Source organism: Phyllobacterium sp. CCNWLW183 (genome assembly GCF_037203775.1).
In the GTDB taxonomy this organism is placed as follows: domain Bacteria; phylum Pseudomonadota; class Alphaproteobacteria; order Rhizobiales; family Rhizobiaceae; genus Phyllobacterium; species Phyllobacterium ifriqiyense.
The window spans coordinates 57,672-115,342 of the sequence record NZ_JBBCBN010000007.1; the positions used below are offsets into that span (position 1 = coordinate 57,672).

Consider the following 57,671-nt stretch of genomic DNA (forward strand, 5'->3'; position numbering starts at 1 on the left):
CGGGAACGTATATATTCCTGAACGGAAAAAGTATCGTCCTGCGATCGCGTGATGCCGCTGTTCTGCAACATCGAGCCCAGGTTTGATGAGGATGGCGGCGTGGCCATTCGCACGACAAAGGCCGACTCCGACACAAACATGGGTGATGCAATGAAAATATAATAGAGGCTCACCAGCAAAGTCGGCAGGCCAATGAACAGGATAGCGAGCAGGCGTGGCACAAATTTTGCGCGTGCATATATGGGCCGAGGCGCGGGTGCCGGTGTAAACAGACCTGGAGCAAGACTATTAATGGCAATTCCCCTTTATGCACATGTAGAAGCGCAGTAAATATACTGAGCATCATTACCTATTTAAACTTTATCTATTTAACATAGGCAAAGTTTATTCTTATTTCTATTGCAGAATACTACTGTATGTATATATTCGTCAATGAACTCCTCTTGTTAATACCAAGGCGATAGAATGGAAGCTGCTCCGGCAAAACCCACATTGAAAACGACGATGCTCACGGGCATACGTACCCAGCTGCGCGTCCTTGGTGCGCTTGTCATGCGTGAGATGATCACACGCTATGGTCGCGAGAATGTCGGGTTTCTGTGGCTCATTCTTGAACCCATGATCCTGACGCTTGGCGTCATGGCTATGTGGACTTTGTTGAAACACGAGTCGCATGGCCTTGGCATTATTGCGTTTGTGTTGAGCGGGTATATGCCACTGACCCTTTGGCGCCACGTCTCGTCCCAACTGGTTTCCTGCCTGAAGCACAATCTGCCTCTGATGTATCATCGCCAAATCCGTATGGCGGATACGCTGATGGCACGTGCCTTGTTGGAGGTTGGCGGCACCACACTTGCTTTGATTATTGTTTACACCGGGACACGCCTGGCTGGTCTCATGGAGCCCTATCACGATCTCGGACTGGTGATGGCGGGCTGGTTCTTCATGGCCTGGTTTGCCTTCGGGGTCGGCATGATATTGGCGGCTCTGGCGGAGTTCTTCGAATTTGTCGAGAAACTCATTGCGCCATTGCAATATCTGACCTTGCCCATCTCGGGCATGTTCTTCATGGTTTCGTGGCTGCCTTCCGACATTCAGAAACTGGCGCTTTATGTGCCGCTCGTACACTGCTTCGAAATGTTTAGGTCCGGAACATTCGGCGATACAATCGTCGCCCATTACGACATCTCGTATATTTTCTCCTGCTGCCTGATCACCACCGCCATAGGCTTTTTCCTGATCGAACGGGTGCGCGATCACATCAAGTTCGAGTAGTGGTGCCTGATGAGGCTTTGGGGCTTTGCTTTGCATGGCCCCTCCTACAGCGACGCGTAGATGTCGAAGGCAAATTTTACATCATTGAACACCTTGCCCCGCCCATTCTTGAGCACAAGCGCTGATGAACAATGTTCGGCGATGACATCCAGGCTGTGACCGACAATGATCATTGCCCGATCGCGTCGCTTCACAAACAGTTCTTCAAAAGATTTACGCTGGAACCGTTGATCGCCAACCGCAACGACCTCATCGATCAGATAGCAATCGAAATCAATCGCAAGGGAAAGCCCGAACGCCAGTCGCGCACGCATGCCCGAGGAATAGGTTTTGATCGGCATGCGAAGATATTTGCCAAGGTCACTGAACGTCTCCACACAATCGCGGATTTCATCGACAGGTCTGTTATAAACGCGCGACAGAAACCGCATGCAGTCTATGCCGGTCATCGACCCGCCAAACCCGCCGCTCAATGCAATGGGCCAGGATAGCGACATGGTTCTGGTAATCTCACCCGAGGTCGGCGGCTCCATCCCCGCAATAAGCCTGACAAGCGTTGATTTACCCGCACCATTGTGACCAAGAACAGCAATTTTCTCGCCGGCCTTCACCTCAAAACTTATGTCATCAAGCACACGGCGTGTGCCCCCATTCATGGGATATTCCTTGATGATATTGCGAACAGAAACAGCACCGGTCTTGGCGGGTCGGCTAGCGGCCAATGAGGGCGGGAGACCGTCCTTGCCACCATGGAACGTGATTGTGCCTTCTGTACTCATGTCTCTGAATGATCGTAAATCTGGTTGCGGAAAAAGCGAACAATCCAGAACGCGGCAAAGCACAGGGCCAATACCATGAGAATGGATTTTATACGCTTTGGGTACATGGCGTAATCGGGGCGATTGGGACTAACGATGCGCTCGAGATAAAGCTGCTGCCTCTGCGCCTCCAGTTTGGCATTCTCAAGCGATGTCGCCGACGATTCCAGCATCCGCATGCCAAGCTCGCGCTGAAGCAGCAATTGCTCGTACTCGGCGATCAGCGGCGCCATGGAAGCGTCATCGCCAACAATCCTGGCACGCTCTTCGATAATCTGTTGTTCCTTGGCATCAATGGAGCTGCGCATCGCCTGTATCTGAGGGCTTTGCGGTGCCTGCTGCATCAGGGAAGCGAGCTGTGCCTTGCTTTGCGCAACGTCATCCGACAATTTTGCAATCATCTCAAACATGGCGGTGGATTGCTTGCTTGGATCAATCATCGCAACCTTGTTGCGGAAATCCGTCAGGGATTTCTGCAGATCACCGAGCCGTTTTTCGCTGTCTGTAACCTCAATACGCGCAAAGCGAACCGCATCCTGACGCGCGCGATCATTAAGCCGGTTAATAAGCATTTCAGCGCGATCCAACAGTGCTTGCGCCAGCATTTGCGCATCTTCCGGACGGAACGCACGCACCCGCAATGTTGTAACCCCGCCACCGGAATCGGTCTCGATTGTCACAAAATCAAGATAGTGCTCAAACAGCGCCTCTTCGGTGGGCTTGCTCCAGAGTGAGGGGAAGCGGGCAAGAAAGTCTGCCTCCGGACGGGACAATACTTCGCGCAAATTGCTGTGTTCCGCCAGATCGCCTGAGGCTGCGCGCGATTCGATAAATTCCATGACGACATAGCTGTCGTCCTGAGCCCGGACAAAGCCTGTGCTTTGAAGGAAACCGCTGAGCAGCCCGGCGGCGTTTCTATTGGGACTGCGCACGACGAACCGCGTTTCGGAAACATACTGGTCCGATGCGATTGCAATATAATAAATGGTGGCCAGGCTGGTCGGCAATGCAACCATGATCAAGACGAGAATGTGATTTCGAATCCAGGAAAGCGCCCGATCAGTGACAGATTTCGTTTCGGGAGGAACATCTCCGGCATGAATATCCACCAACGTCAGATAGTCGGTAAACTCATCATTTGTACTAACGCGCGTCATGCTGCGTAGAACCGGTGTCTAGAGGATATCCAAGCCAAATTACGCTCCAATATGTGCACTAAAAACGTGCGTTATCGGCACTAATTAAAGTGAAGCATATAATGAAAAAACATTAGTCGCAATTATAAACCACTGTAAACATTTATATAAACGCAACTAAGTAAATAGATTTTAGAATAGAAACCATAATAGATAATTTTAATGGGTAATTGGCGTTTTTTTACTTGTTCTGGCGTAATTAGTATGGCGCCCAATGGTTGCGGATGAAATAACTCTCTGAAAAGCATCAATTTTATGCTCTGAGTAGAGTTTTGACCCAGAGTAAGCGTTGTAAAGGGGCTTGAAGACCTGTGGGGCATAAAATCGGACGCCATGAATCCGACCAATTGGGCCTGATCGTTTCATTTCCGGAGCGTACAGGCCATACGCAGCCCACACAAAAACCTCTCATTCTTCTCCTGCAAGGTCCTGTCGGTCCGTTTTTCCGTGTTCTATCCGCAGAACTCGAAGCCGAGGGCTATGACGTTCTCAAAGTCAATTTCAACGGCGGAGACTGGTCCTATTTTCGCGGATCGAAAACGTTGCATTTTTCCGGAACGACAGAGGCATGGAGCGATTGGCTGAGCGATTTTATCCGCGGCCGCAAACCGGAGACCATCGTTCTTTTCGGCGACAGCCGGCCCTATCACCGCCAGGCCATTCGAGTGGCGCAGCAGGCCGGTATTCCTGTCGCTTCATTCGAAGAGGGCTATGTTCGGCCAAACTTCATTACGCTCGAATGGGGTGGCAATAATGCCATGTCTCCCTTGCGCACACACACGCCGCGTCTTGTTGCCCGTGGCCCCGCTTTGCCTCCGGAACAGGTAAAAGGCAATCTCTTCCGCGCCATGACCTTCCTTGCCATCCGTTATTATCTGGCAAAAACGGCGGGGACCGTGTTCTTTCGCGGCAATGCGCATCATCGCAGCCGCGGCATCATTTCCGAATCCATTCTATGGACGCGCAACTTCTACCGGAAGCTTCGCTATTATCCGGCAAATAATGAACTGATGCTCAATCTGATCGAGAATCTCGAGGGTCAGTATTTTGTCGTCGCGCTTCAGGTGCATGATGACCAGCAATTGCTTCGCCACGGTCGTGGGTGGACGATGGAGAGGTTGATCACCGAAAGCCTGCGCTCATTCGAACGGCATGCGGCGAGCAATCATCACCTTGTCATCAAGATTCATCCAATGGACCGCGGCCACAAGAGCTACCGTCCCTTTGCCATGGCATTGGCCCGCATTGCCGGCTGCGAAGACCGGGTTCACATTGTTGATGACGGTTCAATCGGTCTGCTGATCCGCCATTCGCTTGGGCTGGTGACAGTCAACAGCACATCAGGCCTGCTGGCGCTAAACCACGGCAAACCGCTATTGGCATTGGGGGATGCCTTATATAGCGGTCAGGGACTGTCGTTTGCACACGACCCTCAAAAGGGTGCTGTTGCCAGCAATATGGATGCATTCTGGGCCTCGCCGGAGGCACCGGACAAAACGGCGGTAAATGCATTCAACGCAAGAATGCACGACGAAAGCCTCGTCAATGGCAGTTTTTATCTTCGAAATCTGCTCGAGGCGACTGCCAAAAGAGTCGTGAAACGAATTCAGCTGGAGCTGAAGATTGTCCCGATTGATGAAGCTTCGTCTTTGGTGACAATGCCTTCCGCACAAGACAAGACCACCGCGACAACAGAAGCAGCAACCGTCGGTGCTTCTGTTTCAGCAGATGCGGTGAATTGATGCCATGAGCGTAATCCCGCCACCTCCCATTGCACATTCTGCTCCGGTGGTTCTGGATGATTTTCGAGTGCGTGAAGCAGCGCCGAACTGGCTGCCAGAGAAGAATGCGCGGCTATTGGCTTTCACGCCAACGCGCCTGCGGTTTCCTTTGATCGGGGCTGCCTTGAATACATCGCGCATATGCAGTGCCGAATTGGCGGCCAGACCGGCAGACGGCATTGTCGGCTGGGGCGAAAAACCGCTGGCACGCATGGCCCGCCGGTTGGCAAAGTTGCGCGGGCTACCCTACTGGGCATTGGAAGACGGTTTCCTGCGGTCTGTTGGACTTGGCAAGGCTGGCGCGCCGGGGGTTGCAATCGTTGCCGACGACACCGGCATTTACTTCAACGCAGCAAAACCATCCCGGTTGGAGCTTCTTGTACAAGGCGGCTTTGGCGAGCAGGATCTTTGCAGAAGCCGCGCCCTGCAGCAGCAAATCATTGAACACAGACTGACCAAATATAACCATCTGCCGGACTATCCATTTTCTCTCGCGCCAACCTCCGGCCGCAGGATTCTTTTGATCGACCAGGTCATGGGGGACTATTCGGTCAGCGGTGCGGGTGCCAATGAGCACAGTTTCCACCAGATGTTGCAGGAAGCACAGGCTGTGCCGGGCGCCACTGTTATCGTTAAAAGCCACCCGGATATTGTTGCAGGATTTGCCAGAGGCTATCTCACACACCTTGCCGGTGAGGCCAATCTTCACGTTATAAGCGAGAATGTTTCTCCCCACGCCTTGCTTGATGTCGTGGACGAGGTGTGGACTGTTTCAAGCCAGTTCGGCTTCGATGCTTTGATCCGGTCAGTGCCCGTCAAGACATTTGGCGTCCCGTTTTATGCAGGCTGGGGGCTTACCACTGACTGGGCTGACGGTCCGGTTGCACGCGCTGCCTTTTCGCGCCGGACTAGCCGACCGGACCTGGATAGTTTTGTTGCAGCCGCATTGCTGCATTATTCCCGCTATGTCGACCCGGTCAGCGGGAAAGCAACCACAGCCGAGAAGGCAATCGAACGCCTCATTGCCTGGCGGCATCATGCCTTGGCGCGGCGCGGTAATTATCTGTGCGTCGGCTTTTCCAAGCACAAGCACCGCAGCGTCAAACGCTTTCTTTCCGGTCCATGGTCGACGGTCCGGTTCATCAATTCCAAGCCAGATGCCAAAGCGCTTGCACAGGCAGATTATCTCGTCCGTTGGGGTCGGCAGGAAGAGGCTGCCGTCACTGACAGGAGTGCCCGTTCCGTCCCCACCCTGCGAATGGAAGATGGTTTTATTCGCTCGGTCGGGCTTGGCTCACATCTGGTTCCGGCTTCATCGCTTTGCCTCGACCGGGATGGCATATATTTCGATGCGACACGCGAGAGCGATCTTGAACGATTGCTGCTCAATACCAACTTCACGCCTGCTTTGCTGAGCCGTGCTGCCCGCCTGCGCCAGAGCATAGTCCAGCACAACATTACCAAATATAATCTTCAGGGCGCGATCACTCCAGACTACCGTCATCTGGCAGCTGGAAAACCTGTCATCCTTGTTGCGGGACAGGTGCCGGGCGATGCATCGCTACGGTTTGGCTTGACCAACAGCGTCTCCAACATGGATCTGCTGAAAGCTGTCCGCGCGCAACGTCCGCAAGCCTTCATCATATTCAAGGAACATCCCGACATGCTCGCGGGAAAGCGCGGCATGGCTTCAGACCCAGCCCAGCTTGCGCAGTTTGCGGATCTGGTCGTCGGCAATGTGTCGGTAGACAGCTTGCTGCGCGCCTGTGACGAGATCCACGTTGCGACATCCCTGATCGGGTTCGAAGCATTGATGCGGGGCCGTCCAGTCTGGTGTCACGGCCTACCCTTCTATGCAGGCTGGGGGCTGACGCATGATTGTGTATCCCCGCTGCGCCCACGCAAATATCTGACACTGGATGCTTTGGTTGCCGGAGCGCTGATCCTTTACCCGCTCTATTTTTCCGCCCGCACAAACCTTCTTTGCGAGGTGGAAGACGTGATCGAAGAACTGCATGGTGAGACGCCAGCAGAGCCATCCTTATTGAAGACGGCTCTGCGCATGATGGGATGGTCATGATGAATGCAATTGCGATGGATATTTCCCGGCTGATTGACAGGTCGCATTTCTCGACACCCACCGGGATTGATCGCTTCGAGCTTCAATATGCCAATTGGGCAAAGGCGCGCAGCTCCTATTTCATTGAAATGGGACGGACAAAGCCAATCGAGATAAACCGTGGCCGCGCCAATGGATTGATCAGTGAATTGGAACAGAGATGGTCAACGGCCGCTTTGACCCAATCGCAATCGACAGAACTGGAACAGATCTATGCGGCAATAGACGGCCGTCTCTCCTGGTCACAGTTAAAGAGCATCGTGCCGACGAAGAATAAATCCAAGCTTCAACAATGGGGCATGAATGCCGGCAAGGTGCTGCGCACCATATTACCAATGAGCCGCTTGGCCACCAGCGCACCCTTTGTGCATGTGTCACACACCAATCTGCATCGTCCTGCCGCCTTTTCCTGGCTGGATGCTCAACGCAGCAACGGCATATTCTACGTTCACGACCTCATCCCGCTCACCCATCCGGAGTTTGTCCGCAAGAACGAGCCGCAGCGACACCTACAACGCATGGAAACCGTGCTGAAACATGCCGGGCTGGTTCTTTGCAACTCGCAAACCACCGCTCGTTCATTTGAAACCTTTGCCGAAGAGCAAGGCCGTGCGGTTCCCCCAATTGCCGTTCTCCCGCCCGGCGTCGAACATAGTTTCAACGTTGCCAGCAGAGCCGCGCGTCGTTCAAAGCGACCCTATTTCTTGATGGTCGGAACCATTGAGCCGCGCAAAAACCATGCGATGATCCTGCAACTTTGGCGCGCATTGGTTGACGAGCACGGTAAGGATACACCGCGTCTCGTCATCGCCGGAAAGCGCGGCTGGGAGAACGCGCAGGTCTTTGCCACCCTCGAACGTTGCCCTCAATTGCGCGATATTGTCATCGAAGCTCCAGATCTTGGAGATGCAGCCCTCGCCGATCTCATGGCAGGCGCGACCGCCCTGCTCGCCCCCTCATTTGCAGAAGGCTATGGCATGCCCTTGGCCGAGGCCATGGCAACCGGCACGACCATTATTGCTTCCAATATTGCCTCGCATAAGGAAATAGCCGGAGAGCATGCAATCTTTCTTGATCCGCTCGATGGTCTTGGATGGCGCGAAGCAATCGAAACCCACGCCGCGGAACATCGCCGTCGCGCGCCCCTGACACTGCAAAAGTGGGAAAAGCACTTTGATCAACTCGACGAATTACTGGACGCGGCAGCACGTCAAAAAAGCAATGCAGACAAACAAACCAGTGCCAACCATTCCGGGAAATGAGTGAAAGCGTAATGACGAGCTATAACGACATTCTCAATTCGTATAAGTACATCCTCGGGCGTGACGTGAACGTTGAAGAAACCCGTATCATTTCCGAGAACCTGTTCAGCATTTCAGAATTGCCCCTGACGGAGCATCGAAGAAGGTTCATGAGTTCGGTCGAATTTCACCAGAGGCACGCCGAACTGCTGTTCAATAATTTCGTGCCCAAGAGCATTGAAGTCATGTACGAAACCAAGGACGGGTTCAAAATCTATCTCGACCTGCGCCAATATCACATGACCTTCGGCATTTTTAGCGGCGGCTATGAGAAGTTCGACATTGATATTATCAAGGCGATCACACCGGACAATGGGACCTTCTTCGATGTCGGCGGCAATGTGGGCTATTATTCGCTTTCAGTTGCCACAAAGCCCGGTTTTTCAGGCAAGGTGGTGGCCTTCGAGCCTCTCCCCCATTTATGGACGCTTTTCAGCAAGTCGATCAAAGAAAACAAGCTTTCAAAAACAATCACGGTTCATCAGATCGCTCTTGCAGATGTCCCAGGCACGATGGAACTCAACAGAGCGGACGAAACCGTCAATGCCGGTGCGACCAGTCTCGTTGCTGGTTCGCAAAACCGCCATTCAGATCGCAGTGTAAGGGTCGAAACGCTCGATGCCATCGCCAAACGCATCAGGCCGGATACGATCAAAGTGGATATTGAGGGCGCCGAAGGCATGTTCTTCATGGGCGCTGCCCATACGATCCAATCATCGCATCCAACCATGCTCGTCGAGATAAACCGGGATGTGCTGTGGAACCTGTCCCGCGTGACGCCGGGTAAAATTTGCGACATTCTGACAAGCTGGGGATATGGGGTATGGGAGGTCGATATCGATTCAATCGCACCTCTTAAAAACGCCGCGGAAGTCGATGCTGCGTTTCCATCAGGCAGGGTTGCCAATATTCTGGCGGTTCATCCGGATCGCAAGAAAGACGTGCAGAAAAGATTGAGCACGCTCGGCCTCTCACTCTAGAAAAAAGCCGGCGCTGAGCGCCGGCCTTTTGTGGTCAATCAAGATAGCCTTTGTTTTTCAACCAGGCCTTGAGCCCTTCCGTGCTGTCGGGTTTAACCTCACGGGCGAAGCCATCATTACGCATTGTATGGCCCGCCGCAGGATCGTACCATAATATGTGGTACGTCATCGGAGCGTTGGGATCGACCTTCTTGGGAGGAGCCCACCATTTGTTTCCGTCCCAATACATGGAAGTCTGCGAGTCTTCGTACCGTTTTTCCTGAGCGTCATATTTGATATTCGGATACTTAGCCAAATCTGCCTTGGCCGGATCGAAAGGCAATTGCAGATATTGAAGATCGTCCTGCGTATCCTTCAACTTGTGGTCGTCATTGGTTGTCATGTTGCGAATTGTCTCGGACACTTCCTTTGCCTCTTCCGGTGTCCAACTGTTGAACAGCTTGCCGAGCCGCGCCCGATTGTAATCAAGATCGGCATAGGTGCCGGTCAGAACATTATTTGCACTGCGCGTGCCTTCATCGCCGCCCATCAGATACTTATCGCCCGGAAGCACGGTCTGGAGTATGCCCATAAGACCCTCATCCAGAAGATCATTATGTTCGGCAAGCATTTCCGCAGTCTTGCGATCATTGACTCCATACAGAACCTGGATGGCATCAGCATCCGCCTTGTCATAGGTATGAGCAGCGTTATAAGCGCCTCGGCCGCCAACGATACCGGCACCGGCGACTTGCAGTACTGCTGCAACGCCTGTGACCCTGAGAAATCCAAGGCGCGTCATTAATCTAGCCGCTCCACTTTCTTTGACCAAAGCAGCCTCTGCGGCACCTGTCGTTACCTTCCCCGTTGAGGCGGCAACCGCAAACATCGCATCGCTAACCGTAGCAATGCCATAGCCCCAGGCCTTGACTGTATCCTGCTTGACGGAGTCAGTCCCCACTGTATTCAAAATCATGTTTGTCATGTCGGCGGCGACATAAAGAGTATCGACGCCACCCGCCCTCGTGAGCATATGAGAGGTCTTGTTCCACCTCTCCTTTTGTTTTGAATCAAGCGTCGGATCGTTGTTAACATGCCCATTGATATCGGCCACGTCAGGCGGATTTCCGGTAGCAGACGGAGTCGACAAGATTGACTTGGCATTGGGATTCAAAGCCGTCTGTGCCGCGGTCAACATCATGATCGTATGCGGCACGTAGTACACCAAATCGTCTGGAGTACCCGTCAGGCCGTCTATGTTCTTGCCAAACAGGCCTGCACTTAACCCGGAGGAGAAGCGTGTAACTCTGCCAAATCCGTGATCCAGGCGCTGTACGCTCGCAATTTGCCTGCGCTCCTCATCAGTGGGAACGACTTTTCCGGACACGATATCATGGACCTTCGACTCGCCCAGGATTGATTTAACATCCTTCAAGAAGGCAGCATCGGCAGGCCTCAGCTTGTCAGCTTTGAGAATTGCCTGCGCTTCGGCCATTGTGGGCAGGGTGTTTCCTTTCAATATCTCCTGGAAACGATTCTCTCCCATTGCAGCAGTGATATCTCCGACTCGGCCTTTAAGGGTTTGGGTGATGGCTTCTGTCGCCAAAGCACGGGTCGCACGTTGCACCCAGACGGTGCCTGGGGTTTTTTGTTCGGTGGTGGTCATTTCCTTCGGACGCTCCGGCAGGTCCGCCAGTGCTTCCTTGGTCGACTTGGATTTGGTCATCATGATGCCGGTACCGAACAACATCGGGATGGGCGCTTCTGTATCCTGTCCATCGACCTTCTTGTTGTCATTGCTGTACAATTTGACACCAAGCTCGATACTGTCCTGAATCTCCCATTGCTTCTGTTTGGTTTCACCCAGATCAACCAGCTCCTCGGACTTCTTCTTGTTCTCCGGCGACATATTGTCGATTGCCTTCATATCCTCGGCAAGCTGGGCTTCCGGAGGAATCCCGTTATCGGCTTTGACATTGGAACCCCAGCCTGAGAGCCCGTGATAAAGCTCGTTGTACTTAGTGTTTATTTCCTCATTGAGCGATTTGGCCGCCGAGCCGAAGTTTTCGATGCTGCGACGGGTCGCCCATTGCGCATTGGAATTGATCCCCTGAAAACTATTATCGTAGTCTTCGAGTGATATAGTCTTATCCTTCTGCTTGTCAGCTTCAACTGCGGTATAGGCCGAAGTCGCCGAAAGCAGGGATGTGCCACGCCCCTGCAAATCCTCGCGGCTGGCAATGCTGAAGAACTTATTCTGGCTGAAGACATTCAGATGATCGCCCGGTAACTCCGTGCGCATCTTGTCGATCACATATTTCGCAACATGATCAACGAAGTCCTTGCCCTTGCCGGGTTTGTCGCCATCATTGTAAAGAACGTTCTGGCTGGCCTCGGCTAGATCGACAACCGCCTGGGTTTTCGCTTTCATGTCACCATCACGCGGGCCGGCACCGGCGATCGCATCGATTGACTTATCGAGCATTGACATCACCCGGGGATCCGAAGCCAGAAGCGCACCGCTTCCCGGAAGCGTATCCTTCGTACCGGTTTGCTCGCGCAGCTTGGCCATGAATGCCTGAGCACCACCAAGATCGCCCTTGCCAAAGGCGTTGGTCAGTTCCCCAACCTTACGGTCAACGCGAATTTCCTTGATCGCCTGTTCAGCACCGGTTTGAAGCGCTGCCTGATATTTTTCAGGATCGCCTGCACTGAAGTTCATGTAAATATCGGCGCGGTTGCTCAATGCTGTTATCTGCTGGGCCTCGGTGGGGCCCGCTGCGAGTGCGAGGTCAACCAATTGCTTCTTGGTTTCGCTGGTTACCTTGTCATAATCCTTGGCGTCGCCTGCTTTGGCAATCACACCAATCTGATCGTCCGTGCGGCCATCGGCCTTCCACGCGGATTCTTTCAGTTCTTTCGCCTGATTGAAGGCATCAACAAACACAGGATCATTTGGCGCGCGTTCAAGGATGGGCTTTGTAACATCGCTTGCTTCATTGACGTCGACTTTCTTGTCGCCATTCTTGTCAGTGCCAAGCTTCGGCACGCCCTGTCCTACCGTGGCCAATTCAATCTCATTGCCGATGGCGACAATCAGATCGTCTTTTGCCCCGTCTCTTTCAACTTGGGTCTTTGAGCTATCACTTACCGTCGCCAATGCGGTGCGCTGTTCTTCAAGCAATGCAAGTCGCTCAGGACTGAGAACATTGATCGTATCGCAGTTCTCCAAGGCCTTGTCGGCATCCGCTGGCGCAGCTGGCCTATTGCCAAAGGCTTTGGGATCCAGTTGCGGCGTGGCAACGAGCTGATCGTGCAATGCCTTATTATCCGTCGGGTCTATTCCCGCCTTGTCATAGATGCGGAAAGGCCAAAGACCGGGTTCCGTGCGGTGCTGTGAAATACCGGCAGGGCCTTCATTCCACCCGTGCGGTGCCACAGGCGGTTTTGGCGGGGTCGCCGGTGGCGGTGCTGCCTTGGCACTTTGCGTGAGGGCAGTATCGAATTTATTGTCTACATTCGCAGGCTGGGCCCGCCAGCGCTGAAAGATATTATTTGCACCAAAAGACATCTTATTTCCTTCCGAAATCGGACATCGCAGTCCGTTGTTTCAAAGAAAAGCGAGGGCCAGACCTCAGCGATTCCACTTCACCGGATCACAATCGATATTGTATTTGTTCTTGGCGTGCTCGCCGATCAGCTTGTCCATGCTCTTGTCGTCAAATCTCTTCGAAACCCAATTGTGTTCCAGCAGGCTGTCAAAGACGTTTTTCTTGGCGTCATTGTCCTTGGATGGCTCCACGAGAACATCCAGGATCTCCTGACGTTTGGCCGTCCTCACTTTTTCTTCGCCATAATCCTGATTGGGATCAAGCAGCTCAATCGCCGCCTTGGTACGGTCCTCTACGCTGCCACTATGCCCATCGAGATAGGTCGCAATGGCAGTCTTGCGCTGTTCTGAGGTAGCACTGGGATTCTTCAGCGTATCGATCGCACTCTGCTTCTTGACACCATCCGTTTGCCCCGTTGGCTCGTCTGATGAGGGAACTGGTCCATCCGGGTTTTTATTCGAAATGGGCTTATCCGCCTCGGGCTGTACCGGAACCGTAACAAAATCAGGATTGAGATCGCCCTCATGATAGGTATGGATCAGATCAGGATTGGCAAATTGCACATTGCCCTCCACCATCGCCTGCGCCCCTTCGGGCCCTATTCCAAACTGATCGGCGATCTTATACTGGGAGTCACCGGCGTTTGGCACCGTCACCACAAAGGTGTCGAGCAACTCGGTTGTACTTTTAAAGCCCTGCATCTTGGCCTGCTTTTCCAGCGCCGCTTGCCAGGATTGCGATTGTGCCGGGCTGACATTGTAGGTCTGAGCGCCATCTGCACTCTTCAGGCTGAAGCTTTTTCCATCAAATTTCACGACAAATGCCATTGTATTGCCTCCTTACAAAACAACTACTTTTGTTCCGATTTTTACGCGGCGATAGAGATCGACGACGTCTTCGTTCGTCATGCGAAAACATCCTGATGAGGATGATTGCCCCACGCTTTCAGGCTCGTTCGAGCCGTGAATCCTGTAGAGTGTGTCTCCCAGATAAAGCGCGCGTGCACCAAGCGGATTTTCCGGTCCGCCAGCCATGCGTTGTGGCAGGTCAGGCCGCCGGGCAAGCATGTCGGAGGGAGGCCGCCAATCGGGCCACTCCTTCTTGCTCGACACACGCTCGGTCCCACGCCAGCCATAGCCTTCCCGGCCGACACCAACAGGGTAACGCAGTGCACGGCCATTGCCCTGCACGAGATAAAGCGAGCGGTTTTCCGTCTCTATAATGATCGTGCCCGGCTTTTCATGGGTCTCGTAGCTCACGACGCTGCGCGGGGCGGCAGGCTGGAGCCTGTCCACTGCCACAGCGCCATGACGCGCATGGCGAGGCGGATAGCTTTCCGGCTCCATCAGGAAATCGAGATAGCCTTGCTGAATCCAGACCTTGTGGTTCTTTTGGTCGAGGATGGGCGGTGATGGCTCGGTCGGGAGCGCTTTCTCACCCGCGCCGACGCTGCCAAGACAAGCCAGAATAATCGTCAATGCTCCGAAGCCGGACTTCAGGGTCACCATGAAAAATATACCTCCATTGAGAGCATTGCGTGCTTTGGCCGTGCAAAATCCTGAAACATTCAAATCAACCCCGCTGCGACAAGAGCATTTGCGACGGGCTGGAAGGCGCGTTCGGGAACCGGATTGCCTATGCTGGCAGTCTTGGCGATCTGACGGGCAAGGTCGCCATCCAACGATACGGGAATCCCGAGATCGCCAGCCTGCCGGCTCATCTGCATGGCACCGGCACCGGACGAGCGGCAAACGACGATGGGAACCGGCGTTTCACCGCGCACGTAGCGGATTCCGACAATTGTATCGGCTGGGTCGCCAATGATCAGAACTGCACTTTTCAGCCCGGTCTTGCCACCGGTCATGGCCTGGCGCTGGCGATTGCGTTCCTGCTTGATCAGCGGGTCACCCTCCATATCCTTGTGCTCGCGCTTGCTCTCCGTCTTCGTCATTCGCATTTCGCGCAGGAACAGCCAGCGTTGCAGGAAAATGTCGCAAAAACCGAGGATCAGGAATGCACCGACGGCTATCGCAGCCAATGGCTTCAACATGGCAAAGAATGTCGCCTGCATGCACAGCCCGCCACAGGATGGCGACTCGAACAGGGCCTTCAGCCCGGCCTGAAAGACGAAGACAAAAGCGGTTGTCACGGCAATGATCTTGAACAGGGCCTTGCAGAACTCAACGACGCTTTTGAGCGAGAATATGCGCTTCAACCCCGTCGCCGGATTAATACGGTCAAAGTCGGGCTCAATGGGCTTGGCGGAAAAGACAAAGCCGCGCGTCACCGTGACGTTGGTAATCAGAATTGCGAAGATGGTGATAAGGAGTATGGGTATGGTGGCCGTGAGCAGGCTCTGGACCGAAATTGTGATCAACCGGTACCAGACTTCGGCAAAAGGACGGTCGTAAATATGCGAAGCTTCCTCAAGCAAAGCACCAACTTTCACACGCAGAACCGGAGCGATGTAGATGAGGAACATGGTGCAGGAGAGAATGATCACGCCGGAAACCATGTCAGGGCTATGCAGCACCTGACCCTTCTTGCGTGCGTCCTCGATCTTCTTGTCTGACGCTGGAAGTGTTTTTTCTTCGCTGGTCTGGCTCACATCTTTCGTCCTTGATTACGCCGAAGCGAGCAGGCCAATGGCCTGTGCCCGCTTCGCCGGATCCTGAATCGAGCGTAATTTTGCAGCTTTCGCCAAAATCTGATTCTTCTGGTTCACCGCCATGTCAGGCACGTCGATTGCACGTGCTCCGGCCGAATCTCCCGACATGCTTAGAATGATCATGTAATTGATGAAATGACGCTTCTCGGCGAGTGGCGATGTCACGACACTGTTCATGCTTGTCGATGCGTCGGGCAGTTTGTTCGACAGGGCCTGCGCCAATGCCAGATTGGTTTTGGTATCAAGATTTCCCGGTTGCAGCGCAAGCGCCTTGGCGAAGGCTCCTTCCGCTCCCGCGCCATCGCCGCTCAGAACCATGGCGGTTCCCAGTTTGTTATAGGCCGATACGGTGTTTACCGCTGGCGCAGCCGACGCCAGAATTCGGGCGGCAGCGCTCGCATCGCCGCGCTGCAACTGCACTGTTCCAAGCCCAAGCATGGCATTGGCGTCTTGCGGATTGATCTGCAATGCAGAACGGTAGGCCTGTTCCGCCCCGTCCGGATCACCGTCTTTCATCCTGGCATTTCCAAGCCTGACATAGACGGTCGAATCATTTTCGGACATTTCGGCAGCGCGTTCATATAGCGCCAAAGCTGTGCCGCTCTCGCCCTTTGCATCAATATCCCTGGCAATCTTCATCAATCTGGATTGCTCGCTGACAGGCTTCTTGGCTGCTGTTTGCTCCGCTGTGCCGGACATGCAGCCCGTTACTGCCAGCCCCAAGGTCAGGACGGGCAAGATACCGCCAACAAGATGTTTCATGATCATATTGATGCTCCCCGATATAATTTGATCATGCCGATAATCCTCATTGGGTTGACCGGTTTGCCTCATCCGCCGGAAGGCGGCGGCGTCTGGTTTCAGGGTCGGTTCCTTCAATGTAATTCTGTGCGGCGCGGGCGACAGGCGCAGCCATGGCTGGCCCCATCTCCCGGCCACGCATCAAGTCCTGCTTCTTGGCCGCCATGTGCTGCAAATTGAGATTGTTTGCGCAGCCCGACGGCAGATACATCGGGTATTCACCCGTATCGAGCGTGATACAGGCATCGGGAACGAGCATGGCGGCCCGTTCACTGTCATACCCTTTTCTGACCACGCCCGGCCGCGAAGTGCCGCCAGCGTCGATATAGCTGTAGTTTGGCGAATAGGGCTGGATCTTGGTACCCATGCAGCCGGAAAGAGCCACCACACCGGTCAGAACCAACAGTTTGAGGCCAAAGCAATTGGGGGACATTGGTCGATTATTCAACATAGAAACCATACCCCTGATTGACGACCTTCCTGGACTTTTTGCGCGGCGACGAGATTGCACCCGACGGGCTGTCCAGCGGTGTTTTTAGATTGCGGGAGGATGTGGGCTCGACGAGATAGGGCGTGATCAAAATGACCAACTCCGTCTCGTTGCGCTGGAAACGCTTCGACTTGAACAATTCTCCGAGGATCGGCACATCACCGACGACCGGTGTCTTGTTGATCGATTGCGTTTCCTGGCGCTGGAACAGACCGGCAATGGCAAATGTCTGGCCGCTTCCGACTTCCACGGTGGTATCGGCACGCCTGATGCGCAGGGATGGCACAACCAGTCCGCCGATGGACACCACGCTATCCTGCGAAACGCTGCTGACTTCCGGCCTCACCTGCAAGGCAATGCGATCATTTGGCAGAAGTGTCGGTGTGAATTGCAAGGACACGCCGAACTGCTTGTACTCGATGCCGATCTGGTCGTTTCCTACCGGAATCGGAACCGGGATTTCACCACCGGCAAGAAAGCTTGCCGTTTGTCCCGTGACGGCGGTGATATTGGGTTCTGCAAGGATCGTCAGGACGCCATTGTCCTTCAATGCATCCAGAAGCACGCCGACATTGACGTTGCGGCTATTCACACCAATTGCAGTTGCACCATCCCGGCTGGCAACATTACCGCTTCTGACAAGACCAAAGGAGAACGAGCCGCTATTGACGACCGCACTCCAATCGACACCGTAGCGCGCAAGCTCATTGCGTGCCACTTCGGCAAACCGCACGCGGATATTGACCTGATTTGGACCCGAAATTGTTGTATTGTTGAGCGCGGGCTTGTCAGGTTTGGAATAGCTTTGAAGCACATTGTCCGTGTCCAGCGCCTCGCCCACATTGTTCGTCTGGCCTTTGCCGACATATTGCTCACCGAACAGGGTAATATCCACCGTGGAGGTCGGTTGCAGCACCTTGGCCGACTGCTGCGCTTCTTTTGGATTGCCGACAACACGTATCTGGACAGTCCCGCGCGTGCCCTGATCGGGGCTGAGCGCGATCAGATTGGTGTTGCCGATTTTCGTTCCATAAATATAGACCGCTCCAGGCGAGACGACCCGAACATCGGCAATGGTCGTATCGGCCAGAAAGACCGATTCAACCGGCTGGTCGAAACGCAATATCTGTCCCTGTCCCATGCTGAGCTTGAGCACCTGTCCCGCAGTGGCATCCACTTTGACCTGAGCGGAAGCTGGATGCAGACAGGCAAGAAACGAAAAGAGCACAGCGAGCATAAATATGGGCGCCGGCAAACGTGCCGGCCGGATCCTTTTAAAGGAATTCAGTATGAGCATAGGGTAATTGTCCACCACATTCTGATGTTGCTGGTTACGGAAACTGACTGAACGCTTACTCATTTGCCCCTGCCCCGATCTGCCGCATCTGGCCGGAGGCCGGTAGCGAGATATAGCCAAGAGACTGCACACTGAATTCCGGCGAGATTTCCTGGTAGGAAAGAACCGGCAGATTGATATCGTTTCGTATCAGGAGATTTCTGATAGGACGGCGAATATCCATTGTTGTCAGCACTGTTCTGACGATATCCGTATCCCTGCCATTGAACCGGCTTTTCAGCTGCTCGATGATGGGACGGGATATATCTTCGGGAATATTGATCGAAGGGTTGCCCGGCCCCTGATTCACGCTGGCACGGACTGCATCTTCGGTTTCCCGCGTCAGCAGATAGGCAGAAACGATCCGGTTCATTTCCGAATGCCGGTGGCAAATCTGCCTTGCCAATCCGATACGCGCATACTCGGCCAGCACATAGGGGCTTTGGATCTGCGGTCCCCATTCGACGATGGCCTGCAGGATGACACGCAGATTGGTGATCGGGATATCCTCTTCAACCAGCCTGCGAAGAACCTCGGAGATTTTCTGCAGAGATGAAACGCCTACGGCTTCCTTGACCAGATCGCCGTAATCCTCCTCAACCTGCGACAGGAGAAAACGAACCTCCTGCACATCAATGAAGTCGGATGCATAACGGCGCACAGAGCGGGTCAGAACCTCCATCAAAACCGCAACGGGCTCATGGAATGTTATGCCGGCATCTTCCAATGTCTGCCTGTGGTTTTGCATAACCCACACGGAATCGTTCCGTCCGATAAGAACGGGGCGCACCTGATAGGGGATGGACATGAGTTCGAGATGAACTGTTTCATCCGTCACCAGAATCTGATCGATAAAGATTATTCCGTCCGTGACCGGAACGCCTTCAAGATCGATGCGGAACTGGTCAGGTTCCAGCGTCGGATCGGTGCGAATGCCGATCTGCGGAACACGCACACCGATATCGGTAAGGACGTTGGCGCGGACCTGTTCAATGTTCTCTTGCAATACCGGAAGCGCCGCAGTCTCCGCCAGATGCGAACCAAGGCAAAGGACCAGGCGCTGCGAGCCGGGCAGAAGTCCTGTTTGCCCGTCTGCCAGTGTCAGTGGCGGCTTGGTTATATTGCCGATCTGAAGGACATTGCCGGCATTGTCGTCATCGGTATCCTGGCCGCCAGCCCTCTTGTGCACGACATAGGCAAGTCCGCCTGCCAGTGCCGAGAGTGTCCAGAACACGAAGGTCGGGAACCCCGGAACGACGCCAAAGCCGAAAAGAATAACCGCCGCCAGGGCGAGAGCACGATGGTTTGCACCCAGCTGGCCAATGATCTCGCTGCCCAGATCCTCGTCCCGGTCAGAGGTTACCCGGGTCACCACCATGCCTGCGGCGACTGCCATCATCAGCGCCGGTATTTGCGAAATCAAACCATCGCCGACAGTCAGCAGCGAATAGGTATGCGCTGCCTCGCCGAACGGCAGGCCATGTTGCAATGTACCGATGGCAAGGCCGCCGATGAGATTGATCGCAATGATGATCAACCCGGCAACTGCGTCGCCTTTGACGAATTTCATGGCGCCGTCCATGGAGCCATAGAACTGGCTCTCGCGCTCGAGACCCTGACGCCTGCGCTTTGCCTCGGCCTGATCTATATCGCCGCTGCGCGCCTCGCTATCAATGCTCATCTGTTTGCCGGGCATGGCATCAAGAGCAAAGCGCGCACCGACTTCGGCCACGCGCTCGGCGCCTTTTGTAATCACGACAAACTGGGCAATGGTGATGATCAGGAAGACAACAAGACCGATCACGACCTCGCCGCCCACAACGAAATCACCAAAGGCGGCAACGATCTGGCCGGCATCGGCCTGAAGCAGAATCAAACGCGTCGTGGTAATCGAAAGCGAAAGACGAAAAAGCGTGCCAAGCAGGATAATTGACGGCAAAGCCGAAAACTGCACGGGCTTCGAGATATAGAAGGCCACAACAAAGATAAGCAGGCTGAAAGCGATGTTCATACCAATCAACATGTCGACAAGAAATGTCGGCAGCGGAATGATCATCATGATGATGGCAATCAGCATGAAAGCCGCAATGACAATGTCCGAGCGCTTGGAGGCCACCCGCGCAAAGCGATTGAGCGAGGCGAGAATATTCATGCCGACCGCCTTCGTTCTACATAATCCTGAAACGTCTCGCGGGCCCGGTCATGTTCGCCGCGAAGCCACTGCGCCCTGCTTTTGAGAAGGGAAAGACCAGGGGCAACTGTACCTTCAATATCTTCGATTCGATCAATGGCAGTCAGCGCGCGCGTGGCGGATTCGGTTTCGACAAAGACCGCCGCCAGGGATTTGAGGATTGACGTTTCATGCGGGGCAATCTTTGCGGCCAGTAGCAGAAACACCAATCCGCGTTCGGGCTGCCCCGCCCTGCAATAGAGATAACCGAGCCCATGAAGAAATTCGACACTGTCCCGGCGCTGCTGAGTCACTGGCCCAATGCCTGATTTTGCGCAAGACTGAGCCGTTCCTGCAATTCACGCCTGCTCTCTATCTCTTCCGTCAGCATTGATGCGGTGATGGCAGCGATTTCCTCGTCAATATCCAGCTCCGGCAGCAGATCATTGATGAGATAGTCCAGAATCTCCTGCGATCGCGCCAAATCGAACACGCCGGGATTTGCCAGTTTTGGCTTTCGCAGCCGTCCTATCTGGCCGATGAATGGTTCTTTGGCGCGCCGCGCTGCCTGCTCGGAGCGAGCCAGGGATGCGTCGAATGCTTTGGATTGTGCCTGCTCGACCCTCGTGGCATCGGGACGTGCGGAAACTGACCCGAGCTGCGCCCGAATCCGATCTTCCTGCCGACGAACGTCAAGTGCCATTCGCATCCCCCATCACTGCGTTTTGTCTCCACATACAAAAGACGCAGCAATTATTTATCCGGCGCATAAGTCCTTCCAAAAATCATTTACAATTCCTGGGGTTATGCGCATTAAGGCAGAACTCTAGAACGTCAGGACAAACTCTTCGCCCTGACGGGCCGCGGTCAGGCGTCCGTCACGAATGTCCTTGATGATCCAGCCATCTTCGAGCGCAGCTCCCTTATAGAGCCGCGTTCCATCTGAACTGATGGCGTAGGGCGCATCCCCGAACCACACAGCCTGCAAATTGAATTTGGGTTGCACTTTGGGCGCCATAGCCCCGACCATGCTGGTCAGGACATAGGTTCCGCCGTAGGTGCGATCGAACCAGTTCTGGATATTGGCCCAGGCCTTGTTCTCGTCTGCGGTCAACTCGCCCGACACTGTCAAACGCGTCCCGTCCGCATCAACTTTGAGACCGGAAAGGCCATTTTCTGCAAGTCTGGTCTTGAGCGACGCCGCCACCGGTTCATCAGCAGCAGGAGCATGAACGCTCTCGATGACCTGACCATGTTTGGCCGAAAGATGGGCAACAGCAGCATTGTTCGAACCAAGGAAATCCCCGACCCCTGCCTGGACGGCAGCAATCGTCAAAAGCGTCAGCGCGCCGCCGCCAATGGCGATCCAGCTGGCTCTTGGCATTTTCCGCAATGAATCGCCCTCAGGCACGGGTGAGGACAGTTCGATCGTTGCGCCACCGATCTGAAATTCGAAAGGCAAGGGAGAACGCACGCCATGGCCAGCCGGCACAAGCGTGTCATCATCAATGACGACATCGCCGTCAATGGCCTCGATCAGTACATTCGAACCTTGAAGCTGGAGCGTCATGTGATGAGCACCGACATCGCGGTCGCTAAGCGTCAGGTCACAATCTGCCGCTGATCCCAGGCGATAGGCATTGCCTTCCAGCGGGAGCAGTACGCCATCATGAACACCCGCCGTTACCCGGAGTAACAATGCTGGTTTTGGTTCTTGAAATCGAACAATGGAGCCCATGACGTTTGCCTCGTTTGTAAAGTATTTGAAGTATTCGCATGCGTCTTTACATCGGGCTCAAACTGGCAAAAGGCGCCCGACCGGCAATAGAAATTTGCGCAGATGACACATTTGCCACCTGCGCAAATTTTAAAAATCAGTTGTTTGGACGCTGCTTGGCAGCATCAAGTGCGACCTTCTTTTCAGTCGTGATTTCGGTGATTTTTGCGGACTTTTCGATCGCCTTGTCAAAAGCTGCTTCCATCTTTCCGATTGAAGCATCCGAGCCCGTCGCTCCACCAACACCTTGAACAGCCATGCTATTTCTCCTTGAGATTGACACTCATCTATAGAAATCCAAACCGAATTATACTGTCTCGGCGCCAGCCGGGGCATAAGACTAAGCGAACTGGCTAGTAATCGGTGATAGTATGAAAAAATAGAGAAGGCAATTTAACAAAGTTCAGTTCATATTACAAAACGTAACGATAGTTGATATCGGAATCGTATCAGTACAATTTTTTGCGCCGCAAGATCAAAACTAATTCAAAATTTGAACTATTCGCAATACATGATGTTACTACTGACAAAAAATGTCAGTAGGGTCAAACTACATTTAGTTTATAGTTGCGTTGCATCTGATTCATTGCTGTTATAGAGGTAAATGTGACACTTCGCATTAGAGGGTGCTTTCGCATGACTTTTCCGATGACCGTTGGGCATATGCGAAGGCTCGTTGTGTCGATTGCCACAGCAGGCCTCGTTTTTACGTCCTGCGATTTGGCATTTGCAGCGGCACCCGAATGGTTCGGCAAGCGATATTCCTATGTACTGATCAATCAGGATATTCGCGACGCGCTGAAAGAATTCGGCCGCAACCTCGGTGTTCCCGTTGCGCTTTCGGACAAGATACGCGGTCAGGTGCGAGGTGAAGTGCGCGCCGATACGGCCGGCGCTTTCCTGACACGCCTGGCCGAAGCAAACGGATTGATCTGGTACTATGACGGATCAATACTTCACATGAATTCCAACGAAGAATTCGCCACCCAGATTATCGACCTTGGCCGGGCAAATGGCGGGATGGTTGTTGATGAGGTTCAGCGTCTTGATCTCATGGATGATCGCTTCTCCATCAAGTCCACCCCGAACGCCCCGGCGCTGCGCGTTTCCGGCCCTCCCGCTTTTATCGCCATGGTTCAGCAGGTCGTTTCGACAGTTCAGCCACCACCCCAAGCCACAGCGGACGATCCTCGCGTACGCGTGTTCCGCGGCGGACAGAAAAACGAAGTCGTAGAAGAAGTTGCCCAATCCGAACCGCGAAATACAGGACAGAACAGCGCGCGCCGACAAATATCAGCGGGTGCCGAACAGCAGACAGGAGAGCAGTAATGGCTACCCCACAGATTTCCAATGTTACGCAGCAGCCAGCCAATCAGCCGACACCTTCGGAACAACAGCAGCAATTTGAAGAAGCGCTGAATCAAGCTGTGATGAGTGGCGGCACCTCGCTGATTGGCCAGGAAATGATGAAAATCGCCAATGAAATGTTGAACGAAGCCATGTCCGAGGACGAATGAGCCCTATCGCTGAAAGTCCGGATCAGATGGAGAATTTGTTATGACAGCAGTCTCGGCAGCCGTAGCCGCAACAGTGCAGGCAGATGCGACAGCGACCCAATCTGTCGCTTCGCAAAATCTTTTCGAGCATATGTCCCGCAATATCCAGACGCTGCCACAGGGTGCAAGTCCGGCCGACCTCGGGCGCTCACTGGTTGAGGACCTGAAAGGGTTTGTCGAGCGCAGCGGGAAATTCGTCAATCGCACGAATGAAACGGATAAGGGCACCTCGCTGCAATCCTTCACCAGCACGGGAAGCAATGGCGAAAAATCCGCCAAGGTGGAAGGCGATGCCATTGCTCGTGTCGTACAGGAATTGGGCACTGTGTTCGATCATTCGATTGAAACACAGATGGTCGTGCGTGGAACAACGCAAATAACAGGCGCAGCAAATACACTTGTCAAAGGTCAGTAAGCTTCGCATGGAGATTAGCCCGGTACAACGATGCCTGATCGTGGCGATGACTTGCCTCGCCCTGCAGGCATGTAAAGAGGATCTTTATACCAATCTCGAAGAGCGGGAGGCCAATGCCATGGTTGCCGCCCTGCTCCAGAAGGGCATCCCCGCGGGCCGCGTTCTGCAAAAGAATGGCAAGCTTTCTGTGACGGTCGATGAAGACCAGTTCGCGCAGGCAGTTTCAGTTCTCAACGAGGCCGGTCTCCCCAAAACGCAATTTGCGACGATGGGCAGCGTCTTTAAACAGGAAGGACTCGTCGCCTCTCCTGTCCAGGAAAGAGCGCAGATGATCTTTGCGCTGAGCGAGGAACTATCCCGCACTGTGTCGGAGATTGATGGAGTTGTTTCCGCCCGGGTCCATGTGGTTCTGCCGGATAATGATCCGCTGCAACGCAATGCAGTTCCCGCTTCAGCCTCGGTTTTTATCCGGCACGAACCCAATCTGGATATCAATACGCTGATACCGCAGATCAAAACCCTTGTAGCAAATGGTATTGCCGGACTTACCTATGAAAAAGTGTCCGTCATACCTGTGGTCGCAATGACAAGTCCCGCTATAGGCACCAATACTGAACTCACATCATTCCTCGGCATATGGATGCTCCCGGCCAGCGCCGCGAAAGCCAAATGGCTTTTCGGTCTCTTGCTCATCGCGGTACTCGGTCTTGGCGGAGCGCTCGGCTACCTGTTCTGGCAAAAGAAGCGCAGACGGGTCTATCCGCTTGTACCTGTGGGACCCGCCAAGTGAGCGAGGGTCTGGGTTCGGCCAACGAAGCAGCAAGCGCTCCATCCGGACAGCCGGATTGGAACAGTCTTATTTCAACTCCCGCGAAGCTCGTCCACCCGGAGCGTATTGTTGCCTGCTATGACGGTGTGATTTCATCAGACGTAGCGGCGCAACTTCAGGCATCGAGAAGGGTACAGAGGCAGCTGACATCACTGCTGATGGATCGTTTCGCATTGCCGGAATTGCCAGCGCCGATGAGCATTGACCCGGCTGACGTTCATCTGATTTCTATCCGGGCCGATCAGATTGCGGCTTTGATCCCTCTTGCCGGTGCAGTTTTCTGGGCACAATTTCTGGCCAGCGAAATCCGCACCAATGAGGTAACCGAGATAAAGCGGCGCATCGGTGAGGTCGCGTTTCAGGCAGCGCTTGCCAACCGCGATCTGGCAGGCAACCTGCCTTCCCCGGACAGCCTCGATGCTTTGGAAGCCAATCTTGAGGCCGACGGTTATCGATGCCTTGCGAGCTGGCATGCAGCACTGCCGGCGGCGATCGGCGCATGGGCCCGCCTGAAACATGCCAATGACCGTTCTCTCATCCCATTTCCGGACGCAAAACAGCGTGCCCTTGGCGCAGCGATCATGCGAAGGCTTGCGGTAAATCCAGACTCTTCACCCGCACAAGAGGCAGTGTGATGAGCCAGTTGCCGACGATGCCCGGATCAAAGATTATTCGCGAGCAGGATGTTAAGCACTGGATCGACGGCTTTGCTTTTGTCGAAGCGACCAGAGCCGAAGCTATTGCCCAGATGGAAAAGATCCATGGGATTCAAGAGACAAGCCGCAAGGAGGGTTATCAGGCGGGATTCCAGCAAGGAGCGCTTGAGGCTTCGGCCTTGCTGACGACAACAACCGCCCGCGTCAATGATTATGTTGCCGGGCTTGACCGGCAGCTTGTTGACCTCAGCCTTTCCATCATCTCAAGGATTTTCGGCAAGTTCGACGATGCGGAACTGGTTGCAAAACTTGCACAACATGCATTGCAGGGATTTCAACGTGAGCGGGACATCACGATAACTGTCGCTCCGGACATTGCCGAAGACGTAGCCCGGCGGATCGCCTCTGACTATGTCAATCCTTCGCTGAACATCACGGTTCTTCCCGATCCCCGTTTGAGCGGCACCAAATGTGTGCTTTCAAATGCGATAGCAGTCGTTGATGCGGGACTGGAAACGCAACTTGCCGCCATCCGTGAGGCCCTTGTCGCACCCCGGCGACAGGAGGGAGCGGCGGAATGAAACGAGAGTTCAATCCGCCCGATCTCAGCCAACTCATGGGCCGGCTGCAGGACAGCGCGGCCAAGGCTGATACGCGCCCTGTCCGGGGCCGTATTCGCAAGATTACCGGCATTATCGTGCATGCAACGGTTTCGATGGTGCGCATTGGTGAATATTGCCATCTGCGTGACCCCGTGTCGGGAAAAATCGTCCCCGCCGAAGTGGTTGGCTTTCATGACGAGGAGGCCGTTCTCACGCCAATCGGCGATCTCGACGGCATGTCTACACGGGCGGAGGTGATACCCACCGGCCATACATTGCAGATTCCGGTAGGACCGGAATTGCTGGGCTGCGTTCTCAATCCGCTTGGTGAAGTTCTCAGCCGCACGGGCCTGCCCACAGCCCTGTATACCGGCACTTATTATCCCACGCACAATGTTCCTCTCCAGCCATTGCAACGCGACCTAATCCAGTATCCGCTGCAGCTGGGTGTGAAGGCTATTGATGGTCTTCTTACAGTGGCACGCGGGCAGCGCATCGGCATATTCGGTGAAGCTGGCGTCGGTAAATCATCGCTGCTTTCCAGCATTGTACGCGGCACACAGGCAGACGTTATCGTGATCGCGTTGATCGGCGAACGCGGACGCGAGGTGCGGGAATTTATCGATATTCAGCTCGGCGAAGAAGGCCGGAAACGTTCCGTTGTTGTTGTTGCAACCTCTGATCGTCCTGCCATCGAGCGGGTCAAAGCAGCCTATGGCGCCACGGCAATCGCTGAATATTTCAGAGATCAGGGCCAGCATGTGTTGCTGCTGATGGACAGCGTGACCCGCTTTGCCCGTGCGCAGCGCGAGATCGGCCTTGCGGCAGGGGAACCACCGACGCGGCGAGGTTTTCCCCCTTCCCTGTTTGCCGCTTTGCCGCGCTTGCTTGAGCGCGCCGGGCCGGGCCTTGGTGGATCCATTACCGGCCTTTACACGGTGCTCACCGAAGGCGACGGAACACTTGATCCTGTGGCCGAAGAAACAAAGGCTATTCTTGACGGACATATTGTTCTGAGCAGTGAACTTGCCCAACGCAACCATTTTCCTGCCATTGATGTTTTGCGAAGCCGCAGCCGCCTGATGGATGCGGTTGCCAGTAAAACCCACCGTGCCAACGCAGCTCAAGTCCGCGATCTCATGGCGCGCTATGAAGATATAGAGCTGCTGTTGCGCGTCGGGGAATATAAGCGCGGAGCAGATCCGCGCTCGGACGCAGCGCTGGACCGCCATGCGCAGATCGAGCAATTTCTCCGGCAAGGCAGCGACGAACATTTCGGACTTGCCGAGACTGAACTGCAATTGCAGGGACTTCTCGCATGAGCCAGGAAAAGAACCTGAAAAAGCTCATGGAGCTGCGCAAATTGCGCACAAGACTTGCCGAAGAGGCCTCCATTCGTCAGCAAAATGCCGAGAGAACTGCATCAATGGCCGTGGACGCGGCAGCAGAGCGCATCATCCAGAATGATGAAAGTCGCCTCAGCCGAGAAACGGCAATGTATGACCAAATGTCCGGCGGTTTGCTCGGCCGTCAGGCACTTGATGATTATCAGGACGCTCTGTCCGCATTGACCTATCAGGCTGCCCATCTCCAGCAGATGGAGGCGCAGGCAAAGGTCAAACTGGTTGAAGAAGCAGATAAGGCCCGCGAAAAAGCCGCCGAACATCTTTCCAGGCTCCGGCAGCATGACAAGCTCGAGCTTCTTCTCGAGAAACAGGGCGTCAAAAAGGACAAACGGGCCGGTTTGATGACGGAACTGGAGGATGAGGACCAGCAGAGGCCCGCATCATCAGTTCACAAGGGACTTTGAGGATGAACATGCTCGCAGAGACGCAAACATTCTCAAAAACCCGGCCCTTGGACGCAAAGGAGCCCCTTGACTGGCTACCTTCAGTCAACCCGGATCATATTGCCATTTTGAATATGTTTCCGAGGAAACCCATTTCCGTACAGTTGACCAGGAGCGGGCCTGAAATCGGCATGTATCTGGCCGACAATGCTTCGCTCCTTCTCAATCCAGTTACGGTGCCGGTCGCCATAGGGCCATGGGCCTGTAAACTGGTATTGTCGGCAGGCACGCTTGAGCGTCTTGTTCAGGGATTCGGCATCACCAAAATGATCGCCGGTCTTGAGCCACGCCAGCGTACCATCCTGATCGAACATGTTCTTTCGGAACAATTGGACCGGCTCGAGGAGATCATCGGATATCCCATTCGTTTCGGCGATCAGGAGGAGGTCGCGGATTACGACATCATCTTGCCGTGGGTTCTCGATTTCGACGATTACCCGCGTAATGCTGAATTGCACCTGACGCGTGATTCCGCAAAGCTTCTTGGCAGTGCGATCAAGCAAACTCATGCTCCCGAGGCGACGGAACTGCTGTCGCGTATCGAATTTCCGGTGCAGCTTTGCGCCGGAACGCAGGTCCTGACGATGGCAGAATTGCGCGGTCTTAAAGCCGGTGATGTGATCCTGCGCAGGGAATCATCGGAGGCCGATCCCATTGCCATTCTCTCGGGACGGTTCACTGCTTCAATTACACCGGACGGACAGACACACAGACTTACCAGCGGGTGGAGCCTGCCCGCAAAGAATGGGGAGACTTCGACCATGTCGCAATCCTATACCAACCCTTCCGGATCGGCAGGATTCGAACAAGTTGACGACCTCCCGGTAGAGCTGGTCTTTGAAATCGGCCGCTGCGAACTGCCTTTGAGTGAAATTCGCAAGCTCGGTGAAGGCAGTGTCCTGCCCGTTGCCGCCAGCACTTCAAATGCCGTGAACATATTGGCCAATGGCCGTCTGGTTGGCAGCGGCGAACTGGTCAAGATCGGCGCTGGACTGGGCGTAAGGGTCGTCCGGCTTGGGTGAGTATCAGACCAATCTCATACCCATCATCATTGTTGTCTCGGTTATCGGGCTGATCCCGCTTGCCGTGGTGACAATGACGGGATTTCTCAAGATCTCCATCGTGCTGTTTCTCATTCGCAACGCCTTGGGTATCCAGCAATCGCCACCCAATCTGGTCCTGTACGGCATCGCACTGATCCTGACCGTATATGTAACGACGCCGCTCGTGGGCGAGATGTATCGCATTCTGGAAGCCCAGCAGGTCGACACGCAATCAATGGATAGTATGAGGGCTGCCGCAGAAGCCCTGCGACCGCCCTTGCAAGCTCATCTTTCCAAGTTCACCAATGAAAACGAGCGTCAGTTCTTCCTGCAGGCAACCGAGAATGTGTGGTCGCCTGAAGCGCGCGCTGACCTCAAGCCGGACAGTCTGCTTGTGCTCATTCCGGCGTTCGTAAGCTCGGAACTCACTCGCGCATTCGAGATCGGCTTCCTGCTTTATCTGCCGTTTCTGGTCATCGATCTGATCGTCTCGAACGTGTTGATGGCGATGGGCATGATGATGGTGTCGCCGACCCTGATCTCGATACCTTTGAAGATCTTTCTCTTTGTGGCAGTCGATGGCTGGTCCCGCCTGATGCATGGTCTCATACTAAGTTATGGAGGCACGTAGCTGTGGGTCAGACCGCTTTTCTTGCACAGATGCAGAATGCGCTTTTGACGGTTCTGCTTGCTTCGGCACCGGCATTGGGGATCGCCATTATCATTGGCATCAGTGTGGGCCTGATACAGGCGCTGACACAGATTCAGGATCAGACATTGCCACAGGCGGTGAAGCTTGTTGCCGTCATGCTTACCCTCATTGTGCTTGGGCCGACACTTGCCGTGCAGGTCGCCAATCTGGCAAGTCATGTGCTTGACAGTTTTCCGGCAATGACGCGTTAGCGGAATATGGACGCTATCTCCAGCACATCGTCCTTCCTTGCCCTCGCCTATCCCTTGCTCGTTGCAATGGCCATAAGCGTTGCCCGCGCGCTGGGCATGATCATGGTCACGCCCGCCTTCATCCGGCTGGGACTGACTGGAATGATCCGCTCCAGCGTTGCGGTGGCGATCTGTATTCCGGCTGTCCCCGGGGTGCTGAATGGAATTCTTGCCGAAGGGCAGCTCGGCAGCCTGCTTATTACCGGTCTGCTCGTTAAAGAACTGATTGTCGGCATGATCATCGGCATCGCCTTCGGCATCCCGTTCTGGGGCGCAGAGGTTGCAGGCGATCTGGTCGATTTGCAACGTGGCTCGACATCGGCACAGTTGATCGACCCTTTGCAAGTGAGCGAAACCAGCATTGCCGGAACTCTTCTTGTCTTTGCCCTGCTCGCGCTGTTCTTTATGTCAGGCGGGTTTCTGCTGCTCGTCGATGGCTTCTATAAAAGCTATGAATTGTGGCCCGCGGTCAAATTCGCCCCGGTGATCAACGTGAATGCCATTCCCGCCCTGCTCGGGGTTCTGGACCGCATCATGCAAATCGCGGTCATTTTGATTGCACCTATCGTTCTTGCCCTGCTCTTGACTGATTTGATGCTGGCCTATCTTTCGCGCATGTCGCCGCAGCTGCATGTTTTCGATCTGTCGCTTGCCATCAAGAACCTGCTTTTTGCCGTGTTGATGGTGCTCTATATTTCCTATCTGGTGCCCTACATGATGTCAGAGTTAAAGGACCTCCGGGGAACCTCGGACATCATGCGTTCGCTCGTGGATGGCGTACCCCAAAAAGCACCCTGAGGCTCATAGCCTCAGGCCACGGATATGCCAAGCTGCCGGAGGGTGGCATCAATCTGCGCTACGGATTGAGGGCTCGCATCACCGTCATTGATCTTGTCGGCAAGACTTGGAAGCGTCACCGCAGCTTTGCCCGAGGCGCTTTGTGTGCGGTGATTGAGCTTTTGCGGATCAGTGTAGTTTGCATCCCCTTCCGCGGTGGCGGGAAAGCGGGAAACGTCCCCATTCAGACCATCAAGCGTATGATGCAGATTATCACGCAGTGTAGCGAGCTTGTCTTGCGGTATGGCATTGAGCCAGCTGACGAAGCTTTGAAGGTCTGCGGGCTGATCAAGCTTGTAGCCCTTCAGCTCTGCATATTTCACAAGCAATGGAACAGGACTGAACCCTTCGCCGCTCTGATCAACCAGTGTCTTCGCGGTTTCTTGCGATAATTGGGCGTGCTGCAAAAACCGCATGGAGGTGTCTGTCATATAGATATTCGACTGGCGGGTATTCGTAAGAAGCATCTGGCCAATGACCGCAGCTCCTACAATGACCAGACCAACCGGTCCTGCCATAGATCCAGTCCCGAAAGCGGCGAGTATACCACCTGCACCAGCAGCGGCCTGTAATGTACCCATCTGCCAGTCACCGCCCATATAGGAGCGCGTCGCCAGCACCAGATCGAAGCTTGCACCAACCGACCCCAACCACTTTGCGGCGGTCGTGCTGCTGCTGCCGAAATGTTTCACGGCCATTGAATCCGGGTTGATCTGCTGAAAGCCATTGAGCAATTCGATGGTGCGCTGCCCCACACCGGCAGCATCGATGAAGACCTTGAACTTCATCAATGGGTCCTGACCCGTTCGACTCAATGTCGAGGCCAACCCCACGCCCACGGCGGCCAGTCCAATCAAGCGCAACATCTGGCCGGGAACTGTCGTATTCTTGAACGACTTCATGCCATCATTTGTGTCAGTCAACCTGGCGTCGAGGTTTTTCAACTTCTGGACCATTTGGGCTTCAGTATCACCCGCTGCCGGAAGTGCCTCCTCGACTGCGCTCAGTGCTTTCTTGAATTCATCGTCGGGTATGCCAAGCAATTTGGCAGCAGGAGAATTGTGCAAGGACGCTATGCCAGCCTTGGCTCGCTCAATGCTGGCAGGGTCGTTCGGATTGAGATTCCCGAATGACGGCAAGACCGTCCGGCGCACGATCTGCGTCATTGCTTCTTCTGCAAGTTTCCGGCCACGATCCGTCAAGCGTGCCTGATGGGATAACAGGGAAACAACAGCAGGTTTATCCAGTAGCGCCGGATCATTCTTCAGCGCGACCTGCATAGCCATGACTGATTTGTCGTCGGAAAGGATTTCCTTGATTTTTTCATCGGCAGCGCCCTGTTGAGCAGACAGCTCCGGCGGCAGATTTCCCAATTGGCTTATCTGATTGAGAAGTTGATTGCCCTTTGCGGCAACATCATTTTCCAGCGCCAGCTTCTGATCTGTCCAGCCCTGACCCTTCTCCGCTTCATAATCCGTAATAGCTTTCTCAAGCTGTTCCGGCGTCATTGTGGCGCCGTGATTTGCGATCAGCCATTGGAGCTCCTGCATATGGGCGGAGTATTTGTCGACACTGCCATTCACAGAACCTTTGGAGAATTCAACGACACTCGGGAGGATCGTGTTCTCCAGATAGGCACTTGAGGGAGACGTCGCAGCTCGTTCGATCGGAAAATCAAGGCCTGAGCCTGAAATGATCGCCATACGCATCGATGTGGGGTTTCCAACATCCATGTCTATAAAGTGGTCGATGACGATCTGGCCTTTTGGCGTGTCACCGATTCGACCAAGAATCATATTGAGATTTTGCTGCCCCTCCAGGCCAATGAGGTCACCACCAATCTTCTCCTGCTTGCGTGCGTTTGCAGCCTCTATCGTCGGCAAAGCATCAAGCATCAATTGCGCTGCCAGCTGTGGATCCGCATTTTTGGTCAAGGCTTCCAGTTTGCGCATGGATTCCGCACTATCGCCTTGATCGCTGATCGCCTTTTCAGGATCATAATCCTTGAGCCTCTCTGTCGCCCAAGTCGCAGCATTGCTGATGAGCCCTTTGGCATCGGCATTGCCGTCAATTGCAGCCTGCACTTCTGCCGGCGCTTTGCCATAGACGGCATTTAACGCATTGAACGCTTCATCCGGTTTGCCCGCTGCCTTCGCATCGTCAATAATCCGCCGTGCCTGCGACTCGATTTCGGGTCCATGATGGGTCGAAGGACGCAGTGTTATGCCAAGCTCTTTGGCCGTGTTTTCCAGCGCGACTTGCGACGGTCCCGCATCGGTCCAGTCGCGATCGTAAAGCGCCTGAAGGGATTTGGTGCGCTCGCCTTCCGGAATGTCTTGAAGATAGTCCTTTACATCCGCTGCAATATTTGCGGTTCCGGCCTTATAGTCAGTGTTTGGATTATCGGAATATTGCAGCTTGTTGCCTGTCGCATAGATTTCCTTTGCAAAGGCTTCCTGAGGATCGGCGATCAAATGCCTCTCTGTGGCAGCGGCTTCTATCGCGCTCAGCGCCGGACTTGCATCCTGCCAATCGCTTTTGTTTCCAATGAGCCTTGAAACGGCGGCCTGCCGTTCACCTGCCGGAAGCCCATCGAGATAGGCCCCTACATCCTGCTGTATGCCTTTGGTTTCACCAGGAAAATCGGTCTTGGATGGATCATCTGCATATTGAAGATTATTTCCGCGCTCATAAAGCTCGTTCTTGAAAGCAGCCTCGCCCGCCGGTACGCCCTTGCTGTCCTTGACGGTGTCCGCAGCCAGATCCGGCGCAATATGAGGAATGATGATGATGTCATTCGGATTGACCAAATCCACTTGATTGTCGTGAAGTCCCTTGTTTGCCTCAACTACGTCGCCAAACCGCACATTGTTATCCTTGGCGATTTCCCAAAGACTATCACCCGGCTGAACCACGATCAGCTTTTCTTTCTCGGGGTCGAATGAGCTTGGCCCGCCTGCCTGCGCACGTTCGCGCACAGCCTGCCTGATTTGCTCCACGAAGAGTTGCTGTTGTTGCGTAGAGGTCAGCGGTATCTTGTTGCCATTGGCATCAAAGCGGTTCTTACCATCTACATCTATACGAAAAGACATCGCGTTCTCCTGCCTGATGGGGAAATCGGAATGTTGCTGCTACGCGAAAGAACGCGTGGGACTCACCGGCAACGGCAGGAGAAACATGGAAGATGTGCCTCACAGTTTTATGACATAGGGCAAATTAGAATTGACGGCCTGACAAAATATATTTGCCAATCGGACAGGTTCTCGTCATCATTCCAACAGCAGAGGTAAGACGTTCAGCCATAACTATCCAGAAAGGACGGTTTCTTGGTTCAGTCCATCAACAATGCGGGATCGCAGCAGGCGCTCGAAAGCAATTGGAATGATGAAAATGCCATGCGAAAATTCGAACGCGCGGCGGACGGTGCCACACGCCAACGCAAACACGAAATTCTCGACGACAAGCAAAGGCCAAATTCGGTAGAGCTGGGTGCCAATTCGAAATCAATCAATCAGAAACCTCTTGCCGCTCCACCCCAGACTTCGTTGCCGCCTGACAAATCTTCATCGGTGGACATCCGTTCCAACATAGCACCCGCCATACAGAACGCGGAAGCCAAACCGGCCCCATCCGCCAAGTCGCGATACGTCGCAGCGACCGTCTTAACGGCGCTCATTGCCATCATCGCCTGCGTGATTTATCTCGCGTAAGAATTCGACCTCAATGCAATATCTGGCTCAAGAATAATTTGCTTCGCTCGTTTTGAGGATTGTCGAAGAATTCGAGCGGCTTGCCCTCTTCAACGATCCGTCCGCGATCCATGAATATGACACGGTCTGCGACCTGTTTGGCAAATCCCATCTCATGGGTGACGCAGACCATCGTCATTCCCTCTTTTGCAAGAGAGACCATTGTATCGAGCACTTCCTTGACCATCTCCGGATCGAGCGCCGATGTTGGCTCGTCAAAGAGCATGACTTTCGGCGTCATGCAGAGCGCGCGGGCAATCGCAACTCGCTGCTGTTGTCCACCTGAAAGCTGTGCCGGAAACTTGCCTGCCTGTTCAGGGATACGCACCCGATCCAGAAAATGCATCGCGGTTTCGATGGCCTGTTTCTTTGGAATTTTACGCACCCACATGGGAGCAAGGATGCAGTTTTGCAGGATCGTCAGATGCGGGAAAAGATTGAAATGCTGGAAGACCATGCCGACTTCGCGGCGGACTTCGTCAATCTGGTCCTCATCTTCCGTCAGCTCTATTCCGCCAACAATGATCCTGCCTTGCTCATGCGATTCAAGTCGGTTGATGCAGCGGATAAGCGTCGACTTTCCTGAACCGGAAGGGCCGCAGATTACTACTTTTTCCTGCGGCGCTATGACAAGATTTATATCATCCAGCGCATGGAAACTGCCGAACCATTTGTGGACGCCATTCAGTTCAATTTCACCGGCGGAAACTATGGGTAGTGTCATGGCATTTCCTTCAAAAGAGGACATCAGCGTTTCAGTGACCTGCCGAAGCGCTCTTCGATACGGGCTTGGATAATCTCCAGGCCAATGGACAGGAGCCAATAGATCATCGACGCTGTGATCAGCATCTCAATGTGACGGAACTCTTTCTGACCCATTGTGCGAGCGAGATACATGATCTCCCAAACACCGACGACTGATACAAGCGAGGAGTCTTTCAACATTGCGATAAACTGGTTGCCCGTTGGTGGAATGATTACGCGCATGGCTTGCGGTAGAATGACCAGAAACATCGTGTGATTGGGTCGCAGTCCGAGCGCTGTTGCGCCTTCGCTTTGTCCGCGTGGGATACTCTCGATACCGGCGCGGAAAATCTCTGTCATATAGGCACCATAACACAGCGACAACGCCAGAATGCCCGCCGGAATAGCGCCGATGACATAGCCGACCTGGGGCAGACCCAGATAGATAATGTAAATCTGCATCAACAGCGGCAAACCGCGAAACAGAGAGGTGTAGAAACTGGCAAGGCCATAGACGACGCCGTTTTTCGAAAGTTTGGCGATCGCTCCGATAAGTGCAATCACGGTGGCGATGAATATTGAAATGACCGAGATATAGAGCGTCGTCACGACACCTTGCGTGATGAGAAAGCCGATCTTTTTGGCAATGAAAGAGAAACTCAGATTAAAGGAGTAGAAAAATAAAAGCAGCAAACAAAACAACTCTGCCCAAACGGCACCGATTTGATAGGTGCGCGGCAAAAGTCCAAGGAGCTTCCAGTTAACGGCTATCAGCAACGCGAAAATGATTGCGGCAACGGCACGCGTGGTTTGGGGTGACGCTTCCATGCCCGGAAGAAGCGAGGGGAATATGCTGCCAACCCAAGCTCCACCGACGCCCATCCAGTAGAGCAGCACGGCAACCACCAGAATGGCGAGGGCAGCGCCGACACGTTTCACGGCTTTCGGGTGTGACAGGATGAGCGTGGCAATCATATCAATTCCCCCAATTCAAAAACAGTAATTTTACGCGTGACGTTCCCGCCACCAATCCTGTGCCTGCAGTTTCCAATAGGTCAGCTGCGCAACGGAAAGCCCTGCCAGTCCACCGGCCCAAACAAGGCCAAATGGCTGGAAAAGCCTGTAACGCTCCGATTGTCCAAGCACTGCTTCCGCAATCACCTTGCCGCCCATGGCAGTGGTATTCAGCCCATGGCCGCCAAAGGCGGTGCAGTACCAGACGCCCTGTTGCAACTGACCGATCTGGGGCATCAAATGACGTGCATATGACATCAGGCCCGACCAGGATATTTCGGTTTTCAGTTCGGCAAGTTGCGGATAGGTGCCGACCATTTCCCTACGGAGCTCCGCAGCAACGGCGGCAGAGGATGCCGCTCTGGTCGTGATGCGCCCACCCCAGAGCAGGCGTTTGCCGCCTTCGACAACGCGGTAATAGTCCCCTGCTCTGCGATTATCGCCAACTGCATCTGTCGTCTGGATAGCTGTCCGGATCAGGTCCGGTGCCTCTTCGGACAGCATGACATAGGTGGCAATGGGAAGATAACTGCGCTTGAGCTTGCCGATCAGCCCGGATGTATAGCCGCCGGTCGTGATGACGACATTTCGCGCTTTAACCTTACCCATATCAGTGCTGACAACCTTCTCCGGCTTGGAAAATTCAGTTGAGCTTGCAGTACTGGATTCAAAGATTCTGCCTCCCAGGCGCTCGATTTCCCGTGCCAGGGCGCGCAGGTAATTGAGGGGATGCATGTGGAAGGCCTGTGGGTCCCGCAACGCCTGAAAATATCGCTCCGAGCGGAGTTTCGCCTGCACCTGTTCCCGACTCATATATTCAACTGGATAGTCGAAGGTCCGGTGGAGATATTCGGCTCGCTGCTTCATCGCCTGTTCGTCGCTATAGCGCAGGACACTCATGATCCCATTAACGGGCGCAGCGGATGCAACATTCAATTCGTTGATGGTGTCGCGAACAAACCGCACACCTTCAATGGAAAGCGCATGCAATTTCTTTGCATTTTCGACACCTGTCGCCCGTGCGATCGCTTCTCCATCATTGGCAAAACCCGGACTGACGAAGCCGCCGTTCCGGCCCGATGCACCCCACCCGATACGTTGTGCTTCAAGAACGACAACGGCCTGCCCCGCGCGGGCGAGTTGCAGCGCGGTCGTCAGACCAGCCAGCCCCCCGCCGATAATGCAGGTGTCGCACTCGACAGTTCCGGACAAGGCAGAAAAGGATTTATCATCGGCGATGGTGCGTCGATAAAAAGTATCGATATAGTTCATTGGATTCTCATTGCTCGAAGAAGCAGAGGGGCAACGCCGCCTTTCGGCGGCGCGCAGCTTACGCAGCCTTAGTTGGCGCTATAATCCTTGCCGTACCATTTGGTCGTCAGGGTCGCGAGTGTACCGTCAGCGCGCATGGCGGTGATGATTTCGCCAACCTTTGCAGTCCATTCCGGATCACCTTTTTCTGCAATAACCACGAGTGGTTCGCGGAAAGCATAGCCACCTTCAAGAATCCGGACGGGATAGCCGTTCTTCACTGCGTTCTGCGCTGTCTGTTCCGGCGCAATGACAGCATCAAGACGCACGCCGTCACCGAGGCGCAAATCGTCAAATGGCAGCATGGAATCGGCAAAAGTGCGAATTTCGCCAGGTTCGATCTTGTATTCGACAGGTGGCAATCCTGGCGCGTCGATCTCCAGTTGGCGGCGGATAAAGTCTTCCGAAGTCGTCGCGGTCTCAACGCCGATTACCTTGCCGTTCAGATCATCGACGGACTTGGCCTTGCTGTCCTTGTGCACCACATAAACATAGGGGCTGTAATAATAGACCGATGCGAAATCGATAACCTGCGCACGCGCTTTGGTTGGCGTCACTGAACCCACGCCGACATCATAGCGTCCCTGCCAGCGTCCGCCGGTCAAAGTTGCCCAATCCGGCGTCTGAAACGAGACTTCCACACCAAGACGCTTACCGATTTCTTTGGCCATATCGATATCGAAACCGACCATTTCATTGTTATCGTCAAGATAGCTCTGTGGCGGCCAGCTGCTGTTGGTAGCGACGACCATAGCCTTCTTTTCCATAACGCGGTCAAGCGTTGTGCCAGCCTGAGCGGCGGTGGATGTTGCCAGAACCAAGGCTCCAAAGATCATGCTTTTAAGAACGTTGTTCACACTATTCCTCCTTAGGTGATCGAGCTGTCCTGTCCCCGTATTTATTATTATGTAAGACAGCGGGAGGGAGAATGTGCGCCCCTTATCCAGCGTAAGCAATAGGTGTTGCCTAGCCAGTTGCCGGTGCAGCATCGAAACTTATTGCAATTTCGTTATAGGGTCATGCCCTCACCACATCGGGCGGGCAATTTCTTCCAAGCATAGCTCAAATGTGATGCAGACAGGGTTATCACCACGCTCCAGAAAGCCGCGCGTAATGGTTCCATGGGTATCAACCATTGCGATTTCCAGCCGGGTCGCAGCGGCGCCCTCGCTCACAATTCCCTCAAGAACAAACACTTCCGTGGCAATGTCATCGACAATGCTCCCACCCAGATAGCGGGCACCGATCAGACTTCCAACGCTGCCACGAACCAATGCATGTTCGATGCCATGCTTGCGGCATATGGCTTCCAAGGATTCAATAATGTCCTCATTAGGAGCAATACGGGCAAACACCATGCGCGGCCCCTGTTGGCCCGTTTTCAGTTCATCCAACGGTACGGGATGAAACAGCGTAAAGCCGGTCTCTTCGTCAGGCTCGGACACCATTGCGATACTATCAACAGCCCAAGCCGTGGCACGGATCGGCTGACTGACAATTGTCTCGTGCGGAAGGATGTGGCCCGCATTGCGACTGCCATCCGCCTCGTTCCAGATCGCGTGACAATGAATGAATGGTGCGCAATCGCGTTCGCCAAAGGTGACATTGCCGCGCTCGAGTTGCGTTTCACCCATCGGCGAATATTGACCGCTATACCATGCCGCATGAACACCATCGGTCGATAGAGCCGGCATCAGATAGTGAAGCGGGGCAAATGAGCCATCCTCAATGACCAGCGCCGCTGCCCGGATATTTTCTGCAAGCAATGGACGCGCAATCGCGTCGTTGATGCTGAGGCCAGGGGCAAGAGTGAACTCTAACTTACGGCCCTTGCCCTCGAAGCTTTCGAACCGCTGCGCTGCAACCGGACCCGGTTGTATCAGACTGCGATCAGACACCCGCAACCGCCGAACAGCTTTGCCCGCCATCAACGGGGAGGCAGACGCCGGTGATAAACCGTGCTTCGTCGGATGCGAGAAAGACCGCCGCATTGGCAACGTCAAAAGCCGTTCCCATATGGCCCATGGGCACAAGCCGGTTTCTCTCATTGACCATATCTTCAACGGAAGCATAATTGCCTGAAATCTGTTTATAGATCAGGGGCGTATCTATCAGTCCCGGCATTATGCAGTTGGCCCGAATTCCATGTTTTGCATATTGCATGGCGAGTGCCACTGTAGCCTGATTGACTGCGCCCTTGGCCGTATAATAGGCGAAATAGGGATATCCAGTCCAACGGATCCCGGCCAATGACGAGATATTGATGATCGCGCCGGATTTCCTCGCCATCATATGGGGCAGGACAGCCTTTGCCGTACGGAAAACCGAGCCAACATTAATATCGAGTGATGCCCGGAAAGCCTCTTCGCCGAGCTCTTCCGGACCGCCTGCCGTCACCACGCCGACATTGTTATGAAGGATATCAATCCTGCCATATTGCCGAATGGCTGTATCGACGACTGCGTTTATAGAACTGGTATCTGTGACATCAACCGCAATTGCGATGCCCGCCAGCCCTTCGCCCGAAATGATTTCGGCCGTTTCCTTCGCAGAATCAAAGCTCAAATCGGCACATAAAACCGTGGCGCCCTCGCGGGCATAGGCCAGAGCCGTGGCTTTGCCATTGCTCCAACCCTCGCCTGATGAACCCGCGCCAAAAACAATTGCGATCTTGTCTTTCAGTCTGTCTGCCATCAAAGAAATCCAGTCGAAATCCAAGGTATGGCTGCAACCAGAATAGTCCCGATCACAAGCGCGGCAAGGTAACCCCAGATCGGTCTCATGCCCTCATCCGGATTGACGCGGCCAATGGCGCAAGCGGCATAATAGCCAACACCAAATGGCGGCGCGAAAAGGCCAATGCCCATGGCGAGAATAACCACCATTGCATAATGGACCTCGTGCACGCCAACCTGTTGCGCAATGGGAAACAGCAGCGGGCCGAAAAGGACGATTGCAGGAATACCTTCAAGCACACTGCCAAGGATGATGAAGGCGACAATCGAAACCGCCAGAAATGTTATGGGACCGCCGGGCAATGCGCTCATGACTGCAGCGAGGTCACGTGAGAAACCTGACTGCGTCAAGGCCCAGGCCATGGCCGTTGCCGCGCCGATGATAAGAAGGATCGCGCCTGACAATGACGCCGTATCGACGAGCATCGGCTTCAGGCGCTTCCAGTCGAACTGCCGGTAAATCAGCAGGCCGGCCAGAACAGCATAGACAATGCCGATGGTGGATACTTCTGTCGCCGTCGCCACGCCCTCCACGACAGCCGCGCGGATGATGAATGGCAAGGCCAGAGCCGGCAACGCAATCAGGAATGCGCGGCCAATCTGGCTGCCAGTTGCCTTGGTTACGTGGGAAAGGTCCTCATTGCGGTAGCGGTGCCGGACGACAAAGCACAGCATGATGGCAAGCACCACCCCGGGCAGCAATCCCCCAGTAAACAACGCGGCAATTGAAACGCCAGTCACTGAGCCAATTGTGATCAGCACAAGACTTGGCGGTACGGTTTCGGTTTGAGCTCCCGTTGCGGAGAGAAGCGCAACAAGCTCACCCGGTTTTGCGCCGCGCGCTTTCATTTCCGGGAACAGAACGGGCGCAACAGCAGCCATATCAGCCGCTTTCGCACCGGAAATGCCGGAGACGAGATACATGGCACCGATGAGCACATAGGATAGTCCTCCCCGCACGTGCCCAAGCAGGCTGGCGAGAAACTGTACCATGGCTCGCGCCATGCCGGTCATTTCGATGAGCACGCCCAAAAAAACGAAGAGCGGAACCGCGAGCAAAATGAGATGCGACATGCCTTCGTCCATGCGCCCTACGACAACCAGCATCGGGACACTTGTCGTCAAAGACAAATAGCCAAATGTCGCCAAACCAAAGGAGAAGGCAATCGGCACACCGCTCAATACAAGCGCAGCGACAATCCCGACGAAGAATATCAGCAGATTAAGATTACCAAGCGTCTTCAAGGATGGACCAAGCAGCCACAAGACCAAAGCAATAGTACCGATGAGAACCACGGCGGTAAAGACATTGCGCAGATTGGAAACCTGAAAAAGCTTGATCAGTGATGAAACAATCATAAGGGCTGCACCAACCGGCAGTGCCGCCGCCCGCCATGCATTGGCAATCTCCAGCGCAGGCGTGGTTATATAGGTTTCTTCATGGGCATAATCATAGGCCGGGTAAATGATCAAAAGAAGGAACGCCAGCGCACCGACCACCGCAACCACGTCGAAAAATGCGCGCCTTGCCGGGTTCATCATGCCAACCAGCGCAGTCATGCGCATATGCTCGCCGCGCCTGAAAGCTACCACTGCACCGAGCATGGCAAGCCAAAGAAACAGGATCGACGCCAGCTCGTCTGACCAGATCAAAGGGCGATGCAAAACATAACGCGCAACGATGCCTGCGAAGAGAATGACCACTTCGGCAACCACCAGGACAGCCACCGGATATTCGACCAGATGGCCGAGAAGCCGGTCACATTTTGAGAGAAAAGATTGGTCGCCGCGTTGTGCAGGAGATAGAATACTCTCCTCGCCTGCAGCGACCGCGCCTTCGGTTATTTTGATTCCGGCCATCGTCTGCGGCTCTTCAATCAGGCCAGCTGTCCGACGACTTTTTCCAGAAGTCCCCAAGCCTCATCGCCATATTTGCCCTTCCACTCGGAATAGAATCCGGCGCTACGCAATGCCTCACGGAATGGAGCAGGATCGGGCGTATTGAATTCGAGGTTTTTGGACTTGAGATCCGCCTGCAAGGTCTCAGTCAATTTGGCAACATCGTCGCGCTCGGCCAGACCGGCAGCATTGATGTTTTTGGAAACAATTTCCTTGATATCGTCCGGAAGCGCTTCCCAGGCGCGGCGGTTCGACAGAAACCAGAATCCATCCCACATATGGCTGGTCAAGGAGCAGTATTTCTGGACTTCATAAAGCTTCGCAGTCGAAATAATGGCGAGCGGATTTTCCTGCCCGTCCACCACCTTTGTCTGCAGCGATGAGTAGACTTCATTGAAGTTAATGCTGGCTGGCGATGATTGGAAAGCCGTGAACATGGATGTCCATAAAGGGCTGACCGGTACGCGAATCTTGAAATTCTTGAGATCGTCGGGCGTTACAATTGGCTTTGTGCTTGATGTGATATGGCGGAAACCATTGTCCCAGATTTTGTCCATGGCAAAGAGATTGGACTTCTCGATCTGCGTACGCACATAGGCGCCAAGTTCACCGTCCATGGCCTTCCAGACCGTTGCACTATCGGGAAAGGCAAAACCGATACCGTTGATTGACGCGGCGGGCACGAGGGTCGAAAGAATAAGTCCAGACAGGGTGAAGAACTCGACCGCACCGGAACGCAATTGGCTCAATGTATCCGTGTCAGAACCGAGCTGGCTTGAGGGAAAGATCGACAGTTCAAACCGGCCGCCTGTCTCTTCCCTGATTTTGTCAGCGGCTTCTTTGGCTCGAATGTTCATTGGATGAGAAACAGGCAGGTTATTGGCATATTTATAAGAGAACTCAGCAGCCATGGCCGGGCGTCTCATAATAAATGGACTGGCAACCAGTGTTGAGCCAGCAGCCAGCAAGATCTGGCGACGTGAAAAATTGTTCATTGAAGTTCCTCCCGGGTATCTCTTGCAGTTCTGCGAACCTGCCGGATAGGGCAACCTCCATTGCCATATCGACACTGCGATCCATATTATAGAATGCGCTCTCTCCTCGTTCCTGGAAAATCATAAACAAACAAAGCGGTCTTGCAATCCTTTTTATGGCATTGTCTTATAAGATTGAATCTTGATCCACATTATGGACCTTTGGGAAACGGAAGATGGAACAGCGTGTCGCGTCGACATCCGGCCTTAGCGGTGCACAAAGCGTAGACAGGGCGCTTAGTCTGCTAAGCCTCGTCAGCTATTTTGGAGACCAGGGCTCGACCCTTAGCGAGCTTGTTGAACAAGGCGGCTTGAACAAGCCGACGACACGCCGCCTGCTGCTTGCATTGATGCGTTCGGGCATGCTGGAGCAGGACGAGATGACCCGGCGTTATTTTCTCGGTGAGGAGGCTTACATTCTTGGCACACTGGCTTCGCGCCGCTATGGCCTGCTCCAAATTTCCCGCGACAGCCTGACAACGCTCTCCGCCAAGACCGAAGACACAAGCTTCCTTTCAATTCAGCGGGAAACGTCCTCCGTATGCCTGCACCGCGAGGAAGGCACATACCAAATTCGCACCCATGCCTTGCAAGCGGGCTATCGCCATCCGCTTGGCGTAGGCGCCGGTTCTTTGGCCATTTTATCAGCTTTGCCAGACGAGGAAATCGAAGCCATACTCGAAGCAAACGATCCGGTATTGCAAGCGGAATACCCCAATCTGGGACCCGCTCAAATCCGGGATGATGTTGCGACAACCAGGGAAGCTGGCTTTGCGCTCAATCCGGGCCGAATCCTTGCAAACTCCTGGGCAATCGGGCTTGCGATACACCATCCTGATGGGCGTCCTGCGGGCGCTTTAAGCATTGCCGCCATCGATAGCCGTATGCAGCCCGCCAGGCAGATCGAGCTTGTCGCGCTTATGCAGGTGGAGGCAAGGAAGATTGAGGCGCGGCTCGCCCATCTTCAACCTTTGAATGGGCGGATAAAACGTCCTGTCAATCCAGCAAGGCTGGGAACAAAGGTCGAGGGAGCAAATTAATGGCGCAGGCTGAGGGGCTGGCTATTTTGCCTATGAGCAAGCGGGTGATGAACCTTGCCAATTTCCTGAGTGAGGCCGCGCGGCGGTTTCCCAAAGAAATCGGGTTTGTCTGGGGAAATAAAAGCTGGACCTGGTCGCAGATTGACCAGCGCGTCAATGCGATGGCTACAGCCTTGCAAAGCAAATTTGGCGTTGTGCGGGGCGATCGCATTCTCATCCAGTCGCAAAACTGTAACCAGATGTTTGAATCAATGTTTGCCTGTTTCAGGCTTGGGGCCGTATGGGTACCGGCAAACTTCCGGCAAACACCGGAGGAAGTAGCCTATCTTGCCAGTGCCAGTGGGGCAAAGGGCATGATATGCGCTAACGCCTTTCCCGACCATGCCGCTGCATGCCGCGCCTCAAGCAACGAACTGGAATTCATCGTCAGTATTGGCACGAGCAAGTTCGGCGATGAGTATGATGATCTGGTTGACGCATTTTCCGGCCAGACAACGCAAATGGCTTTGGTTAATCACGACGACCCCTGCTGGTTTTTCTTCACCTCCGGCACAACCGGCAGACCGAAGGCCGCCATTTTAACCCATGGGCAAATGGCTTTTGTCATCACAAATCACCTTTGCGACCTGATGCCGGGAACAACACATAAGGACGCTTCGCTCGTCGTTGCTCCTCTGTCTCATGGTGCCGGTATCCATCAGCTCACGCAGGTGGCGCGAGGCTCGAAAACCATTTTGCTGCCTACGGAAAAGTTCGATGCGGCGGAAGCTTGGCGACTGGTGGAAGAATGGAAGGTGAGCAACATGTTCACCGTTCCGACGATCCTCAAGATTCTGACCGAAAACCAGTCGGTCGCAACCTATGATCATTCATCGTTGCGTTATGTGATTTATGCTGGCGCTCCAATGTATCGCACCGACCAGATCCACGCACTCAAGACGCTGGGGCCGGTCCTTGTCCAATATTTCGGCCTCGGGGAAGTAACGGGAAACATCACCGTCTTACCGCCCGCATATCATTTTGCAGAAGACAACGCGCAGGCAAAAATCGGTACTTGCGGATTTGCCCGCACCGGAATGCAGATATCCATTCAGGATGATAATGGCAACGAAGTCAGCGCCGGTGCAACGGGCGAGATCTGCGTCATAGGCCCGGCGGTATTTGCGGGCTATTACAACAATCCCGAAGCCAATGAGAAAGCATTTCGTAATGGCTGGTTCCGGACTGGCGACCTCGGTCATCTGGACGAGGAAGGCTTTCTTTTCATCACTGGCCGCGCCTCTGACATGTATATTTCGGGCGGTTCCAATGTTTATCCCCGTGAGATCGAAGAAAAAATCCTCACCCATCCGGACATAAGCGAAGCAGCGGTGATTGGTATTCCCGATCCCGTATGGGGCGAGGTCGGGCTTGCGATCTGCGTGGCAAAAGCTGGCGCGGCGCCCGACGGCGCGGCCATTATCGATTGGCTTGGAAACAAGATGGCGCGGTACAAACTGCCCAAGCGTCTTGTTTTCTGGCCTGAAATGCCAAAGTCCGCATATGGAAAAATTGCCAAGAAGCTGATACGGGACGAGCTCATCAGGCGAAAGGAACTCGACGCCTGATTTCTCCAAACTCGAGCAGGCTGCGTGTGAAACCAAAAGAGATCGCGATTATCGGGGGTGGCCCCGCCGGTCTGGCAGCAGCAGAGGAACTGTCTTTTTCCGGTCATTCGATAACTGTCTATGACAGCATGCCAACGCTCAGCCGGAAGTTTCTGCTGGCCGGAAAGTCAGGGCTGAATCTCACCCATGCGGAAGACTATAGGCAATTTGTGATGCGCTTTGGTTCGGCGTCAGATCGTTTGCGCCCGGCGCTTGACGCTTTTGGTCCGCAGGCCGTTCGAGCATGGGCAGAAGAGCTCGGTGTTGAAACCTTCATTGGCACATCCGGCCGTGTATTTCCAACAGCGATGAAGGCTTCCCCTCTCCTGCGAGCGTGGTTAAAACGGCTGGAAACATACGGTGTAAAAATTCGTACACGCCACCGCTGGACCGGGTTTTCTGGGAGAGACTATCTGTTTGATACGCCGGATGGTCAAAAAATGATGCAGCCGGATGCGGCTTTGCTTGCACTTGGTGGTGCAAGCTGGCCGCGTCTTGGCTCCGATGCCAGCTGGCTGCCATGGCTGCAAAATGCCGGTGTGAATGTTGCTAGCTTTCAACCGGCCAATTGCGGCTTTGAGGTCGCTTGGGATGACATGTTCCGGGAACGTTTTGCCGGTGCGCCCGTCAAATCCGTGACAGCCACTTCCGATGCCGGTATAATTCCCGGCGAATTCGTGATTACCCGCCACGGCATTGAGGGCAGTCTCGTCTACGCGCATGCAGCGAACCTGCGCGAGCGACTGGCATCCCAGGGCGAAGCTGCGCTTCTGGTGGACCTTGTGCCGGGCCGAACGCTGGAACGCTTGGTCAAAGATCTGGCGCGGCAAGGCGGCAAATCAAGCTTTTCGAACCGCCTGAGAAAGGGCGCGGGAATTGATGGCGTGAAGTTGGCTTTGTTGCGTCATTTCGCTGACGACACCGATCTGACAAACCCTGAAAGTACCGCACGGCTCATCAAGCATTTGCCTATCTCTGTTTCAAGACCCCGCCCGATAGCAGAGGCAATATCCTCCGCGGGCGGTATTCGTTGGGACAGTGTTGGCGAAAACTACATGCTCAAAGCAATCCCCGGTCTCTTCGCTGCCGGAGAAATGATTGATTGGGAAGCACCGACAGGAGGATATCTGCTCACGGCTTGCTTGGCTACGGGCCGCGCAGCAGGGCGCGGCATTGCCGAATGGCTAAAGTGCTAGCCATTTTTCAATGCCAATTGCCGCCAGAAAGTCTTCATCATGACTAACGACAAGCAATGCACCGTCATAAGCGTTCAGTGCCGTTTCGATTGCTTCAACCGACATAAAGTCAAGATGATTTGTAGGCTCATCGAGAATCAGCAGATCAGGAGGTGCGTTACTGCCCAACACACAAGCCAGCCCGGCGCGAAGTATCTCTCCCCCGCTTAAGGAGGAGGCCAGCCGTAGCGCACTATCGGCCCGGAAGAGAAACCGTGCCAATGCAGCACGGCAATCATTGTCCGTACTGTCGGGATTCAGGCGTTTGAAATTTTCCAAAATCGTGCTTGCAGGATCAAGCAGGCTGACACTCTGGTCCAGCATGGCGAATGGCCCCGAGCGGTGAATTCTTCCGCTTCTGGGAAGAAGCTCGCCCATTGTGAGACGAAGGAGAGTGGTTTTGCCTGAACCATTGGGCCCTGTAATGGCCATGCGTTCGGAGCCAGTTATTGTAAAGGAGAGATCGTTGATTATCGGAGCCTGCATGTCCGGCCCACCGAATACCTCATCAAACGCAAGTACAATTTTTCCAGCCGGTGTGCGGGATGCCCCGATCTCGAAGGAGAGTGACTTTAGGCGCTCAATGTTCGAGACGGCCGATTGCAGTTTCTGTTCAGCCTTTTGACGCTGCCTGTCTGCCAATTGCTTGCCACGTCCGGAGCTTTGCTCCGCGCGATCTTCACGTGCGTCCAAAATGAGCTTGCTGAGGCCCGCTTTGCCGCGTGAACGTTTTCCCGCAGAATCCTTTTTGGCCTTGCGCTCTGCAGCAATCTGTATCTTGCGGGAGAGCAGCGCGGCATCGCGTTCGGCAACGATCAATTCGCGTTCTGCTGCTTCTACCTCCCGGCCTTTCTGTTCTTTATAATCGTCCCAATTGCCGCCATATGTTTTTACGCCAAGCCCGGACAATTCGACGATCCGGTCCATCTGGCGGAGTATCTGCCTGTCGTGGCTGACAACCAATGCCCCTCCTTTCCAATGGAGGAGAAAGTCCGTCACGGCCTCCCTGCCCTCACGATCAAGATTGTTGGTAGGCTCATCAAGCAGAATAAGATCAGGCTTGCTGAAGATCAGGGCGGCAAGTGCAATTCTGGTTCTTTGTCCGCCACTTAATGTCGACAGATCACGTAGCGGGTCACATTCCTGCATTCCCACTTGTGCCAATGCCTCGATCAACCGTGATTGGAGAGTCCAGTCCGCCTTCTCAAAGTCGGCGGGCGTGCCATTGCCAGCCATAATCCGCCATATCGTTTGATAGGCTTCGGCAACGCCCATCGCGTCGACAACCGTTCTGAAATCTGAGTTTTGAACAGATTGTTCAAGAAGGCCAAGAGAGCCTGTTCGACTGACCGTGCCGGATTGCGGGGCAAAGTCACCCGCAACGAGTTTTAAAAGAGTGGATTTGCCCACACCATTGCGCCCGACAAGGCCGGTACAACCACGCTCAAGACTGAGGTCCAGGGATTTGAAGAGTTCGCGGCCTTCAGCCGTGGTGTGGGAAACATTCTGCAGAATGAGAAGAGCTGACATGACCAACCGATAATTCAATTGCGGATAAGGCGAATGAAGTCTCGGTTGTAATTTTCATTGTCGTAAGCTCCTGCGTATGTCCCCAAAAACTAGGTGCGGAATGTTGTAATATCAAGGCAGCCAGAACGAAGCTGTGTCAGTCATCTGCTTTTTGGCGTGAAACATTCATCTCCGTACGCTCTCTTGCCATGGTGGTAACGGCGGAGCGAAGTCCCGGATATCGCGAGGCGAAAATATTGAAATCCCGGCGGTCAAGGACCAGAAACTGACAGAAATCGATCGCCACGACATCCGCAGTGCGACGTCCGCCGCTCAAGAGCGCCATTTCGCCGAAAAATGCACCGGCATTCAACGGAACATCACCGCTGTCCAGCCGGACTTCCACAGCACCAGCAACGATGAAATACATGCCGTCACCACGATCGCCGACGCGAATGACGCGCTCGCCGGGAGATGCTGATTTGGGTCTGAACAGCAAGAACAACTCTTCGCGCGATGTCTTGTCGAGCTGCGAGAAAAGTGGGAACGTTTCAATAAGCTGCTTAAGCTCCTGCTGGTGCTTCTTGTCGCGCTCTTCACCCGCGACCCTTATAATGGCCAGTTCGCGCTCCAGCTTCTCATGCTTCATTTTCCCATGCCGGTCGCACCAGATGGGCCACTTGATCAGGGCGGTCTTCTTAAGCCTTTCGGCGGCAGCAAAAATCAGCGGGTTGAGAGTAATCGAAAGGATCGCGCCCGCCAGAATGAGGTCTTGCCCCTCCTTGGGAAGAAGCTTCAGCGAAACGCCAAGCCCTGCAAGAATGAAGGAAAATTCGCCGATCTGGGCAAGTCCTGCTGCAACTGTCAGGCCAAGGCCGATCGGATAACGAAGAGCCAGCACAATCCCCAAAGCGATAACGGATTTTCCAAGGATAATGATCAGCAGAGTTCCGACGACCGCCAATGGTTCGCGCAACAGAATGGAAGGATCAAAGAACATCCCGACTGATATGAAAAACAGAACCGAAAAAGCATTCTGGAGCGGCAGTGAATCGGCAGCAGCCCTGTGGCTCAGATTTGACTCACTCATGACGACGCCCGCAAAGAAGGCGCCCAACGCAAATGACACACCAAAAACTTCGGCAGAACCGAACGCAATTCCCAAGGCGATTGCCAGCACGGAAAGCGTGAACAATTCGCGCGAACCCGTACGTGCGATCAGCGTAAGAAGCCACGGCACGACCTTGGGGCCAAGATAGGCCGCCATTATCGCAAAGGCTGCAACTTTCAGCAGCGTAATTGCAAGGTTAAGCGCAAGCTGTGTTCCACTAATGCCCGTGCCGGTTGCACCGAGAACTTCAGCCAATGCAGGAAGCAGAACCAGGGCCAGAACCATGGCCAAATCTTCAACAATCAGCCAACCAACTGCAACGCGCCCGCTCGCGCTGTTAACGAGATTGCGCTCTTCCAGCGCTTTGAGAAGCACGACCGTGCTCGCGACGGACAGGCTAAGCCCGAAAACAACCCCGGCACCAATACCCCATCCGAAAAAAGAACTAAGGCCAATCCCCAACAAACTGGCAAGGAGTATCTGGATGATCGCGCCCGGCACAGCAATATTGCGGACGGCCAGAAGCTCCGATGCGGAGAAGTGCAACCCCACGCCGAACATGAGCAGTATGACGCCCATTTCGGAAAGTTGGCCCGCAAGTCCGCTATCGGCAATAAAGCCGGGCGTGAAAGGCCCCAGAAGAATGCCTGCGAAAAGATAGCCCACCAGCGGCGGCAACCATAATCTGTCAGCCAGATAGCCGCAAATAGCTGCGGCCACGAAGCTGACGGCAACTGTCGAGATCAAAGCTACTTCGCTGTGCACATCAACCCTTGGCGTTCCAGATTGCATTGATAAGTGAAACTATGAAGCGCGAGCCCCAGGCTATTTCAGCCCAAAGTTTCGATAAGAACGCTTACCACTAAATGCAACCAGAATCTCAATGCCGGATTGAATGCCGTGCCGTGTGCACCTCAATATCAGATCAGCTGACCTCTCTTGTTACGCTGGGGATCGCAGCAGTGCCTGCGCCATGCAGTGGATTCCGCCGCCGGTTTTGGAAATCTCGCTCATATCGACTGCCGCAACTTCAAATCCTGTCGCCCTCAGCTTTTCGATCAACGTCTTGCTTGATGTCGGTGCGATGATGCGATCCTTGCCGAGCGACATAAAATTGCACCCAAGATTCATCGTATCCTGAAAAGGCACATCGATTATTTCATGTCCCTTTGCTTTGAGCCAATCGACAATGCCAGGTTCCGTACAGGCAAGGCAAACGGCAGTGAGCTTTGGCGCGATCGGCACGACCATCAGATCAATGTGGACATAATATTCGTCGATAAAGGCAAGCCGTGTTTCCCAACCTTCTTTGCGGAACCACTCCTCGACTTGGCGTGCCCCCTCTTCCTGCGTCCGCGCACCGCCGCATCCGATCAGGACGCAGCCTTCTTCAATGACGTTAAAATCGCCACCCTCAAAGGTTCCGGCTGTGACCATATCGTAGATCGGAATACCCAGCCGTTCATAGGTGCGGATCGCCGCGTAGTTTTCTCCGCGTCGCCACCAGTTCGCCATGGCGGTGATGATTGCGCCATAGGGCGTCATGACGCTGGAGTCCCTTGAATAGACCTGCATGGGCAATTCAGGTTCCGGCTCGTGCCAGTGAATATTCACGCCGAAATGTTCGTAGGCGGCCACCAGCTCCTTATGCTGCGCCTGCGCGGTTTGAATGTTGCAGGGAGCTTCACGCAAGTGTTTTCGGGAAAGTGAACTGGTTGCCATATGGCGTAGAAATGCCGGCGATCCCAGCAACACATCAGTCAGCGGATCGGTCTCGTTGCGAAACCCCCAATTGACAAGCGGCTTTGTAGCGCCATTGGGGTTTCGCCGCTTCAATGTGAAAGCATCGGCATCAAAACCATTCTCGTGACGTGTCATTGCTTTCTCCTCATTATGCGGCGTTTGGTATCCACCACTCGGTTCCGCGCGCGGTTGTTATGTATTCGGGCCAACGGAAATGAATTGGCGGTGCGTAATCGCATAGCGGCGCGATCCAGTTGGAACCGCCGACACCGCCGCCTGTCCGTTCAATAAACTCATCTTTTGCCCCACGACGGGCCTCGCCATCTTCAAGCAAGCGCAATGCCGTCAGGGCCACTGTCTTTGCGGCGCAAACAATCATCGGATCAATCGTTTCCGATATTCCGCCAAGGGCATTCATGACCCAGCCCGGATAGGCTTTACCCTTTGGCGCTTTCAACGCCGGACGAGCCACGTAGAAGCGCACTGTCGGCGCATGCCAGGTCATGTCGGTGTAGTCATCGGAGGTCGAATTCAACTGCGAGGGGGGCAAGTCACGCCGTAATATGGCTTCTGCATCCTGCGGTGAAATTAAACGCTCGCACTCATCCAGAAAGGGGTCGTCCATGGCGTCAATACCGGCATTGACTTGAATCTCTCGCGCGATTGCTTTTGCAGCCTCGTCCCATTGCGGAGCACCAACATATTTGAGCGCTTCCCAGGTAATATTTGCCATTGCGTGGTTGGCAAGACCGGGCCGAGACTTACAGACCCAATGCCGCTCAACCCTGCAACCGGACATTGCCGCAGCATGCTCGGCGTTTCGATCCAGCGCGGCGGTAATCTTCTCAGCCATGGCGATAGTCGGAACGCGCATCATATACTGAATTTCGGCAAGCCCAGCGGGCAGATTGTCAGCTGTTGCCTGCCCTGCAGTGAGAATTGCCTCGCTGATCGACCAGCCGCCCTGATGCGGCAACATGGAATCGCGCAAGGCTTTTGACGCCATATACATCATCATCAGCGCATCATTGGCTCCGGGCGCACGCACAGCGGAATGTGATTGCGGAATGGGAGCGCCATCGCTCAACCCCCAAAGTTCAGGCTGATCGCAGATGAATCGATAGATCATCGAATAAGCAGCGCCACAATGCGTATCCCACCGGACAGTGTTGCACAGAGGCAGCATATAGAACGGATGGAACGAGATCATGCCATCCAATCCGTCATAATAACCTTTGGCTGCGTGGATGGGCTTGGAGCCGCGCACTTTCTCTGCCGGCTCTCCGGTAAATCGCAGGGTTCCGGCAATACCGTGTTTTTCCATTGCCGCCTTTGTGGCCAAGAGACCTCCAAGAGCAGATATTCCGAGTCCCGAATGCGGGTCAGTATGACCACCAGCATGCTCACTCAGTCCGGAGCGCGGTTGCCGCGACGTGGTAGCGGCCTGGCAATTGCCGGGCACCGCATCGTACTCTGCATACATGCCAATGGTTGGCGGCTGTCCCGACATTCCTGCTTTATTGGTCCAATGCGCACAAAATGCAGTCGGCATGCCAGCAGAACCGGCCTCTACATCAAAGCCTTCCTGCCGCAAGCGATGAACATACCAATCTGCAGATCGGTACTCGCGCCAGGCGGTTTCTCCGAAATCAAAAATAGTGCGTGCCGATGCCGAGAGATCAGCCTTGTGATCATCAATGAAATTGAGTGCTGAGACCGATGCTTCCGTGACCACAATTATCTCCCGTCAGACGGCAGATAATCATCTGGATGCAGGGAGAAAAAGTGATATGTTTTCTCAAAACGTGCAAATTCTATTCACCTCTTATCGAAGGCATCGCATGAGAATACCCTCAACTCAGGCGCTTCGCGCACTTGAAAGCTTTGCCAGACATGGCAGCGTTTGGCGGTCTGCGGAAGAACTGCACCTGACGAGAAGCGCGGTCAGCCACCAGCTTCGTCTGTTGGAACGCGACCTTGGATTCGAGCTTTTGCAGCGGGATGGCAAGGGTGTTACCCTTACGCCGAGGGGACGAAAATATGCCAATGACGTACGCAAGGCGCTCATCGTCATCGACGATGCTGGCGGGCGACATAGCCCTGCAAGCACTGGCGGGACATTAACTGTCAGTTGCACGTCCGGCTTCGCATCGCTTTGGCTCTGCACACATATCGCGGAGTTTCAGGAGAAATATCCCGATATCGCCCTGCGGATTGTCACTCCGCGCAAACTTGATGACGTAACTGCGCCGGGCGTTGACCTCTTTATCGCTTTTGGTGATGGCAATTGGCCCAACAGGGCCGTCGATCTGCTTTGCGAGATCGAGTTTACTCCGCTGTGCAGCCCTGTTCTGCTCAACAAATTGGGTGGGTTAGCCGAACCCAAGGATATATTGCGGGCACCTTTGCTGCATCTGGTCGATTTCGAGGATTGGACGCTCTGGCTGGCCTTGGCAAATGTCGACAACCCTGACTCAGAGCGCGGAATTGTGTTTTCCGATATGAACCTTGTGTTTTCGGCAGCGATCACGGCGCAGGGGATTGCAATCGGCGACAAGCTGACATGCCGGAAGGCAATGAGAGGCGGCCAGCTCATTCAGCCGTTCGATCTCGCTATCAAATCACCAAAGTCGTATTTTCTTGTTACCGATTATGCGAGAATGGATCATCCGGCGCAGCTCGCCTTTACTGAATGGCTGAAGTCCCGGCTTTCTCAAACCCGCAACGCCTAAAACGCATCGTGGGATAGATTCGGCAGTGGCGTGAATTATTTTCACGTGTCAGGGTAATATAATTCAATTGTCGTTATTGCAGATTGTGCCTAGGCTTCATTAAAAAGAAGGGGAAAGAGGTTCAATCAATGCCTCAAAGCATGCAGCCGGGCGACGCGAAAGCCGCCGAGATCAAGGCTATATCTATTGGCAAAACATTTGGCGCATTTCATGCGCTCAAAGACCTGTCGCTCGACATCAAGCGCGGCGAATTTTTGACTCTTCTGGGGCCTTCGGGGTCGGGCAAAACCACGTTTCTGATGATACTGGCGGGCTTCCTTGCCCCAACATCCGGCAAACTGGTGATGGACGGCAAAGACATTACCAATATACCCGCTGAAGATCGCTCCTATGGTATGGTCTTTCAGGGATACGCCCTCTTCCCACATCTGACTGTCGAGCAGAACATCGCTTTTCCACTCAAGGTACGCCGCCAATCTGCTGCCGATATCAAGCGCAGGGTCGGTGAAATGGTTGAGCGTGTCGGCCTTGTCGGCCACGAGAAGAAACTGCCAGCCAAACTTTCCGGCGGCCAGCAGCAACGCGTTGCGCTTGCCCGTGCTTTGGCGTTTGAGCCTTCCGTACTGCTGCTAGACGAGCCATTTTCGGCCCTTGACAAAAATCTGCGTGAAATGATGCAGGAAGAAGCCAAGCGGCTGCATCAGGAAACCGGCACAACCTTTGTCTTCGTTACGCATGATCAATCCGAAGCGCTTGCTTTGTCATCCCGCGTTGCCATCTTCAATCATGGCGAACTGCTGCAGGCAGGCAAACCGCAGGAGGTCTATGAGCGACCGGCAAACCGTTTTGTTGCCGAATTCCTTGGCGAGATCAACCTTCTGCCGCTCGATACTGTTCAACTGGATGGTGAGCGTGCCGCAGGCAGATTTGAAGACCAGACGATCACTGTAAATAAATCATCGGCACTTGCAGGCAGGGCAGCGCTGGCGGCTATACGGCCTGAGCACATGGTCATTTCTGTGGAGCACCGGAAAGACAATTGCAACGCCATCACCTGCCGGGTCGAAGGAGCAACATATTTCGGGGCTTCGACCAAGTATCATTTACGAACACGCACCGGAACGAGCCTGGCGGTTTCAATGCCGACAGCGACGACCTCGCCCATAGAACCCAACACGAATGTGTGGGTGTCATGGCCGGAGCATCAGGGCTTTTTGCTGCCGAATGGGAGTTAGGCTGCATTCAGGAATGTGACAACAACAATCCAGAGGGAAACAAAATGGATCACGCATTTCAAAAAGACTGCCTCGAAATACTGGCCAGCAAAGTCGAGCGGGGCGAGATTAGCCGCAGGCGCTTTACGCAGATGGCTGCGATATTTCTGGCGGGTGCCCCAGCGCTTCTCCGGTCCACCGGTTCTTATGCTCAGGCCAAGGAGCTTGTGCTGGTCAATTGGGGTGGTGATGCCATGACTGCCTATGACAAGGCCTATGGCCAGCCCTTCACCAAGGAAAGCGGTGTTACCGTCAAGATGGACGGTTCAGGCCCCACGGAAGGAGCGGTCACAGCACAGTTCAAGAGCGGCAAACCGAGCTGGGACCTCCTTGATATCGATCCTTTCTCCGGTATTTCACTCGGCAAGCAGGGAATGCTTGAGCCAATCGATTACGCTATTGTAGACAAGAACAAGATGCGCCCCGGCTTTGGCTGGGACACAGCGGCATCAACCTATTTCTTCTCATACATCATTGCCTATGACTCTTCGAAATTTGGCGATCAGGTACCCACCGGCATGGCAGATTTCTTCGACGTGAAGAAGTTTCCCGGCAAACGCTCCATGTACAAATGGGGTGCGGCCATGTGGGAAGCGGCTTTGATGGCTGATGGGGTTGCACCGGAAAAACTTTACCCGCTTGATCTCAAGCGTGCCCACGACAAGATTGCTGCTTTCAAGGAAAATGTTGTGGCCTATTGGGGCGGCGGCGCAGAAAGCCAATCCGTTTTGATCGACGGTGAAGCCTCCATGGCATTGATCTGGTCGACGCGCGCGCAGCTTATCGAGCAGGATTCAGGCGGCACGATCAAATTCGTCTGGGATCAGGGCCTGATCTCACCCGGTGCTTTGGCCGTTATGAAAAACAACCCCGGCGGCAAGGACAATGCGATGAAATTCATCGCCAGCGCGCAGACCCCTGAGCGGCAACTTGAAATGTTCAATCTCCTGGGCCAAGGCCCAGCAAATCCGGCAACCGATGCGCTGATACCGGACGAGAAGAAACGGATAAACTGCGTTGATCCAGCCAACATGGCCAAGCAGGTCCCGCTGGACATGGAATGGTATGCCGAAAATTATGGCAAGGCATTCGACGAATATACAAAAGTCATTTCAGCCTGAGGAAAAATGGCGCGTGATCAATGATCCCGCGCCATTTTCCACACACTGCAACAAGGGACGTTGAATGGGCTCGGCAACCTCCAGAAAATTCCTGCTATTGGGACCATTGCTCCTGTTTCTGGGGCTCGCCTATGTCGTGCCTTTTCTGGGTGTGGTTCGTTGGAGCTTTACCTTGCCCGAGATCGGTTTTGGTCAGTATATAGCCGTGTTTACCGATCCGCTCGTCCAGTCTGTTTTCGTTCGCACACTGCGCATCTGCCTGATTGTAACCGCCGCCTCGCTCATCACAGCTTACGCAATCGCCTATGTCTGGGTGCGCGGCAGCTTAGTCCAACGCGCGCTCGCTGAATTTTGTATTCTTGTGCCCTTCTGGATTTCCGTGCTTACCCGTGCCTTTGGCTGGCTGGCGATGCTGTCCAATCGCGGGCTGATCAATACATGGCTGCAATCGGCCGGTATCATCAGTGAACCGCTTGCACTCGCCCGCAATGAGTTTGGCGTCATTGTCGGTATGACGCATTTCCTCATTCCCTTTGCTGTATTTCCCATCGCATCCGCCATGCGCAGCATCGATGAGCGTGTATTGCTGGCGGCGCGGGGCATGGGCTCATCCAGGAGCCGCACGTTCTGGACAGTTTTCCTGCCTTTGACCTATGGCGGATTGATCGGTGCCGCGCTCATCGTCTTCGTGTTTGCACTTGGGTTTTTCGTCACACCGGCGATCCTCGGAGGCGGTCGAAGCG

52 protein-coding genes and 1 pseudogene (2 of these 53 cut by a window edge) are annotated in these 57,671 nt (G+C 54.2%); 25 read left to right on the forward strand and 28 right to left on the reverse strand.

The window, feature by feature from the left end:
- Window positions 1–221 carry the 5' end (the start) of a capsule biosynthesis protein gene (locus tag V9K95_RS16255; protein ID WP_307277498.1) on the reverse strand. The gene continues 859 nt to the left of window position 1, outside the view, so the window shows 221 of its 1,080 coding nt (coding positions 1–221); the start codon lies at window positions 219–221; its stop codon lies beyond the left edge, outside the window.
- A gap of 244 nt (window positions 222–465) precedes the next feature.
- Here V9K95_RS16255 and V9K95_RS16260 point away from each other — a divergent pair, with 244 nt between their 5' ends.
- Window positions 466–1,275, forward strand: coding sequence for an ABC transporter permease (locus V9K95_RS16260; RefSeq protein ID WP_115055065.1), 810 nt, complete (start codon window positions 466–468; stop codon window positions 1,273–1,275).
- 44 nt (window positions 1,276–1,319) lie between these two features.
- On the opposite strand, the gene V9K95_RS16265 is transcribed toward V9K95_RS16260, so the two are convergent.
- Window positions 1,320–2,054 carry an ATP-binding cassette domain-containing protein gene (locus tag V9K95_RS16265; protein WP_115055064.1) on the reverse strand — a complete coding sequence of 245 codons (735 nt, stop codon included), beginning with the start codon at window positions 2,052–2,054 and terminating at the stop codon, window positions 1,320–1,322.
- The gene (locus V9K95_RS16270) at window positions 2,051–3,250 is read right to left on the reverse strand and encodes a capsule biosynthesis protein (RefSeq protein ID WP_336441496.1); all 1,200 of its coding nucleotides are present in this window, start codon (window positions 3,248–3,250) and stop codon (window positions 2,051–2,053) included. The genes V9K95_RS16265 and V9K95_RS16270 overlap by 4 nt, the downstream gene beginning before the upstream one ends.
- Window positions 3,251–3,600: 350 nt before the next feature.
- On the opposite strand from V9K95_RS16270, the gene V9K95_RS16275 reads away from it, so the two are divergent.
- The 4 genes from V9K95_RS16275 to V9K95_RS16290 are packed head-to-tail and all read left to right on the forward strand — an operon-like array spanning window position 3,601 to window position 9,470.
- Complete coding sequence (locus V9K95_RS16275) at window positions 3,601–5,031, forward strand: capsular biosynthesis protein (RefSeq protein WP_336441495.1); 1,431 nt, start codon at window positions 3,601–3,603, stop codon at window positions 5,029–5,031.
- 4 nt (window positions 5,032–5,035) lie between these two features.
- Window positions 5,036–7,150, forward strand: a complete 2,115-nt coding sequence (locus V9K95_RS16280) for a capsular polysaccharide biosynthesis protein (RefSeq protein WP_336441494.1) — start codon at window positions 5,036–5,038, stop codon at window positions 7,148–7,150.
- Complete coding sequence (locus tag V9K95_RS16285; protein ID WP_336441493.1) at window positions 7,147–8,451, forward strand: glycosyltransferase family 4 protein; 1,305 nt, start codon at window positions 7,147–7,149, stop codon at window positions 8,449–8,451. The genes V9K95_RS16280 and V9K95_RS16285 overlap by 4 nt, the downstream gene beginning before the upstream one ends.
- Before the next feature lie 11 nt (window positions 8,452–8,462).
- Window positions 8,463–9,470, forward strand: a complete 1,008-nt coding sequence (locus V9K95_RS16290) for an FkbM family methyltransferase (RefSeq protein ID WP_115055060.1) — start codon at window positions 8,463–8,465, stop codon at window positions 9,468–9,470.
- A 34-nt stretch (window positions 9,471–9,504) separates the two neighbouring features.
- Here the strand turns inward: V9K95_RS16290 and V9K95_RS16295 are convergent, their stop codons facing one another.
- The 12 genes from V9K95_RS16295 to V9K95_RS16350 form a co-directional block, all read right to left on the reverse strand.
- The gene (locus tag V9K95_RS16295; RefSeq protein ID WP_336441492.1) at window positions 9,505–13,020 is read right to left on the reverse strand and encodes a hypothetical protein; all 3,516 of its coding nucleotides are present in this window, start codon (window positions 13,018–13,020) and stop codon (window positions 9,505–9,507) included.
- Window positions 13,021–13,083: 63 nt separating this feature from the next.
- Entirely contained in the window at window positions 13,084–13,887 is an 804-nt protein-coding gene (locus V9K95_RS16300; RefSeq protein WP_336441491.1) for a hypothetical protein, read from the reverse strand.
- Between the two features lie 12 nt (window positions 13,888–13,899).
- Window positions 13,900–14,568: a L,D-transpeptidase gene (locus tag V9K95_RS16305; RefSeq protein WP_336441490.1), complete on the reverse strand. Its 669-nt coding sequence runs from the start codon at window positions 14,566–14,568 to the stop codon at window positions 13,900–13,902.
- A 59-nt stretch (window positions 14,569–14,627) separates the two neighbouring features.
- Complete coding sequence (locus V9K95_RS16310; protein WP_336441489.1) at window positions 14,628–15,668, reverse strand: EscU/YscU/HrcU family type III secretion system export apparatus switch protein; 1,041 nt, start codon at window positions 15,666–15,668, stop codon at window positions 14,628–14,630.
- A 15-nt stretch (window positions 15,669–15,683) separates the two neighbouring features.
- The gene (locus V9K95_RS16315; RefSeq protein ID WP_336441488.1) at window positions 15,684–16,496 is read right to left on the reverse strand and encodes a tetratricopeptide repeat protein; all 813 of its coding nucleotides are present in this window, start codon (window positions 16,494–16,496) and stop codon (window positions 15,684–15,686) included.
- A gap of 40 nt (window positions 16,497–16,536) precedes the next feature.
- Window positions 16,537–16,980, reverse strand: a complete 444-nt coding sequence (locus V9K95_RS16320) for a hypothetical protein (protein ID WP_337345114.1) — start codon at window positions 16,978–16,980, stop codon at window positions 16,537–16,539.
- The gene (locus V9K95_RS16325) at window positions 16,970–18,256 is read right to left on the reverse strand and encodes a type II and III secretion system protein family protein (RefSeq protein WP_307277461.1); all 1,287 of its coding nucleotides are present in this window, start codon (window positions 18,254–18,256) and stop codon (window positions 16,970–16,972) included. Before V9K95_RS16325 ends, V9K95_RS16320 begins: the two co-directional genes overlap by 11 nt.
- Before the next feature lie 115 nt (window positions 18,257–18,371).
- Window positions 18,372–20,507 (reverse strand): type III secretion system export apparatus subunit SctV, encoded by a 2,136-nt coding sequence (sctV, locus tag V9K95_RS16330; RefSeq protein ID WP_336441486.1) that lies wholly within the window; start codon window positions 20,505–20,507, stop codon window positions 18,372–18,374.
- Window positions 20,504–20,839 carry a type III secretion protein gene (locus tag V9K95_RS16335; protein WP_336441485.1) on the reverse strand — a complete coding sequence of 112 codons (336 nt, stop codon included), beginning with the start codon at window positions 20,837–20,839 and terminating at the stop codon, window positions 20,504–20,506. The genes sctV and V9K95_RS16335 overlap by 4 nt, the downstream gene beginning before the upstream one ends.
- On the reverse strand, window positions 20,836–21,228 hold the full coding sequence (locus V9K95_RS16340; protein ID WP_307277453.1) for a hypothetical protein: 393 nt from the start codon (window positions 21,226–21,228) through the stop codon (window positions 20,836–20,838). Before V9K95_RS16340 ends, V9K95_RS16335 begins: the two co-directional genes overlap by 4 nt.
- Before the next feature lie 123 nt (window positions 21,229–21,351).
- Window positions 21,352–22,263 (reverse strand): SctD/MshK family protein, encoded by a 912-nt coding sequence (locus V9K95_RS16345; protein WP_307277450.1) that lies wholly within the window; start codon window positions 22,261–22,263, stop codon window positions 21,352–21,354.
- Between the two features lie 136 nt (window positions 22,264–22,399).
- Window positions 22,400–22,561: a hypothetical protein gene (locus V9K95_RS16350; RefSeq protein ID WP_307277448.1), complete on the reverse strand. Its 162-nt coding sequence runs from the start codon at window positions 22,559–22,561 to the stop codon at window positions 22,400–22,402.
- A gap of 377 nt (window positions 22,562–22,938) precedes the next feature.
- Here V9K95_RS16350 and V9K95_RS16355 point away from each other — a divergent pair, with 377 nt between their 5' ends.
- The 12 genes from V9K95_RS16355 to sctT are packed head-to-tail and all read left to right on the forward strand — an operon-like array spanning window position 22,939 to window position 30,992.
- Window positions 22,939–23,631 (forward strand): type III secretion protein, encoded by a 693-nt coding sequence (locus V9K95_RS16355; protein WP_336441484.1) that lies wholly within the window; start codon window positions 22,939–22,941, stop codon window positions 23,629–23,631.
- Window positions 23,631–23,819 (forward strand): hypothetical protein, encoded by a 189-nt coding sequence (locus tag V9K95_RS16360; protein WP_115055048.1) that lies wholly within the window; start codon window positions 23,631–23,633, stop codon window positions 23,817–23,819. Before V9K95_RS16355 ends, V9K95_RS16360 begins: the two co-directional genes overlap by 1 nt.
- A 40-nt stretch (window positions 23,820–23,859) precedes the next feature.
- A complete protein-coding gene (locus V9K95_RS16365) occupies window positions 23,860–24,273 on the forward strand; it encodes a hypothetical protein (protein WP_336441483.1) in 414 nt (137 codons plus the stop codon).
- Entirely contained in the window at window positions 24,257–25,063 is an 807-nt protein-coding gene (sctJ, locus tag V9K95_RS16370) for a type III secretion system inner membrane ring lipoprotein SctJ (RefSeq protein WP_442958576.1), read from the forward strand. The genes V9K95_RS16365 and sctJ overlap by 17 nt, the downstream gene beginning before the upstream one ends.
- Window positions 25,060–25,737, forward strand: a complete 678-nt coding sequence (locus tag V9K95_RS16375; RefSeq protein WP_336441482.1) for a type III secretion protein — start codon at window positions 25,060–25,062, stop codon at window positions 25,735–25,737. The genes sctJ and V9K95_RS16375 overlap by 4 nt, the downstream gene beginning before the upstream one ends.
- Complete coding sequence (locus V9K95_RS16380; protein WP_115055044.1) at window positions 25,737–26,339, forward strand: FliH/SctL family protein; 603 nt, start codon at window positions 25,737–25,739, stop codon at window positions 26,337–26,339. Before V9K95_RS16375 ends, V9K95_RS16380 begins: the two co-directional genes overlap by 1 nt.
- Window positions 26,336–27,682, forward strand: coding sequence for a FliI/YscN family ATPase (locus tag V9K95_RS16385; protein ID WP_336441481.1), 1,347 nt, complete (start codon window positions 26,336–26,338; stop codon window positions 27,680–27,682). Before V9K95_RS16380 ends, V9K95_RS16385 begins: the two co-directional genes overlap by 4 nt.
- Complete coding sequence (sctO, locus tag V9K95_RS16390; RefSeq protein ID WP_336441480.1) at window positions 27,679–28,170, forward strand: type III secretion system stalk subunit SctO; 492 nt, start codon at window positions 27,679–27,681, stop codon at window positions 28,168–28,170. Before V9K95_RS16385 ends, sctO begins: the two co-directional genes overlap by 4 nt.
- Before the next feature lie 2 nt (window positions 28,171–28,172).
- Window positions 28,173–29,231: a type III secretion system cytoplasmic ring protein SctQ gene (sctQ, locus tag V9K95_RS16395; protein WP_336441479.1), complete on the forward strand. Its 1,059-nt coding sequence runs from the start codon at window positions 28,173–28,175 to the stop codon at window positions 29,229–29,231.
- Entirely contained in the window at window positions 29,224–29,883 is a 660-nt protein-coding gene (gene sctR, locus V9K95_RS16400; RefSeq protein ID WP_115055040.1) for a type III secretion system export apparatus subunit SctR, read from the forward strand. Before sctQ ends, sctR begins: the two co-directional genes overlap by 8 nt.
- Window positions 29,884–29,885: 2 nt before the next feature.
- The gene (locus V9K95_RS16405) at window positions 29,886–30,155 is read left to right on the forward strand and encodes an EscS/YscS/HrcS family type III secretion system export apparatus protein (RefSeq protein ID WP_115055039.1); all 270 of its coding nucleotides are present in this window, start codon (window positions 29,886–29,888) and stop codon (window positions 30,153–30,155) included.
- Between the two features lie 6 nt (window positions 30,156–30,161).
- Complete coding sequence (gene sctT, locus V9K95_RS16410) at window positions 30,162–30,992, forward strand: type III secretion system export apparatus subunit SctT (RefSeq protein WP_115055038.1); 831 nt, start codon at window positions 30,162–30,164, stop codon at window positions 30,990–30,992.
- An 11-nt stretch (window positions 30,993–31,003) separates the two neighbouring features.
- On the opposite strand, the gene V9K95_RS16415 is transcribed toward sctT, so the two are convergent.
- Complete coding sequence (locus tag V9K95_RS16415; protein ID WP_336441478.1) at window positions 31,004–34,123, reverse strand: LysM peptidoglycan-binding domain-containing protein; 3,120 nt, start codon at window positions 34,121–34,123, stop codon at window positions 31,004–31,006.
- 234 nt (window positions 34,124–34,357) lie between these two features.
- On the opposite strand from V9K95_RS16415, the gene V9K95_RS16420 reads away from it, so the two are divergent.
- On the forward strand, window positions 34,358–34,741 hold the full coding sequence (locus V9K95_RS16420) for a hypothetical protein (RefSeq protein WP_115055036.1): 384 nt from the start codon (window positions 34,358–34,360) through the stop codon (window positions 34,739–34,741).
- Between the two features lie 10 nt (window positions 34,742–34,751).
- Here V9K95_RS16420 and V9K95_RS16425 read toward each other — a convergent pair.
- The 8 genes and pseudogenes from V9K95_RS16425 to V9K95_RS16460 form a co-directional block, all read right to left on the reverse strand.
- Window positions 34,752–35,474, reverse strand: a pseudogene (locus V9K95_RS16425) (amino acid ABC transporter ATP-binding protein); the annotation flags it as partial.
- A 53-nt stretch (window positions 35,475–35,527) separates the two neighbouring features.
- Window positions 35,528–36,499, reverse strand: a complete 972-nt coding sequence (locus tag V9K95_RS16430; RefSeq protein WP_115055035.1) for an ABC transporter permease subunit — start codon at window positions 36,497–36,499, stop codon at window positions 35,528–35,530.
- Window positions 36,500–36,529: 30 nt separating this feature from the next.
- Window positions 36,530–37,810 (reverse strand): NAD(P)/FAD-dependent oxidoreductase, encoded by a 1,281-nt coding sequence (locus V9K95_RS16435; protein WP_336441476.1) that lies wholly within the window; start codon window positions 37,808–37,810, stop codon window positions 36,530–36,532.
- A gap of 68 nt (window positions 37,811–37,878) precedes the next feature.
- Entirely contained in the window at window positions 37,879–38,685 is an 807-nt protein-coding gene (locus tag V9K95_RS16440) for a transporter substrate-binding domain-containing protein (protein ID WP_115055033.1), read from the reverse strand.
- 189 nt (window positions 38,686–38,874) lie between these two features.
- Window positions 38,875–39,747: a PCC domain-containing protein gene (locus tag V9K95_RS16445; protein ID WP_336441475.1), complete on the reverse strand. Its 873-nt coding sequence runs from the start codon at window positions 39,745–39,747 to the stop codon at window positions 38,875–38,877.
- A complete protein-coding gene (locus V9K95_RS16450; protein WP_307277404.1) occupies window positions 39,740–40,543 on the reverse strand; it encodes an SDR family NAD(P)-dependent oxidoreductase in 804 nt (267 codons plus the stop codon). The genes V9K95_RS16445 and V9K95_RS16450 overlap by 8 nt, the downstream gene beginning before the upstream one ends.
- Entirely contained in the window at window positions 40,543–42,444 is a 1,902-nt protein-coding gene (locus V9K95_RS16455) for a TRAP transporter large permease (protein WP_336441474.1), read from the reverse strand. The genes V9K95_RS16450 and V9K95_RS16455 overlap by 1 nt, the downstream gene beginning before the upstream one ends.
- A 17-nt stretch (window positions 42,445–42,461) precedes the next feature.
- Entirely contained in the window at window positions 42,462–43,478 is a 1,017-nt protein-coding gene (locus tag V9K95_RS16460; protein ID WP_115055029.1) for a TRAP transporter substrate-binding protein, read from the reverse strand.
- Window positions 43,479–43,693: 215 nt separating this feature from the next.
- Between V9K95_RS16460 and V9K95_RS16465 the strand changes: the two genes are divergently transcribed.
- Genes V9K95_RS16465 through V9K95_RS16475 form a run of 3 tightly spaced genes read left to right on the forward strand, consistent with a single transcriptional unit; the run spans window position 43,694 to window position 47,399 of the window.
- Window positions 43,694–44,557 (forward strand): IclR family transcriptional regulator, encoded by an 864-nt coding sequence (locus V9K95_RS16465; RefSeq protein ID WP_115055028.1) that lies wholly within the window; start codon window positions 43,694–43,696, stop codon window positions 44,555–44,557.
- Complete coding sequence (locus V9K95_RS16470; protein WP_336441473.1) at window positions 44,557–46,164, forward strand: acyl-CoA synthetase; 1,608 nt, start codon at window positions 44,557–44,559, stop codon at window positions 46,162–46,164. The genes V9K95_RS16465 and V9K95_RS16470 overlap by 1 nt, the downstream gene beginning before the upstream one ends.
- A gap of 26 nt (window positions 46,165–46,190) precedes the next feature.
- Window positions 46,191–47,399, forward strand: coding sequence for a TIGR03862 family flavoprotein (locus V9K95_RS16475; RefSeq protein ID WP_336441472.1), 1,209 nt, complete (start codon window positions 46,191–46,193; stop codon window positions 47,397–47,399).
- Here the strand turns inward: V9K95_RS16475 and V9K95_RS16480 are convergent.
- The 4 genes from V9K95_RS16480 to V9K95_RS16495 all read right to left on the reverse strand — a co-directional run bounded on the left by V9K95_RS16480 (window position 47,388) and on the right by V9K95_RS16495 (window position 53,539).
- Window positions 47,388–48,968, reverse strand: coding sequence for an ABC-F family ATP-binding cassette domain-containing protein (locus V9K95_RS16480; protein ID WP_336441471.1), 1,581 nt, complete (start codon window positions 48,966–48,968; stop codon window positions 47,388–47,390). The genes V9K95_RS16475 and V9K95_RS16480 overlap by 12 nt on opposite strands.
- A 136-nt stretch (window positions 48,969–49,104) precedes the next feature.
- Entirely contained in the window at window positions 49,105–50,823 is a 1,719-nt protein-coding gene (locus tag V9K95_RS16485; RefSeq protein ID WP_336441470.1) for a cation:proton antiporter domain-containing protein, read from the reverse strand.
- Between the two features lie 177 nt (window positions 50,824–51,000).
- Window positions 51,001–51,936, reverse strand: a complete 936-nt coding sequence (locus V9K95_RS16490) for a dimethylarginine dimethylaminohydrolase family protein (protein WP_115055024.1) — start codon at window positions 51,934–51,936, stop codon at window positions 51,001–51,003.
- Between the two features lie 13 nt (window positions 51,937–51,949).
- Window positions 51,950–53,539 (reverse strand): amidohydrolase, encoded by a 1,590-nt coding sequence (locus V9K95_RS16495; RefSeq protein WP_336441538.1) that lies wholly within the window; start codon window positions 53,537–53,539, stop codon window positions 51,950–51,952.
- Between the two features lie 103 nt (window positions 53,540–53,642).
- On the opposite strand from V9K95_RS16495, the gene V9K95_RS16500 reads away from it, so the two are divergent.
- The 4 genes from V9K95_RS16500 to V9K95_RS16515 form a co-directional block, all read left to right on the forward strand.
- Window positions 53,643–54,533 (forward strand): LysR substrate-binding domain-containing protein, encoded by an 891-nt coding sequence (locus V9K95_RS16500; protein WP_115055122.1) that lies wholly within the window; start codon window positions 53,643–53,645, stop codon window positions 54,531–54,533.
- 128 nt (window positions 54,534–54,661) lie between these two features.
- The gene (locus V9K95_RS16505) at window positions 54,662–55,768 is read left to right on the forward strand and encodes an ABC transporter ATP-binding protein (RefSeq protein ID WP_115055022.1); all 1,107 of its coding nucleotides are present in this window, start codon (window positions 54,662–54,664) and stop codon (window positions 55,766–55,768) included.
- A 44-nt stretch (window positions 55,769–55,812) separates the two neighbouring features.
- Window positions 55,813–56,928: an ABC transporter substrate-binding protein gene (locus V9K95_RS16510; RefSeq protein WP_115055021.1), complete on the forward strand. Its 1,116-nt coding sequence runs from the start codon at window positions 55,813–55,815 to the stop codon at window positions 56,926–56,928.
- A 64-nt stretch (window positions 56,929–56,992) separates the two neighbouring features.
- On the forward strand, window positions 56,993–57,671 hold the 5' portion of the coding sequence (locus V9K95_RS16515) for an ABC transporter permease (protein WP_336441469.1). 149 nt of this gene lie beyond the right edge of the window; the window shows 679 of its 828 coding nt (coding positions 1–679); its start codon is at window positions 56,993–56,995; the stop codon falls past the right edge of the window.

Bases quoted from the DNA above. Each gene is read 5' to 3' on its own strand.
- V9K95_RS16260 (WP_115055065.1), top strand. From the start codon at position 466: ATGGAAGCTGCTCCGGCAAAACCCACATTGAAAACGACGATGCTCACG.
- V9K95_RS16265 (WP_115055064.1), bottom strand. From the start codon at position 2,054: ATGAGTACAGAAGGCACAATCACGTTCCATGGTGGCAAGGACGGTCTC.
- V9K95_RS16270 (WP_336441496.1), bottom strand. From the start codon at position 3,250: ATGACGCGCGTTAGTACAAATGATGAGTTTACCGACTATCTGACGTTG.
- V9K95_RS16280 (WP_336441494.1), top strand. From the start codon at position 5,036: ATGAGCGTAATCCCGCCACCTCCCATTGCACATTCTGCTCCGGTGGTT.
- V9K95_RS16285 (WP_336441493.1), top strand. From the start codon at position 7,147: ATGATGAATGCAATTGCGATGGATATTTCCCGGCTGATTGACAGGTCG.
- V9K95_RS16290 (WP_115055060.1), top strand. From the start codon at position 8,463: ATGACGAGCTATAACGACATTCTCAATTCGTATAAGTACATCCTCGGG.
- V9K95_RS16295 (WP_336441492.1), bottom strand. From the start codon at position 13,020: ATGTCTTTTGGTGCAAATAATATCTTTCAGCGCTGGCGGGCCCAGCCT.
- V9K95_RS16300 (WP_336441491.1), bottom strand. From the start codon at position 13,887: ATGGCATTTGTCGTGAAATTTGATGGAAAAAGCTTCAGCCTGAAGAGT.
- V9K95_RS16305 (WP_336441490.1), bottom strand. From the start codon at position 14,568: ATGGTGACCCTGAAGTCCGGCTTCGGAGCATTGACGATTATTCTGGCT.
- V9K95_RS16315 (WP_336441488.1), bottom strand. From the start codon at position 16,496: ATGATCATGAAACATCTTGTTGGCGGTATCTTGCCCGTCCTGACCTTG.
- V9K95_RS16320 (WP_337345114.1), bottom strand. From the start codon at position 16,980: ATGTTGAATAATCGACCAATGTCCCCCAATTGCTTTGGCCTCAAACTG.
- V9K95_RS16325 (WP_307277461.1), bottom strand. From the start codon at position 18,256: ATGCTCGCTGTGCTCTTTTCGTTTCTTGCCTGTCTGCATCCAGCTTCC.
- sctV (WP_336441486.1), bottom strand. From the start codon at position 20,507: ATGAATATTCTCGCCTCGCTCAATCGCTTTGCGCGGGTGGCCTCCAAG.
- V9K95_RS16340 (WP_307277453.1), bottom strand. From the start codon at position 21,228: ATGGCACTTGACGTTCGTCGGCAGGAAGATCGGATTCGGGCGCAGCTC.
- V9K95_RS16345 (WP_307277450.1), bottom strand. From the start codon at position 22,263: ATGGGCTCCATTGTTCGATTTCAAGAACCAAAACCAGCATTGTTACTC.
- V9K95_RS16350 (WP_307277448.1), bottom strand. From the start codon at position 22,561: ATGGCTGTTCAAGGTGTTGGTGGAGCGACGGGCTCGGATGCTTCAATC.
- V9K95_RS16355 (WP_336441484.1), top strand. From the start codon at position 22,939: ATGACTTTTCCGATGACCGTTGGGCATATGCGAAGGCTCGTTGTGTCG.
- V9K95_RS16360 (WP_115055048.1), top strand. From the start codon at position 23,631: ATGGCTACCCCACAGATTTCCAATGTTACGCAGCAGCCAGCCAATCAG.
- V9K95_RS16365 (WP_336441483.1), top strand. From the start codon at position 23,860: ATGACAGCAGTCTCGGCAGCCGTAGCCGCAACAGTGCAGGCAGATGCG.
- V9K95_RS16380 (WP_115055044.1), top strand. From the start codon at position 25,737: ATGAGCCAGTTGCCGACGATGCCCGGATCAAAGATTATTCGCGAGCAG.
- V9K95_RS16385 (WP_336441481.1), top strand. From the start codon at position 26,336: ATGAAACGAGAGTTCAATCCGCCCGATCTCAGCCAACTCATGGGCCGG.
- sctO (WP_336441480.1), top strand. From the start codon at position 27,679: ATGAGCCAGGAAAAGAACCTGAAAAAGCTCATGGAGCTGCGCAAATTG.
- sctQ (WP_336441479.1), top strand. From the start codon at position 28,173: ATGAACATGCTCGCAGAGACGCAAACATTCTCAAAAACCCGGCCCTTG.
- sctT (WP_115055038.1), top strand. From the start codon at position 30,162: ATGGACGCTATCTCCAGCACATCGTCCTTCCTTGCCCTCGCCTATCCC.
- V9K95_RS16415 (WP_336441478.1), bottom strand. From the start codon at position 34,123: ATGTCTTTTCGTATAGATGTAGATGGTAAGAACCGCTTTGATGCCAAT.
- V9K95_RS16430 (WP_115055035.1), bottom strand. From the start codon at position 36,499: ATGATTGCCACGCTCATCCTGTCACACCCGAAAGCCGTGAAACGTGTC.
- V9K95_RS16435 (WP_336441476.1), bottom strand. From the start codon at position 37,810: ATGAACTATATCGATACTTTTTATCGACGCACCATCGCCGATGATAAA.
- V9K95_RS16440 (WP_115055033.1), bottom strand. From the start codon at position 38,685: ATGATCTTTGGAGCCTTGGTTCTGGCAACATCCACCGCCGCTCAGGCT.
- V9K95_RS16450 (WP_307277404.1), bottom strand. From the start codon at position 40,543: ATGGCAGACAGACTGAAAGACAAGATCGCAATTGTTTTTGGCGCGGGT.
- V9K95_RS16455 (WP_336441474.1), bottom strand. From the start codon at position 42,444: ATGGCCGGAATCAAAATAACCGAAGGCGCGGTCGCTGCAGGCGAGGAG.
- V9K95_RS16460 (WP_115055029.1), bottom strand. From the start codon at position 43,478: ATGAACAATTTTTCACGTCGCCAGATCTTGCTGGCTGCTGGCTCAACA.
- V9K95_RS16465 (WP_115055028.1), top strand. From the start codon at position 43,694: ATGGAACAGCGTGTCGCGTCGACATCCGGCCTTAGCGGTGCACAAAGC.
- V9K95_RS16470 (WP_336441473.1), top strand. From the start codon at position 44,557: ATGGCGCAGGCTGAGGGGCTGGCTATTTTGCCTATGAGCAAGCGGGTG.
- V9K95_RS16480 (WP_336441471.1), bottom strand. From the start codon at position 48,968: ATGTCAGCTCTTCTCATTCTGCAGAATGTTTCCCACACCACGGCTGAA.
- V9K95_RS16490 (WP_115055024.1), bottom strand. From the start codon at position 51,936: ATGACACGTCACGAGAATGGTTTTGATGCCGATGCTTTCACATTGAAG.
- V9K95_RS16500 (WP_115055122.1), top strand. From the start codon at position 53,643: ATGAGAATACCCTCAACTCAGGCGCTTCGCGCACTTGAAAGCTTTGCC.
- V9K95_RS16505 (WP_115055022.1), top strand. From the start codon at position 54,662: ATGCCTCAAAGCATGCAGCCGGGCGACGCGAAAGCCGCCGAGATCAAG.
- V9K95_RS16510 (WP_115055021.1), top strand. From the start codon at position 55,813: ATGGATCACGCATTTCAAAAAGACTGCCTCGAAATACTGGCCAGCAAA.